Annotated in this window: 54 protein-coding genes (2 of these 54 only partly in view); 25 read left to right on the top strand and 29 right to left on the bottom strand. The window is 65.5% G+C overall.

Features of this window, described 5'->3' with window-relative positions:
• Window positions 1-1,721 carry the 3' portion of a PglL family O-oligosaccharyltransferase gene (locus QQS38_RS19095; protein WP_479646911.1) on the top strand. Its footprint begins 67 nt before the window's first position, so 1,721 of the gene's 1,788 nt are visible here — the last part of the coding sequence; its start codon lies beyond the left edge, outside the window; it ends in the stop codon at window positions 1,719-1,721.
• A gap of 26 nt (window positions 1,722-1,747) precedes the next feature.
• On the opposite strand, the gene moaC is transcribed toward QQS38_RS19095, so the two are convergent.
• The 10 genes from moaC to QQS38_RS19045 all read right to left on the bottom strand — a co-directional run bounded on the left by moaC (window position 1,748) and on the right by QQS38_RS19045 (window position 10,371).
• Window positions 1,748-2,227 (bottom strand): cyclic pyranopterin monophosphate synthase MoaC, encoded by a 480-nt coding sequence (gene moaC / locus QQS38_RS19090; RefSeq protein ID WP_479646910.1) that lies wholly within the window; start codon window positions 2,225-2,227, stop codon window positions 1,748-1,750.
• A gap of 126 nt (window positions 2,228-2,353) precedes the next feature.
• Window positions 2,354-3,256 carry an amidohydrolase family protein gene (locus QQS38_RS19085; protein ID WP_479646909.1) on the bottom strand — a complete coding sequence of 301 codons (903 nt, stop codon included), beginning with the start codon at window positions 3,254-3,256 and terminating at the stop codon, window positions 2,354-2,356.
• A gap of 127 nt (window positions 3,257-3,383) precedes the next feature.
• Complete coding sequence (locus QQS38_RS19080; protein WP_479646908.1) at window positions 3,384-4,676, bottom strand: MFS transporter; 1,293 nt, start codon at window positions 4,674-4,676, stop codon at window positions 3,384-3,386.
• Between the two features lie 87 nt (window positions 4,677-4,763).
• Window positions 4,764-5,486: a GntR family transcriptional regulator gene (locus QQS38_RS19075; RefSeq protein ID WP_479646935.1), complete on the bottom strand. Its 723-nt coding sequence runs from the start codon at window positions 5,484-5,486 to the stop codon at window positions 4,764-4,766.
• 229 nt (window positions 5,487-5,715) lie between these two features.
• Entirely contained in the window at window positions 5,716-6,300 is a 585-nt protein-coding gene (locus QQS38_RS19070; protein WP_479646907.1) for a DUF2946 family protein, read from the bottom strand.
• Entirely contained in the window at window positions 6,293-7,345 is a 1,053-nt protein-coding gene (locus tag QQS38_RS19065; protein WP_479646906.1) for a YheT family hydrolase, read from the bottom strand. Before QQS38_RS19065 ends, QQS38_RS19070 begins: the two co-directional genes overlap by 8 nt.
• 60 nt (window positions 7,346-7,405) lie before the next feature.
• Window positions 7,406-7,858, bottom strand: coding sequence for a nuclear transport factor 2 family protein (locus QQS38_RS19060; RefSeq protein ID WP_479646905.1), 453 nt, complete (start codon window positions 7,856-7,858; stop codon window positions 7,406-7,408).
• Between the two features lie 117 nt (window positions 7,859-7,975).
• Complete coding sequence (gene waaF, locus QQS38_RS19055; RefSeq protein WP_479646904.1) at window positions 7,976-9,010, bottom strand: lipopolysaccharide heptosyltransferase II; 1,035 nt, start codon at window positions 9,008-9,010, stop codon at window positions 7,976-7,978.
• 198 nt (window positions 9,011-9,208) lie between these two features.
• The gene (locus QQS38_RS19050) at window positions 9,209-9,403 is read right to left on the bottom strand and encodes a zinc-finger domain-containing protein (protein WP_479646903.1); all 195 of its coding nucleotides are present in this window, start codon (window positions 9,401-9,403) and stop codon (window positions 9,209-9,211) included.
• A 44-nt stretch (window positions 9,404-9,447) separates the two neighbouring features.
• Entirely contained in the window at window positions 9,448-10,371 is a 924-nt protein-coding gene (locus QQS38_RS19045; protein ID WP_479646902.1) for a branched-chain amino acid transaminase, read from the bottom strand.
• A 179-nt stretch (window positions 10,372-10,550) separates the two neighbouring features.
• Here QQS38_RS19045 and QQS38_RS19040 point away from each other — a divergent pair, with 179 nt between their 5' ends.
• The 9 genes from QQS38_RS19040 to QQS38_RS19000 all read left to right on the top strand — a co-directional run bounded on the left by QQS38_RS19040 (window position 10,551) and on the right by QQS38_RS19000 (window position 20,097).
• A complete protein-coding gene (locus tag QQS38_RS19040; RefSeq protein ID WP_479646901.1) occupies window positions 10,551-11,321 on the top strand; it encodes an AzlC family ABC transporter permease in 771 nt (256 codons plus the stop codon).
• 3 nt (window positions 11,322-11,324) lie between these two features.
• Window positions 11,325-11,648 carry an AzlD domain-containing protein gene (locus QQS38_RS19035; RefSeq protein WP_479646900.1) on the top strand — a complete coding sequence of 108 codons (324 nt, stop codon included), beginning with the start codon at window positions 11,325-11,327 and terminating at the stop codon, window positions 11,646-11,648.
• Between the two features lie 186 nt (window positions 11,649-11,834).
• Window positions 11,835-13,028, top strand: a complete 1,194-nt coding sequence (locus QQS38_RS19030) for a phosphoglycerate kinase (protein ID WP_479646899.1) — start codon at window positions 11,835-11,837, stop codon at window positions 13,026-13,028.
• Window positions 13,029-13,360: 332 nt separating this feature from the next.
• Entirely contained in the window at window positions 13,361-14,797 is a 1,437-nt protein-coding gene (gene pyk / locus QQS38_RS19025; RefSeq protein ID WP_479646934.1) for a pyruvate kinase, read from the top strand.
• 139 nt (window positions 14,798-14,936) lie between these two features.
• Window positions 14,937-16,001, top strand: a complete 1,065-nt coding sequence (gene fba / locus QQS38_RS19020) for a class II fructose-bisphosphate aldolase (protein ID WP_479646898.1) — start codon at window positions 14,937-14,939, stop codon at window positions 15,999-16,001.
• A 260-nt stretch (window positions 16,002-16,261) separates the two neighbouring features.
• Window positions 16,262-17,152, top strand: coding sequence for a phosphoribosylaminoimidazolesuccinocarboxamide synthase (locus QQS38_RS19015; protein ID WP_479646897.1), 891 nt, complete (start codon window positions 16,262-16,264; stop codon window positions 17,150-17,152).
• Between the two features lie 32 nt (window positions 17,153-17,184).
• A complete protein-coding gene (gene purE / locus QQS38_RS19010; protein WP_479646896.1) occupies window positions 17,185-17,706 on the top strand; it encodes a 5-(carboxyamino)imidazole ribonucleotide mutase in 522 nt (173 codons plus the stop codon).
• Between the two features lie 112 nt (window positions 17,707-17,818).
• Window positions 17,819-19,027: a 5-(carboxyamino)imidazole ribonucleotide synthase gene (locus QQS38_RS19005; RefSeq protein ID WP_479646895.1), complete on the top strand. Its 1,209-nt coding sequence runs from the start codon at window positions 17,819-17,821 to the stop codon at window positions 19,025-19,027.
• Between the two features lie 29 nt (window positions 19,028-19,056).
• A complete protein-coding gene (locus QQS38_RS19000) occupies window positions 19,057-20,097 on the top strand; it encodes an L-threonylcarbamoyladenylate synthase (RefSeq protein WP_479646894.1) in 1,041 nt (346 codons plus the stop codon).
• 171 nt (window positions 20,098-20,268) lie between these two features.
• Here the strand turns inward: QQS38_RS19000 and QQS38_RS18995 are convergent, their stop codons facing one another.
• The 3 genes from QQS38_RS18995 to dacB form a co-directional block, all read right to left on the bottom strand.
• A complete protein-coding gene (locus QQS38_RS18995) occupies window positions 20,269-21,396 on the bottom strand; it encodes an SGNH/GDSL hydrolase family protein (protein WP_479646893.1) in 1,128 nt (375 codons plus the stop codon).
• Window positions 21,397-21,401: 5 nt separating this feature from the next.
• Window positions 21,402-22,304, bottom strand: a complete 903-nt coding sequence (locus QQS38_RS18990) for a sterol desaturase family protein (RefSeq protein ID WP_479646892.1) — start codon at window positions 22,302-22,304, stop codon at window positions 21,402-21,404.
• A gap of 218 nt (window positions 22,305-22,522) precedes the next feature.
• The gene (gene dacB / locus QQS38_RS18985) at window positions 22,523-24,115 is read right to left on the bottom strand and encodes a D-alanyl-D-alanine carboxypeptidase/D-alanyl-D-alanine endopeptidase (protein ID WP_479646891.1); all 1,593 of its coding nucleotides are present in this window, start codon (window positions 24,113-24,115) and stop codon (window positions 22,523-22,525) included.
• Between the two features lie 171 nt (window positions 24,116-24,286).
• Here dacB and QQS38_RS18980 point away from each other — a divergent pair, with 171 nt between their 5' ends.
• The 6 genes from QQS38_RS18980 to QQS38_RS18955 all read left to right on the top strand — a co-directional run bounded on the left by QQS38_RS18980 (window position 24,287) and on the right by QQS38_RS18955 (window position 29,912).
• A complete protein-coding gene (locus QQS38_RS18980; RefSeq protein ID WP_479646890.1) occupies window positions 24,287-24,946 on the top strand; it encodes a response regulator in 660 nt (219 codons plus the stop codon).
• Between the two features lie 53 nt (window positions 24,947-24,999).
• Entirely contained in the window at window positions 25,000-26,304 is a 1,305-nt protein-coding gene (locus QQS38_RS18975) for an ATP-binding protein (protein ID WP_479646889.1), read from the top strand.
• Between the two features lie 183 nt (window positions 26,305-26,487).
• Window positions 26,488-27,984 (top strand): DegQ family serine endoprotease, encoded by a 1,497-nt coding sequence (locus tag QQS38_RS18970; RefSeq protein ID WP_479646888.1) that lies wholly within the window; start codon window positions 26,488-26,490, stop codon window positions 27,982-27,984.
• Between the two features lie 129 nt (window positions 27,985-28,113).
• Entirely contained in the window at window positions 28,114-28,605 is a 492-nt protein-coding gene (locus QQS38_RS18965) for a peptidase associated/transthyretin-like domain-containing protein (RefSeq protein WP_479646887.1), read from the top strand.
• A gap of 121 nt (window positions 28,606-28,726) precedes the next feature.
• The gene (locus QQS38_RS18960; protein WP_479646886.1) at window positions 28,727-29,092 is read left to right on the top strand and encodes a DUF427 domain-containing protein; all 366 of its coding nucleotides are present in this window, start codon (window positions 28,727-28,729) and stop codon (window positions 29,090-29,092) included.
• A 28-nt stretch (window positions 29,093-29,120) separates the two neighbouring features.
• On the top strand, window positions 29,121-29,912 hold the full coding sequence (locus QQS38_RS18955) for a CoxG family protein (RefSeq protein ID WP_479646885.1): 792 nt from the start codon (window positions 29,121-29,123) through the stop codon (window positions 29,910-29,912).
• Window positions 29,913-29,952: 40 nt separating this feature from the next.
• Here the strand turns inward: QQS38_RS18955 and QQS38_RS18950 are convergent, their stop codons facing one another.
• Window positions 29,953-30,933, bottom strand: a complete 981-nt coding sequence (locus QQS38_RS18950; RefSeq protein ID WP_479646884.1) for a helix-turn-helix domain-containing protein — start codon at window positions 30,931-30,933, stop codon at window positions 29,953-29,955.
• 220 nt (window positions 30,934-31,153) lie between these two features.
• On the opposite strand from QQS38_RS18950, the gene QQS38_RS18945 reads away from it, so the two are divergent.
• Both QQS38_RS18945 and QQS38_RS18940 read left to right on the top strand, forming a co-directional pair.
• On the top strand, window positions 31,154-31,795 hold the full coding sequence (locus QQS38_RS18945; RefSeq protein WP_479646883.1) for a cysteine hydrolase family protein: 642 nt from the start codon (window positions 31,154-31,156) through the stop codon (window positions 31,793-31,795).
• A 150-nt stretch (window positions 31,796-31,945) separates the two neighbouring features.
• On the top strand, window positions 31,946-32,959 hold the full coding sequence (locus tag QQS38_RS18940) for a hypothetical protein (RefSeq protein WP_479646882.1): 1,014 nt from the start codon (window positions 31,946-31,948) through the stop codon (window positions 32,957-32,959).
• 51 nt (window positions 32,960-33,010) lie between these two features.
• Here QQS38_RS18940 and QQS38_RS18935 read toward each other — a convergent pair whose 3' ends face one another.
• Window positions 33,011-33,664, bottom strand: a complete 654-nt coding sequence (locus tag QQS38_RS18935) for a TetR family transcriptional regulator (protein WP_479646881.1) — start codon at window positions 33,662-33,664, stop codon at window positions 33,011-33,013.
• A gap of 416 nt (window positions 33,665-34,080) precedes the next feature.
• Here QQS38_RS18935 and QQS38_RS18930 point away from each other — a divergent pair, with 416 nt between their 5' ends.
• Genes QQS38_RS18930 through QQS38_RS18920 form a run of 3 tightly spaced genes read left to right on the top strand, consistent with a single transcriptional unit; the run spans window position 34,081 to window position 40,082 of the window.
• A complete protein-coding gene (locus QQS38_RS18930) occupies window positions 34,081-35,328 on the top strand; it encodes an efflux RND transporter periplasmic adaptor subunit (RefSeq protein WP_479646880.1) in 1,248 nt (415 codons plus the stop codon).
• A gap of 18 nt (window positions 35,329-35,346) precedes the next feature.
• Window positions 35,347-38,553 (top strand): efflux RND transporter permease subunit, encoded by a 3,207-nt coding sequence (locus QQS38_RS18925; protein ID WP_479646879.1) that lies wholly within the window; start codon window positions 35,347-35,349, stop codon window positions 38,551-38,553.
• An 8-nt stretch (window positions 38,554-38,561) separates the two neighbouring features.
• Complete coding sequence (locus tag QQS38_RS18920) at window positions 38,562-40,082, top strand: efflux transporter outer membrane subunit (RefSeq protein ID WP_479646933.1); 1,521 nt, start codon at window positions 38,562-38,564, stop codon at window positions 40,080-40,082.
• A gap of 150 nt (window positions 40,083-40,232) precedes the next feature.
• On the opposite strand, the gene QQS38_RS18915 is transcribed toward QQS38_RS18920, so the two are convergent.
• The 12 genes from QQS38_RS18915 to QQS38_RS18860 all read right to left on the bottom strand — a co-directional run bounded on the left by QQS38_RS18915 (window position 40,233) and on the right by QQS38_RS18860 (window position 51,036).
• Window positions 40,233-41,279, bottom strand: a complete 1,047-nt coding sequence (locus QQS38_RS18915; protein WP_479646878.1) for a TadG family pilus assembly protein — start codon at window positions 41,277-41,279, stop codon at window positions 40,233-40,235.
• On the bottom strand, window positions 41,272-41,700 hold the full coding sequence (locus tag QQS38_RS18910) for a TadE/TadG family type IV pilus assembly protein (protein ID WP_479646877.1): 429 nt from the start codon (window positions 41,698-41,700) through the stop codon (window positions 41,272-41,274). The genes QQS38_RS18915 and QQS38_RS18910 overlap by 8 nt, the downstream gene beginning before the upstream one ends.
• Window positions 41,697-42,599, bottom strand: coding sequence for a tetratricopeptide repeat protein (locus tag QQS38_RS18905; RefSeq protein ID WP_479646876.1), 903 nt, complete (start codon window positions 42,597-42,599; stop codon window positions 41,697-41,699). The genes QQS38_RS18910 and QQS38_RS18905 overlap by 4 nt, the downstream gene beginning before the upstream one ends.
• 31 nt (window positions 42,600-42,630) lie before the next feature.
• Entirely contained in the window at window positions 42,631-43,560 is a 930-nt protein-coding gene (locus tag QQS38_RS18900) for a type II secretion system F family protein (RefSeq protein WP_479646875.1), read from the bottom strand.
• A complete protein-coding gene (locus QQS38_RS18895) occupies window positions 43,557-44,543 on the bottom strand; it encodes a type II secretion system F family protein (RefSeq protein ID WP_479646874.1) in 987 nt (328 codons plus the stop codon). Before QQS38_RS18895 ends, QQS38_RS18900 begins: the two co-directional genes overlap by 4 nt.
• The gene (locus QQS38_RS18890) at window positions 44,540-46,054 is read right to left on the bottom strand and encodes a CpaF family protein (RefSeq protein ID WP_479646932.1); all 1,515 of its coding nucleotides are present in this window, start codon (window positions 46,052-46,054) and stop codon (window positions 44,540-44,542) included. Before QQS38_RS18890 ends, QQS38_RS18895 begins: the two co-directional genes overlap by 4 nt.
• Window positions 46,054-47,280, bottom strand: coding sequence for a CpaE/TadZ family protein (locus tag QQS38_RS18885; protein ID WP_479646873.1), 1,227 nt, complete (start codon window positions 47,278-47,280; stop codon window positions 46,054-46,056). The genes QQS38_RS18890 and QQS38_RS18885 overlap by 1 nt, the downstream gene beginning before the upstream one ends.
• 13 nt (window positions 47,281-47,293) lie before the next feature.
• Entirely contained in the window at window positions 47,294-47,698 is a 405-nt protein-coding gene (locus QQS38_RS18880; RefSeq protein WP_479646872.1) for a CpaD family pilus assembly lipoprotein, read from the bottom strand.
• A gap of 22 nt (window positions 47,699-47,720) precedes the next feature.
• The gene (locus tag QQS38_RS18875) at window positions 47,721-49,031 is read right to left on the bottom strand and encodes a type II and III secretion system protein family protein (RefSeq protein ID WP_479646931.1); all 1,311 of its coding nucleotides are present in this window, start codon (window positions 49,029-49,031) and stop codon (window positions 47,721-47,723) included.
• A 141-nt stretch (window positions 49,032-49,172) separates the two neighbouring features.
• Window positions 49,173-50,216 (bottom strand): Flp pilus assembly protein CpaB, encoded by a 1,044-nt coding sequence (gene cpaB, locus QQS38_RS18870; RefSeq protein WP_479646871.1) that lies wholly within the window; start codon window positions 50,214-50,216, stop codon window positions 49,173-49,175.
• Window positions 50,217-50,231: 15 nt separating this feature from the next.
• On the bottom strand, window positions 50,232-50,765 hold the full coding sequence (locus QQS38_RS18865; protein WP_479646870.1) for an A24 family peptidase: 534 nt from the start codon (window positions 50,763-50,765) through the stop codon (window positions 50,232-50,234).
• Window positions 50,766-50,844: 79 nt separating this feature from the next.
• Window positions 50,845-51,036 (bottom strand): Flp family type IVb pilin, encoded by a 192-nt coding sequence (locus tag QQS38_RS18860; RefSeq protein ID WP_479646869.1) that lies wholly within the window; start codon window positions 51,034-51,036, stop codon window positions 50,845-50,847.
• A 606-nt stretch (window positions 51,037-51,642) separates the two neighbouring features.
• Between QQS38_RS18860 and fghA the strand changes: the two genes are divergently transcribed.
• Together fghA and QQS38_RS18850 are read left to right on the top strand one after the other, a co-directional pair.
• Window positions 51,643-52,488, top strand: coding sequence for an S-formylglutathione hydrolase (gene fghA / locus QQS38_RS18855; RefSeq protein ID WP_479646868.1), 846 nt, complete (start codon window positions 51,643-51,645; stop codon window positions 52,486-52,488).
• Between the two features lie 111 nt (window positions 52,489-52,599).
• Window positions 52,600-53,355 carry a YoaK family protein gene (locus QQS38_RS18850; RefSeq protein WP_479646867.1) on the top strand — a complete coding sequence of 252 codons (756 nt, stop codon included), beginning with the start codon at window positions 52,600-52,602 and terminating at the stop codon, window positions 53,353-53,355.
• Between the two features lie 9 nt (window positions 53,356-53,364).
• On the opposite strand, the gene QQS38_RS18845 is transcribed toward QQS38_RS18850, so the two are convergent.
• Together QQS38_RS18845 and QQS38_RS18840 are read right to left on the bottom strand one after the other, a co-directional pair.
• A complete protein-coding gene (locus QQS38_RS18845; protein ID WP_479646866.1) occupies window positions 53,365-53,751 on the bottom strand; it encodes a type II toxin-antitoxin system VapC family toxin in 387 nt (128 codons plus the stop codon).
• A complete protein-coding gene (locus tag QQS38_RS18840; RefSeq protein ID WP_479646865.1) occupies window positions 53,748-53,996 on the bottom strand; it encodes a type II toxin-antitoxin system Phd/YefM family antitoxin in 249 nt (82 codons plus the stop codon). The genes QQS38_RS18845 and QQS38_RS18840 overlap by 4 nt, the downstream gene beginning before the upstream one ends.
• A gap of 390 nt (window positions 53,997-54,386) precedes the next feature.
• Here QQS38_RS18840 and QQS38_RS18835 point away from each other — a divergent pair, with 390 nt between their 5' ends.
• Both QQS38_RS18835 and QQS38_RS18830 read left to right on the top strand, forming a co-directional pair.
• A complete protein-coding gene (locus QQS38_RS18835; protein WP_479646930.1) occupies window positions 54,387-55,655 on the top strand; it encodes an ABC transporter substrate-binding protein in 1,269 nt (422 codons plus the stop codon).
• Between the two features lie 125 nt (window positions 55,656-55,780).
• On the top strand, window positions 55,781-56,459 hold the 5' portion of the coding sequence (locus QQS38_RS18830) for a carbohydrate ABC transporter permease (RefSeq protein ID WP_479646864.1). 257 nt of this gene lie beyond the right edge of the window; only the first 679 of its 936 coding nucleotides appear in the window; its start codon is at window positions 55,781-55,783; its stop codon lies beyond the right edge, outside the window.

Genomic DNA, 56,459 nt, shown 5'->3' with positions numbered 1-56,459 from the left:
CGGTCACCAGCCATACGTACCCGATCCCGACCTTCTATGCCGAGTACACGGCGCTGGCGCTGTACCTACTCGTCGGCGCCTCGGTCTTGCTACTGACGGTGTCTGAGGGCAGGCATGCGCCGTACGCGTTGCCCACCGTCGCGCTCGTGCCGCTTGCATTCGGCGGCTTGCTCGTTCTGCAGACGGCGGTGCTGCCCCTCGCGCAGCCTTCCATGGCGTGGCTCGGTGCGGGCTTTCTCTTGGCGGGCGTCATGGCCACGCAGGCCGGCTATGGGTTCGCGCGCGCAGGCGATGCCGGCTGTGCGCTTCGCTGGGCGGCAGCCGCGCTGATCGTCGGCGGACTGTTTGCAGTGTTCTGCCAACTGGTGCAGTTATTCCACGCGGAAGCGCGATTCTCGCCCTTTGTCGTCGCTTACAACGTAACGGCCGACCGGCGCCCCTTCGGCAACATGGCGCAGGCCAATCATCTCGCGACGGTGATGGCCTTTGCCCTCGCGGGAGCGATGTATTTGGTACAGACTCGCCGCCTCAACGTGGCGGTCTGGGCGCTCGTATCGTCCGTTTGCGTGCTCGGGCAGGCGTTGACGGTCTCGCGCGGGCCTTGGCTGCAAACCGCCGTCATCGTGGTTGCCGGTTTTTGGATGGCGCTCGTCCTGCCGCGACGTGACGGGGCGCAACGGCGAAGCTTGCGGGCATGGATGATTCCGGTGGCGCTCATCGTCTTGTTTTGCGCGGTGAATATCGGCGTGCGTTGGGCGAACGCGCGCTTCGGCCTTGGCTTGGATGTGTCTGCCGCCCATCGCTTTCAGGACAAAGGCCAATTCGTCTTGCGCCTGGCGATGTGGAAATACGGATGGACGATGTTTACCCAGCATCCCTTGCTGGGTGTGGGCTGGGGCGAGTTTCCGCGCTACGAGTTCGAACTCGTGAAGCGTCTGGGCGATGTCGAAATCGCGAACAACTCGCACGACATCGTGATCGATTTGCTTGCAAAAACCGGCATTGCGGGCATCGCCATCGTTTTATTGGGGCTGCTCGCGTGGCTTTGGCGCGTGTTGCGCGCTCCGCATACGCCCGAACGCGTGTTCGGTTTGGCGTTGATCGGCGCGCTGCTCATGCACGCGCTGGTCGAGTATCCGCAGCAGTACATGTTTTTCCTGCTGCCGGCCATGTTCGTGTTCGGCATCTTGGAGACGAAACCGCTTTCGTTCGTGCCGCCTCGCCTCGCGATCGGATGGCAACTGCTGCTCGTCGTCGGTGGGCTCGCCGCATTGCACCCGATTTACCGTGACTATTCGCGCGCGGAAGTGTTGTACTACGGCGCGCATCCGGCCGATGAATACCGGGCTGCGCCGTCGAAACTATTCGGCGCATGGGGCGAGTACGGCATGGCGACGCTGCTGCCGATCGACGGCAACGACTTGCCCGCAAAGCTGGCGATGCATGAGAAAGCGCTCGCGCTTTTGCCCGGTGAGACCGTGCTGCGGCGCTATGCGGTATTGCAGGCGCTGGACGGTAAACAGGACCAGGCATTCGATACGGTGGAGCGGCTGAAGATTTTTGCCGGTGTGCTGCATGACTGGCCGGCGCAGCTATCGGCGCTCTACGATTTGTGCGAGGACGAGCCGAAGCTCGCAGGCTTCAAGGCCGAACTGTTGAAGCGTTACGGGCCTGCGCCGAAGGCGCCGGCCTCCGAGGACGACAGCGATAGCGATGAATGAGCCGTCGCGGCGGGTGTGCGAATGCATTAACCCTGCGCGACCCAATCCCCCGATTTCCCGCCGTGTTTTTCCATCACCTTCACGTCGGTGATGGTCATCCCCCGATCCACCGCCTTGCACATGTCGTACACGGTCAATAAACCTACCTGCACGGCCGTGAGCGCTTCCATCTCCACGCCCGTGCGTCCGAGCGTTTCAACCTGTGCTGTGCAATGCACGCCCGGCAACGCCTCATCGAGCGCGAAATCGACGGCAACGCGCGTGAGCGCGAGCGGGTGGCACAGCGGGATCAAATCGGCCGTGCGCTTCGCCCCTTGGATCGCGGCGATGCGCGCGATGCCGATGACGTCGCCCTTCTTGGCGTTCCCGTCGCGAATGAGCGCGAAGGTCTCCGGCTTCATTAGAATCGAGCCGCGCGCCACGGCGATACGCTTCGTTTCGTCTTTGCCGCCGACGTCGACCATATGGGCTTGGCCCGCGGCGTCGAAATGGGTCAATTCAGGCATTTCATGCTCCTTCGAACGGCGCCTATCTTAGCAGTCGTCGAGAGAGCGGATGACGCGCGGCCGAGCCACCGCCGATATGCCGACCAACCGCCGCCGATCCGCGGTTCGCCGGGGGCGGTCACCGCTTCACGCAAACCCGAACAGCTTGGCCGGCGTGTCGACCAGCACGGCGCGCCGCGCGCGCTCGGTCGGCAACAGCTTCGACATCAGGGCGTACACGGCATCGTAACTTTCCACTTGCTCGAATTGCGTATGCGGCCAATCGCTACCCCATATCAGCCGATCGAAACCGAACGCGTTTTCGAGTAGCGGCATGGCGGCTAGCGCGGTCGCCGCGCCATTTGCATCGGGGCCGGCCTTCGCGACCGCGTTGCGGTACGCGCCCGACACCTTGACCCACACGCGCCTCGTCGCGCCGAGTGTGAGCAGATAACGGAAACCTGGATCGTCGACGCCGAGCGTCGGCTTCGGCCGCCCGAAGTGATCGACGACGACGTCGATCGGCGCCCCGCGACGGTCGAGCAACGGTCCGACGACGTGCGGCAATCGCTGCGCCTCGCAATGCACTTCGATCTGCCAGCCGAGTGAAGCGATCTTCTCGAGCGTCGCCTGCCAAGCGGCGCTCGTATAGTCGGGGTCGGGCAGACTGAACAGATTGAGCCGAATCCCGACGACGCCGGCACGAGCAAGCGCATCCAACTGGCCGGGCTCTGCCGCCACGGCCGCGGGATCGATGACGGCGATACCGCGCAAGCGCTGCGGCGCCTGTGCGATCGATTGCGTGAGATAGCGGTTGTCGGTGCCCAGGAAGCTCGGCTGGATCAGCACGCCGTGCGATACGTCGTGGGCATCGAGTTGCGCGAGGTAGCGCGAGAGCGGCGCATCGTAGGCCGGCGCGTAGCGGCGCCGCTGCGCGAGCGGCAGGTCGTGGGAAAACACGTGCGCATGCGTGTCGATCGCCGTGATCTTGCCTGCGCCCCCACGTTTGGGCGTATCCGCGCAGGCGCCCAGCGCGGTCGTCGTCAACATGGCCAATAGTCCTCGATTGAAAGTTCGGCGCGTCAGCTTACCGTTCGCCATTCGGTCGTCTCCAGTCATGTTCCGTTACAAGCGAGACGCCGGCATGCGGCGTCCCTGCGAGCATGCCCTCGGGCATTCATCGGCGCGCGGGCGCGACGCCGGGGGAGCTTGTGTGCGCGTCGGCGTCCGGCAACGCGTCCGCCAGCGCGCGGCCGCGTGTTTCGGGCAGCATCAGGACGGCGAAGACCACGATGGCGTAAGCGATCGCCGCGTCGACGCCGATGGCGAAACCGAGCGTCGTGGTTTTCGCCAAGTGGCCCACCATGACGGGAAAGGCGGCGGACACGACGCGTCCGAAGTTGTAGCAAAAGCCGACGCCGGTACCACGCATGCCGCGCGGGTACAACTCGTTGAAGAGCGCACCCATGCTGGCCGGGATGCCGGCGGCGAAGAATCCGAGCGGGAAGCCGACCACGAGCATTGCTCCATTGGTCAACGGCACGAACAGATAGACGAGAACGGTGGCGACGCACGCAATCGAAAACAGCAAGATGGTGCCGCGGCGGCCGATCCGGTCGAGCAGGTGCGAACTTGCGATGCAGCCGCAAAAGAACGCGAAGATGATCACGGCGAGATAGCCGCCCGTGCCGAGAACGGACAGATGACGCTCGGTTTTGAGGTAGGTGGGCAGCCACGTCATGAGGGCGTAGTAGCCGCCGTGCGCCCCGACTCCGAGTAGTGCGCCGATGAGCGTCATCCGCAAGACGCGCGGGGAAAAGATATCGAAAAACGGGATGCCGGGCGCACCGCTTCGCACGGCGCGGCGGCGTTCTGCGGGGGCCGCCGGTTCGGGCACGCCACGACGCACGTAGATGACGAGCAGGGCAGGCAAGAGCCCGAGCGCGAACATGGCGCGCCATGCCATTGCGCCGGGGAACAGCGAGAACATGGCGGTATAGAGCAGGACGGCAGCGGCCCAGCCTACCGCCCACGCGCTCTGAACCGTCCCCATCGCTTTGCCGCGATGCGCGGGGCGGATCGACTCGGCCATCAGCACGGCTCCGGCGGCCCATTCGCCGCCGAAGCCGAGCCCCTGCAGCGTCTTGAGCACGAGGAACTGCGTGAAGTCTTGCGAGAAAGCGCAGGCGAACGTGAAGACGGAAAAGAAGGCCACGGTGAGTTGCAGCGTGCGCACGCGGCCGATGCGATCGGCCAGGGCGCCCGCGATCCAGCCGCCGAGCGCGGAGGCGACGAGCGTCGCGCCGCTCACGAGGCCGGCTTCGGTTTTGCCGATGGCCCATTCGGCGATGATCGCGGGAATGACGAGGCTGAACATCTGCACGTCGAGGGCGTCGAGGGCCCAACCGCCGAAGCACGCCCAGAATGTGCGGCGCTCGGTGGGGGAAATGTCTTTGAACCAGCTGAACATCGTGTGTCTCCTGATAGCGCTCGCGTGCGCTTTATCGTGCTGCCGCGGGCTTATTGCGGTGCGACGCGTTGCAGTCGGGCGGCGTCGTCACCGAATCTCGACTTGATAAATGAACTCGCTTGCAGGCCCGCGTGAGCGCCGCCATTCGAGCGGCCGGCGGTCGTACCCGTAGGCGAGCCGTTCGATCACGACGACGGGGGTACCCGGATCGATCCGCAGCAATCGTCCATACATCGCGTCGACGGTTTCGACGGTGAGCGTCTCGCTCGCCGACGCGATGACTTGGTTGCACTCGGCTTCGTAGACGGGATAAAGCAGATCGCCGATCTCATCGGCGGGAAGCGTCGCGAACGAGACGAAACGCTCGTAAGGCAACCAGATTTCCTCCGCGAGAATCGGGTGCTCGTCGATCAGACGCAGCCGCGACATGTGGATCACGCGCGCATCGGCGTCGATCTGCAGCGCCGTGCTGACGGCCGAGGGCGCCGCCACCACCTCGCGCATCAAGATCCGGCTCGTCGGAATGCGGCGTTCGCCTCGGCGGTTCTGAAAGCGGAAGAAGCGGAACAGCGAGCCGTCGAAGCTGGCGCGGCGCACGAACGTCCCGCGTCCCTGGAAGCGCTCGAGCATCCCTTCGGCGACGAGTTGGTCGACCGCCTTGCGCACGGTGCCGACCGCGACGCCGTGGCTGCGTGCGAGTTCCTGCTCCGTCGGAATGGCTTCGCCGGGGCGCCACCGGTGCTGGCCTATTTGAGCGGCGAGTTCGTCGCGCAGACGTTGATAACGAGGGAGGCGTTCGTCGGCTTGCATGGTGGCGTTCTTCGAATAGAGGCGAATATGTTTGGTCAACTAGTCATCCATATGTTTATATGAAGCGCACTCGAGAACAATCCGGGAAGACCCTCGGGGCATCAATCAGGCGAAATGCGCAGGACAGGGCAGCTCTCGACTACGGTCCCAAGCAAACCAAGCGGAAACGCCTCGAGCAGAGCCCGTCCGCCGCACTTCTCAGGGGTTCCGAGCGCCGCAATGCCGACCTTCAGCGCTCGGTTTCGCCCGCCGTTGCCGGGCTCGCCACGAAGCCGAAGCGCGCCGGCAACTCGGCGCGGCGAACGGGTTCGATGGCAAGCCGCCTATCGGGCCGCCATTCGAATGTGCCGGACAGGCCGTCGGCATCGAGCGTCGCCAACTGCGCGAACAAGTCCAGATCGTGATCGTGCAGCAGCGCGACGCGCGCCGGCTGCGATTCATCGGCGAACAGGACGCTGCCTTCGTCGTCGATGAGGACGGCCCCCGGCTCGAACGGCGCGCCCGTCTGGTCGGTCAGCGTGGGCGCGTCCGGCGAGGGCGCCGCGAGCCGCACGACCCAAGGCGTATAGGCCAACTCGATGAACACGCGTTGCGGTCCGTTCTGAAAGAACCATCGGCCAACCTCGTCGCATTCGTAATTGCGTTCGATGAAGCCTCGCAGCGCCGCATGGCGAATGGGTGTGCCCAGTTCCCCCCGCGCCTGTGCGCCCTCGTCGCGCATGCGCCATTCGCCCCGCCGATCGAGCAGCAGCCAGCCCGTGCAATGCGGCACGTTGGGCCACTTGGCGAGCGCGGCTTTGACGATGTCATCCATTACGCGTGTACGGTTCGAGAAAGGAGAAGATGCGCCGCGGCAGCCAATCGATGCGGCCCGGAAACGGCCCGGTCATGAAGCCGACGTGTCCGCCCGCCTCGGGCTGGTCGAGCACGATAGCGGCCGAGACTTCGGCGCGCGTAGGCAGCGCGGCGCTCGGCAGGAACGGATCGTTGCGCGCGTTGAGCACGAGCGTGGGCACGACGACCTCGGGCAAGAGTGGGCGCGTCGTCGCGCGCGTCCAGTAGTCTTGCGCGTCGCGAAAGCCGTGCAATGGGGCGGTAACTGCATTGTCATACTCGTACATGGTCCGGCTCGCCAGCATGGCGTCGCGGTCGAACAGCCCCGGGTACTGCTCCAGCTTTTGCAGCCCCTTGCGTTTGAGCGTCTTCAGGAAACTCAACGTATAAACGAGCGCGAACCCTTGCGACAGCGCGCGGCCGCCCGCGTGGACGTCGAGCGGCGTAGAAATGGCCGCTGCCGCCGCGACGAACGAGGCGTCCGCGCCGCGCTCGCCGAGCCAGCGCAGCAAGACATTGCCGCCCAGCGAGACGCCGGCTACGACGATGGGCCCCGGGTGCGACGCGTGCAGCCGGCGCAGCACCCAGTCCACCTCCGCACTGTCCGCAAGGTGATAAAACCGAGGAGCTAAATTGATCTGGCCGCTGCAGCTACGAAAATGCGGCACGACCCCGTGCCACCCGAGCGCTTGTGCAGACGCCATCAATACGCGTGCATAGTGCGAATCGGAGTTGCCTTCGAGCCCATGAAACAGGACGAACAACGGAGCGTCGGGCGCTGGCGCCGCGGCCGAGCCCGGCGGGTAGGCGATCCAATCCAAGTCGATGAAGTCATGATCGGGCGTGTCCCATCGCTCGCGTCGATAGTCGACGTTCGGACGGCGCGCGAACAGGGCGGGGATGATCGTTTGAGCGTGGCTGGAGGGCAGCCATCGGGGAGGGCTGTAGATGAGTTCGACGAGCCTGCCTGCGGCTGCGTGTTCGTTAGTTGATGACGCAGCCGGTTTGTCATGTGCCGTGCTCATGACCATCCCCAAAAACAGGTCCGCAGCCGGCCCGCCACATGGGGGCGCTCGCCGGGGACCTCAGTGCAATGCCCCTTGTCCGTGTCGAATCTTGGCGGCGAACTCGCTGGCCGTTTCCTCCGGCATCGGGCTCGCGTGAATATGTGCGATCCGCCATTCGCCGCGCTCATGAACCATCACGTACGTTGCATAGACCATCCGCGGCGGCGCGAGCGGTTCTTGGAACCGATGCGCTTCCGCGACCGTATAGACGACCGTGCCGAGGCTGTCGTACACGCGCACGTCGAGCGGATCGATCGCCGTCGGCAGCGTGTGGGCGTCGGCCAGCGCGGCGAGGCCAGCGCGGATCTGATCCACGCCATGCCAGTGCGCTCCGCCCGCGTTGACGTAACTCGCGAACTCCTCGTCGATCCAGAGGGCCATCAGCGTGTCCACGTTGCCGTCGGCGACGGTCTGGTAGAACGCGTTGAGCGTGTCGGCTGCAGCTTCGAATAAGCGGGCAAAACGTGGCATGGCTCTGGGCTCGTGGGTAGCGCGCGCACAATCGCGCCGGGCTTCGTTGATCGTTCAGGCTCGGCGAGCGGCGTCCACAGGACAATGAACGCACAAAGGCGCGCGGCCTTCCGTGCGTCAGCGCTCGCCAAGCAGCATGGCGCGCAGATCGGCGAACACTTGCTCCGGCGACAACTCGCGCAAGCAGCGCAAATGGCCGAGCGGACACTCGCGCGCAAAGCACGGGCTGCACTCGAGATGCAGCCATTGTACCTTCGCAAAGTCCGATAACGGCGGTGTGTGGCGCGGATCGCTCGACCCGTAAATCGCCACGAGCGGCCGGCGCAGCGCCGCGGCGACGTGCATGAGGCCCGAGTCGTTGCTGACCACCGCGCCCGAGCGCGCAATCAACGCGCAGGCTTCGCCGAGCGCCGTCTGCCCGCACAAGTTGCGCACGTTCGGTGCTTGTTCGGCGATCGCTTGCGCGAGCGGGGCATCCTTGTTCGAGCCGAGTGCGACGATCTGTGTGTAGGGGAACGACTGGCCCACCATACGCGCGAGCGCGGCGAAATGCTCGGCCGGCCAGCGCTTGGCGCTGCCGTACTCCGCGCCGGGGCAGAACACGAGAAGCGGCACCCGCGTATCGAGGTGAAAGCGCGCCGAGACCCGCACCGACTCGTTCGGATCGGCTTCGAGACGCGGCATCGGCAACCGCGCGCCCAGGTCGGGCACGTTCGCGCCGGGAGCGTAGGCGAGCGCGGCGTAGTGCTGCGCCATCGGCCCGCGTCGTTCCTTGCTCGGATTGGCGTGGCGCACGTTCAGCAGCCCGATGCGCCCTTCGCCCGTGTAGCCGATGCGCAGGCGAATGCCGGCAAGCCACGGGATCAAGGCCGATTTCAGCGAATTGGGCAGAACGTACGCGGCGTCGTAGCCGTGCTCGCGCAAATCGCTCGCGAGCTGCCAGCGCTTGAACAACTGCAGCTTGCCGTGCGCGAGATCGGTGGCGTGTACCGTCCCGATTTCAGGCATGCGCTCGAGCACGGAGGCGACCCAAGTGGGCGCGACCGCGTCGATGACGAGGCGAGGGTGAAGTTGCTTGAGCAGCGAGAACAGCGGCTGCGCCATCAATGCGTCACCGATCCAATTCGGTGCGATAACCAACGCGCGACGCATCAGTGTGTGTCCGAAAGAAGGCTAGCGCGGCGCGCGATAGGCGCCGCATTCGGCGATGAGGTGGCGGGCGTCGCCCGGCGGTGCGCGGCTCGCCGCCCGATGGCGGCGGCAAGCCGCGAACCGCTAAGCGCCGTCACGCGTAGCGCCGGCTTTGCTCGGGCGCTACGCGCCGGGCGGCGCGGCGGGGGACGCGGCGAATCAGTGGTGCTTGGCGACTTCGCCGTCGCGCAGCTTGTAGCGCGTGCCGCAATAGGGGCAACGCGCCTCGCCGTGCGTGACGTCGATGAACACGCGCGGATGCGTGCTCCAGCGCGGCATCGACGGGTTCGGGCAATAGGCGGGCAAATCTTTGGCCGACAGCTCGACCAACGGCATTTCCTTCGTTTCGCTCATGAGACGATTCTCGTTATAGGCGGTATGGCGCGTGGCGTTCGGATTCAAATCTTCGTGAGCCAGTGCGTGTACTTCGGATTCTTTCCGGCGATGACATCGAAGAACGCCGACTGCAGCTTTTCGGTGATGGGGCCGCGCGAGCCGGCGCCGATCGTGCGGTTGTCGAGCTCGCGGATCGGCGTGACTTCGGCCGCCGTGCCCGTGAAGAACGCTTCGTCGGCCGTATAGACTTCGTCGCGCGTGATGCGCTTTTCGATCACTTCGATGCCGGCGTCGCGCGCGAGCGTGATCACCGTGTCGCGCGTGATGCCGTCCAGGCACGAGGCCAGATCGGGTGTGTAGAGCTTGCCGTTGTTGACGAGGAAGAAGTTTTCGCCCGAGCCTTCCGAGACATAGCCGTCGACGTCGAGCAGCAGCGCCTCGTCGTAGCCGTCGGCCGTGGCTTCCTGGTTGGCCAAGATCGAATTCACGTACCAGCCGGACGCTTTGGCACGCACCATCGAGACGTTCACGTGATGGCGCGTGAAGGAGGAAGTCTTCACGCGAATGCCGCGGGTCATGCCTTCTTCGCCGAGATAGGCGCCCCACGGCCAGGCGGCGATCGCCACGTGGATCGTGTTGCCGCGCGCCGAGACGCCGAGCTTTTCCGAGCCGACCCAGACGATCGGGCGCAGATAGGCCGTCTCGAGCTTGTTTTCGCGCACGACTTCGCATTGCGCGGCGGCGAGCGTCTCGTGATCGAACGGCACGTTCATCTGGAAAATCTTCGCCGAATTCAATAGGCGCTTGGTGTGCTCTTTCAGGCGGAAGATGGCGCTCGCGCCGTCCACCATCTTGTAAGCGCGCACGCCTTCGAATACGCCCATGCCGTAATGCAGCGTATGCGTGAGGACGTGGATCTTGGCGTCGCGCCAGTCGATCAGCTTGCCGTCCATCCAGATCTTGCCGTCACGATCGGCCATTGACATACGTATCTCCTAGCGTTGCGGTGGGGCTAGCCCGTCGAGTTCGCCATTTTAGCGTCTTTTGCCACAGTTCCAATCACGCGCTCGCTGGTTTGGGTCGATCGGCCTCTATAATCGGACACCTTCCAATTCGAATCATGAGCGGCGGGGTGCGTAAGACGCGCTGCCGCCGCGCGCCGCCCATGCTCTCTCGCCTCAGCCCCGCCGATCGCGCCGCCTTCAAGAGCGGCGTGCGCGACTATTCGCCGACGCTGATGGCGATGTTCTCGTGGGGGCTCGTGACCGGCGTAGCCATGAGCAAATCGGTCTTGACCGTGCCGCAGGCACTCGGCATGTCGCTCTTCGTCTACGCGGGCTCCTCGCAGCTCGCGATCCTGCCGCTGTTGGCGGCCAAGCTGCCGCTTTGGACCGTCTTGCTCACCGCCGCGATGGTCAATACGCGCTTCGTCATCTTCAGCGCGGGGCTGGCGCCGCACTTCTCGTATCTACCCTTCTGGCGGCGGCTCCTGCTCGGCTATTTCAACGGCGACGTGGTCTACCTGCTGTTTCTGAAGAAATCGTTCGCCAACGGTTACGTGCCGGGCAAGGAAGCGTATTTCTGGGGGATGTCGGTGGTGAGTTGGGTGTTCTGGCAAGCGTCGTCGATCGCCGGCATCCTGCTCGCGAGCGCCGTGCCCGACAATTGGGGGCTCGAACTGGCGGGCACGCTCGCGCTCGTGCCGCTCATCGTCAGCGCTGTCATGAACCGTTCGACGCTGGCCGCCGTGGCCATGGCCGGCGTGGTCGCGCTCGTGGCGATCGATTTGCCCTACCGGCTGGCGCTGCCGCTGGCCGTCTGCGCGGCCATCGCGTCGGGCAGCATCGCCGATTTGCTGGCCGAGCGCGCCGATTTTCGCCGCATCCGCGCGGCGCGCCCAGGGCGGCGCAGCGCCGGGTTCGGCAAGGAGCGTTGAGCGATGTCGGCTACGCAGATCTGGCTCGCGATCCTCGGCATGACGCTCGTCACGGCCGCGACGCGCGCGTTCTTTCTGCTCGGCGGCGAGCGCGCCGTGCTACCCGAGCGCGTGCAACGGGCGTTGCGCTATGCCCCCGCGGCGGCGCTCGTCGCCGTCGTGCTGCCCGATGTGCTGCAAACCCCGCAAGGCCTGTCGGTCGCGCTCTCGAATCATGCGCTGTACGGCACGCTGGCCGGGTTGGCATGGTTCCTGTGGCGACGCAGTATGCTGGGCACCATCGTGGTCGGCATGCTCGCCTATACGGCGCTGCGTTTTTGGGCCTAGCAGGCCCCGCCGGATTCACACAAATACGACATACCTTCCCCGAATACGCGACATTCGTCCGCGTATCGGCTAGGGCGGCGGGGCGATCGGCTAAAATGCACGTCTGTCGCCGTGCCGTGAGCCGGGTCGCCCCCCGTTCGCCGCGCGCGCCGCCGCCCGCCAATCAACCTGCATGCGTACATTCCCATGAGCCAAGTATTGCGTCTCTCCGATCTGATCGCAAAGGGCTTGCTGTCCGGCAAGCGCGTCTTCATCCGCGCCGATCTCAACGTGCCGCAGGACGAGCACGGCAATATCACCGAAGACACGCGCATCCGCGCGTCCGTGCCGGCTATCGAAGCCGCGCTCGGCGCCGGGGCGGCGGTGATGGTCACCTCCCACCTCGGGCGTCCGACCGAAGGGGAACTCAAGCCTGAGGATTCGCTCGCGCCCGTGGCGGCGCGGCTCGGCAAGTTGCTCGGCCGCGAGGTGCCGCTCGTCGCCAACTGGGTCGAGAACGGCGTGAAGGTCGCCCCGGGCCAGGTCGTCTTGCTCGAAAACTGTCGCGTCAACAAGGGCGAGAAGAAGAACAGCGACGAGCTCGCGCAGAAAATGGCGCAACTATGCGATGTCTACGTGAATGACGCGTTCGGTACGGCGCACCGCGCCGAAGCCACGACGCACGGCATCGCCAAGTACGCGCCGATCGCCTGCGCCGGCCCGCTGCTCGCGGCCGAACTCGAGGCGCTCGGCAAGGCGCTCGGCAATCCGAAGCGCCCTCTCGTCGCGATCGTCGCGGGCTCCAAAGTCTCGACCAAGCTGACGATCCTGAAATCGCTCGCCGAAAAGGTCGATCAGCTCATCGTCGGCGGCGGCATCGCCAATACGTTCATGCTCGCGGCCGGTCTGAACATCGGCAAGTCGCTCGCCGAGCCCGATCTCGTGAACGAAGCGAAAGCCATTATCGAAGGCGCCCGCGCACGCGGCGCGTCGGTGCCGATCCCCTCGGACGTCGTGGTCGCCAAGGAGTTCTCGGCCGCCGCGGCCGCCGTGACCAAGCCCGTGGCGGAGATCGAAGCCGACGACATGATTCTCGACATCGGTCCGCAAACGGCGCAAGCGCTGGCCTCGCAGCTCGCCAGCGCAGGCACGATCGTCTGGAACGGCCCGGTCGGCGTGTTCGAGTTCGATCAGTTCGGCAACGGCACCAAGACGCTCGCCGAGGCGATCGCGCATTCGTCGGCGTTCTCGATCGCCGGTGGCGGCGATACGCTCGCGGCGATCGCCAAATACGGCATTCACGATCAGGTCAGCTATATTTCCACCGGTGGAGGCGCGTTCCTGGAATTCCTCGAGGGCAAGAAGCTGCCCGCCGTCGAAGTGCTCGAATCGCGGGCCTGACCGTGGGCGCGCGCGCTCCGAAGTCCGCCAAGCGCCCGGCGCGCCGCCCCGCGGCCGCCGAAGCCGCGTCTTGGGCGCAGGCCGGTGCGGCCGGCCCCGTGGTGCTCGGCGAGCCGACGCCGCCCGCCGAACCCACGCCCGCGGCGGCGCCGACCGGCACGGCAGCGGAAGTCCTCGCCATGTCGGACCCGGCCATTCTGAACAAAATCGATAAAGCGACGCCGGCACGATCCGGCGCGCAACCCAGCACGAGCGCTTTGCCCCAGCCCCAGGCGCCCGACGCATCGTCTCGCAGCCCGTTTACCAGCGACACCACTCAGACGAGGAGATACATGCATCGCGCCACCAAGATTGTCGCCACGATCGGACCGGCATCGAGTTCGCCCGACGTTCTTTTGCAGATGATGCAAGCGGGCCTGGACGTGGTACGCCTGAACTTTTCGCACGGCACGGCCGACGATCACCGCAAGCGCGCCGAATACGTGCGCGAGGCGGCGCGCCAGACGGGGCGCGAGGTCGCCATCATGGCCGATCTGCAAGGCCCGAAGATCCGCGTGGGCAAGTTCGAGAAGGGCAAGACGATGCTGGAGCCGGGGCAGCCGTTCGTCCTCGATGCGAACTGCGAACTCGGCAACGACGAGCGCGTCGGCCTCGATTATCGCGACCTGCCGCGCGACTTGCGGCCGGGCGATGTGCTGCTGCTCAATGACGGGCTCATCGTGTTGACGGTATCGCGCGTCGTCGGCGAAGAAATTCACACGGTCGTCAAAGTGGGCGGCGAGCTGTCGAACAACAAAGGCATCAACCGCCAAGGCGGCGGGCTGACGGCGCCTGCGCTGACGGCCAAGGACATGGAAGACATTCGCACGGCGATGTCGATCGGCGTCGATTACATCGCCGTGTCGTTCCCGAAGAACGCGACCGACATGGAAATGGCGCGTCAACTCGCGAACATCGCCGGCGTGCCGTATGGCAACAAGCCCAAGATGATCGCGAAGATCGAGCGCGCCGAGGCCATTCCGGCGCTGCAAGGCATCTTGGATGCCTCCGACGGCATCATGGTCGCGCGCGGCGACCTGGCAGTGGAAGTGGGCAACGCCGCGGTGCCCGCGCTGCAAAAGCGCATGATCCGCATGGCGCGCGAATCGAACAAGCTCGTCATCACGGCCACGCAAATGATGGAGTCGATGATCCACGCGCCGGTGCCGACGCGCGCCGAAGTGTCGGACGTCGCGAACGCCGTGCTCGACGGCACGGACGCCGTGATGCTCTCGGCCGAGACGGCCGCGGGCAAGTACCCCGTGCAAACGATCGAGGCGATGGCGGCGATCTGTATCGAAGCCGAAAAGTCCGAGCACGTCGAACTCGACAAGGACTTCCTCGACCGCACCTTCACGCGCATCGACCAATCGATCGCCATGGGCGCCTTGTTCACGGCCTATCACCTTGGCGCGAAGGCGATCGTGGCGCTGACCGAATCGGGCGCGACGGCCCTGTGGCTCTCGCGCCACTGGTCGCACGTGCCGATCTTCGCGCTCACCTCTCGCGTGGCCAGCGAGCGGGGCATGGCGCTGTACCGCAACGTCACGCCGCTCGCGGTCGAGCCCAATAGCGATCGGGATCAAGCGCTGAAGCAGGCGGTCGAGGTGGTCGTGTCCAAGGGCTTCGCCTCGCACGGCGACATGGTCGTGCTGACGGTCGGCGAGCCGATGGGCCAAGCGGGCGGCACCAATACGCTGAAGATCGTGCGCGTGGGCGACCCGTATTGATGGCTGTCGGCGCGGCGGGCGTTGCCCGGCGCGCCGCGCGGTTCGTAGTGCGGGCGGGGCCTGCGCTTCGCGATAAAATCGCGCATTCGCACAAAAAAGTGCCGACCGAGCACCCAGATTTCAATCCAAGGAGTACAGCATGCCTCTCGTATCAATGCGTCAACTGCTGGATCATGCCGCCGAGCACGGCTACGGCCTGCCGGCATTCAACGTGAACAACCTCGAGCAAGTGCAAGCGATCATGGCCGCGGCCGATCAAGTGGGCGCCCCGGTCATCATGCAAGCGTCGGCAGGCGCCCGCAAATACGCGGGCGAGGCGTTTTTGCGCCACTTGATCGAGGCGGCGATCGAGTCGTATCCGCATATTCCGGTCGTGATGCACCAGGATCACGGTCAATCCCCGGCCGTGTGCATGGCCGCGATCCGCAGCGGCTTCACGAGCGTGATGATGGACGGCTCGCTGCAGGCCGACGGCAAGAGCGTCGCGTCGTACGAATACAACGTCGACGTTTCGCGCAAGGTCGTGGAAATGGCGCATTCGATCGGCGTGACGGTGGAGGCGGAGCTAGGCGTGCTGGGCTCGCTCGAAACGATGAAGGGCGACAAGGAAGACGGCCATGGCGCCGAAGGCACGATGACGCGCGAGCAGCTCTTGACGGACGTCGAGCAGGCGGCTGACTTCGTGAAGCAGACGCAATGCGACGCCCTCGCGATCGCGATCGGCACCTCGCACGGCGCTTACAAGTTCACGAAGAAGCCGACGGGTGACATCCTCGCGATCGACCGCATCAAGGAAATCCACGCGCGCATCCCGAACACGCACCTCGTGATGCACGGCTCGTCGTCGGTGCCGCAGGAATTGCTGGCCGAGATCCGCGAGTTCGGCGGCGACATGAAGGAGACCTACGGCGTGCCGGTCGAGGAAATCCAAGAGGGGATCAAGCACGGCGTGCGCAAGATCAACATCGACACCGATCTGCGCCTGGCGATCACGGGCGCGATCCGCCGCTATCTGTTCGAGAATCCGAGCAAGTTCGATCCGCGCGATTACCTGAAGCCGGCGCGCGAAGCGGCCAAGAAGATTTGCGTCGACCGCTACCTCGCATTCGGTTGCGAAGGGCAGGCAGGCAAGATCAAGCCGCTCGCGCTCGACAAGATGGCGGAGAAGTACAAGGCGGGCGAGCTGGCGCAAGTGGTGCGCTGACGTTAGGCCCCGCTGCCGCGCCGCGACCTGTACGCGCTCGTTGCGTGCTTCGAGCGCGCTCGGGCCGGGTGCGGCTGGTGTGAGCGATCGCCGTTCCCGGTTCAATCGATGGGAACGGCGTTTGCCTTTTGTTGTTTTGCGGTGTTGGTTGTTTCGCAGTGTGTGGTTGGCGGTCGTTCTCGGCCGCTTGCACGCATGACGCTTGCCGGCGTTTTTCGTTTCATTCGTTCATCATATTTTTTGGCTGACGGCTCACGACGATGTCTACCCTTTACGAATCTTCGCTCCATTCGCTGCCGCTGCTCGGCCGCGGCAAGGTCCGCGACAACTACGCGGTCGGCAACGACAAGCTGCTGATCGTCACGACCGATCGTTTGTCGGCGTTCGACGTCATCATGGGTGAGCCGATTCCGCGCAAGGGCGAGGTGCTGAACCAGATGGCCAATTTCTGGTTCGAGCGGTTGCAGCACATCGTGCCGAACCACATGACGGGCATCGCACCCGAGTCGGTCGTCGCAGCCGATGAAGTCGAGCAAGTGAAGGGACGAGCGGTGGTCGTCAAGCGGCTCGAGCCGATCCTCGTCGAGGCCGTCGTGCGCGGCTACCTCGCCGGCAGCGGCTGGAAGGATTACCAAGCGACGGGCGCCGTGTGCGGCGTTGCGCTGCCGCCCGGGCTGCAAAATGCGCAGAAGCTGCCCGAGCCGATTTTCACGCCGGCGGCGAAGGCCGAAATGGGACAGCACGACGAGAACATCACGTTCGAGGATTGCGAACGGCGCATCGGCACCGAGCTCGCGGCGACCATCCGCGACATCTCGATCAAGCTGTATCGGGAAGCGTCCGAATATGCGGCTACGCGCGGCATCATCATCGCCGACACGAAGTTCGAATTCGGTCTGGACAACCACGGCGAGCTGTTCCTGATGGACGAGGCGTTGACGGCGGATTCATCGCGTTTCTGGCCGGCCGATCAATACCAAGTCGGCACGAACCCGCCGTCGTTCGACAAGCAGTTCGTGCGCGACTGGCTCGAAGCGCAGAACTGGGGTAAAACGCCCCCGGCGCCGAAGCTGCCCGAGGATGTGATCGCCAAGACGAGCGAGAAGTATCAGGAAGCGCTCGAGCGGTTGACGGGTTGCAAGCTCGCGTGAGCGAGCGCTCGCTTCGAAAGGAAAACCGCACGATGAGCGAAGTTGCACAAGCGGCCCACACGCATAGCGCGCCGGTAATCGGCGTATTGATGGGATCGAGTTCCGATTGGGACGTCATGAAGCATGCCGTGGCGATCTTGCAAGATTTCGGCGTGCCCTACGAGGCGAAGGTCGTCTCGGCGCACCGTATGCCGGACGAAATGTTCGGGTATGCGCAAACGGCGCGCGAGCGCGGGTTGCGTGCGATCATCGCCGGCGCCGGGGGCGCGGCGCACCTGCCTGGGATGCTCGCCGCGAAGACCACGCTGCCGGTGCTGGGCGTGCCCGTCGCCAGCAAGTATCTGAAGGGCGTCGACTCGTTGCATTCGATCGTGCAGATGCCCAAGGGCGTTCCCGTCGCGACCTTTGCGATCGGCGAGGCCGGTGCGGCGAACGCGGCGCTGTTCGCCGTGGCGATCTTGGCGGGTACGTCGGCCGAGTACGCCGAGCGGCTCGCGGCGTTTCGCGTCAAGCAAAACGAGGCGGCCCACGCAATGGTGCTGCCTTCGCTGTAAAAGCGGTGGCCTGCCGTGACGGCGGGCCCCTTCACCGGTCCCGTTTTCGCGACCATGGCTTCCCGTCCCGCTGCAGTTCCATGAGCCGCGGGCGTGACCGATCGACTCCAAGATGAATCAAGAGAACACCCCCGTTTCACCGATCATGCCCGGCGCTTGGCTCGGGATGGTCGGCGGCGGCCAACTCGGCCGCATGTTCTGCTTCGCGGCCCAGGCAATGGGCTACCGCGTGGCCGTGCTCGATCCCGACGAGGCGAGTCCCGCCGGTAGCGTGGCCGATCGGCACGTGCGCGCCGCCTATACCGACGAAGCGGCGCTGACCGAGCTGGCGCGCCTGTGCGCGGCCGTGTCGACCGAATTCGAGAACGTGCCGGCCGCGAGCCTGGACTTTTTGGCCCGCACGACGTTCGTCAGCCCCGCCGGACGCTGCGTGGCAATCGCTCAAGACCGGATTGCCGAAAAGCGCTTCATCGCCGAGGCAGGGGTGCCGGTCGCGCCGTACGTTGCGATCGAGTCGTCCGATGCGTTCGCCGCCATCGACGACGCGGCGCTCGCAGCCGTGCTGCCTGGCATTTTGAAGACGGCGCGGCTCGGCTACGACGGCAAAGGCCAAGTGCGCGTCGCGAGCGTCGACGAAGCGCGCGAGGCTTACAGTGCGCTCGGCGGCGTCCCGTGCGTGTTGGAAAAGCGGTTACCGCTGAAATACGAGGTGTCCGCGCTCATCGCCCGCGGCGCCAATGGCGCGACGGCCGTCTATGCGCTCGCGCAAAACCTTCACCGCGGCGGCGTGCTCGCGCTGACGGTGGTGCCCGCCCCCGATGCGTCGCCCGCGCTTGTCGAGCGGGCGCAATTGGCCGCGGTCAGTATCGCCGAGAAGCTCGACTATGTCGGCGTGCTCTGCGTCGAGTTTTTCGTGCTCGAAGACGGCTCGCTCGTCGCGAACGAAATGGCGCCGCGCCCGCACAATTCCGGCCACTACACGGTCGATGCCTGCGCGGCGAGCCAATTCGAGCAGCAGGTGCGCGCGATGACGGGCATGCCGCTCGGCGATACGCGTCAGCATTCGCCCGCGGTCATGCTCAATATTCTCGGAGACGTCTGGTTTCCCGCCAGCCCGAAGGGCGGAGCCGGCACGACGCCCATCACGCCGCCTTGGCACGAGGTGGCGGCGATGCCGGCCGCGCGCTTGCATCTGTATGGCAAGGAAGAAGCGCGGCCCGGGCGTAAGATGGGGCATGTGAATTTCACCGCTGCAACGCTCGACGAAGCGCGCACGGCGGCGCGCGATTGCGCGCGCTTGCTGCACATCTCGCTCGCCTGAGCGCGCGGTCCAGTCCAGGCGCAGCAACGATGTCAACCCGCCCCACTTCTCCCGGCGCACCGACGGTTTCCGACGCGCAAATCGACGAAGCCGCTGCGATGCTCGATGCGGGCAAGCTCGTTGCGTTTCCGACCGAGACCGTCTACGGCCTTGGCGGCGACGCCGAGAGCCCGGCTGCCGTCGCACGTATCTACTCTGCGAAGGGGCGGCCGGCGAACCATCCGGTGATCGTGCATCTCGCGCCGCACGGCGATCCCCAATATTGGGTGGCGCATTTGCCCGCCGATGCGCAAAAGCTGATCGACGCATTTTGGCCGGGTCCGCTCACGCTGATTCTCGAACGCGCGGCGCGTATCCCCGATGCCGTGAGCGGGGGGCAAGCCTCCGTCGGCTTGCGCTGCCCGTCGCACCCCGTTGCGCAGAGGCTGCTTGCGGCGTTCAGCGCGCGGCGCGGCGGCCATGGGGGGGTGGCGGCGCCCTCCGCCAACCGTTTCGGGCACGTGAGCCCGACCACGGCGCAGCACGTGCGCGACGAATTCGGCGCAGCGATTCACGTGCTGGACGGCGGCCCCTGCGACGTGGGGATCGAATCGACGATCCTCGATCTTTCGCGGGGCTTTCCTGCGTTACTGCGCCCGGGGCGGGTGACGCCGCTAGAGATCGCCGCGGTGCTGGGCGTCGCGCCAAGGCTGCCCGACGGCAGCGACGCGACCGCGCCGCGCGCGTCGGGCACCCTCAAGGCGCATTACGCGCCGCGCACGCCGCTCGCGCTGTTGCCGTTCGCGGCGCTCGAACCAATGCTGGGCGAGGCCGGCGCGACGGGCGTGCGCGTCGCCTTGGTTGCCCGCGCTTCGCGCGCCGGCACATGGGCGGACGCGTCCAACGTTCATTTCATCGCGGCGCCCGAAGATCCGCATCTCTACGCGCGCGAGCTCTACGGCTTGCTGCGCGCGCTCGATCGTGCGCAGGTGGCCCGCATCTTCGTCGAAAAACTCCCCGACACGCCCGAATGGATCGCGGTCAACGACCGGCTCGGCCGCGCGGCCGCGGCCTTCACGTCCGACGCATAGGGCCGTGCGCCCCTTGTCGGCATAGGCGGGCGGGCCGATACGAAGCAAAACGCCCGGTTTCGCGGGAGCGCAAAACCGGGCGTCGGTCGGGCAGGGCCTTCTCCACCCATTTCAAACAGCATGCCGCGTCGTGGCCGGGCGAGGCGAGTTGCGCCCCGCCTTGCTCTCCGATTACTTGCCGATGCCGGCTGCAGCGATCTGCCTTTCGACCTGCTGCGCGAACAACGCGTGCAGGCGCGTCGTCGGGTGCACGCTGTCGGCGAACATATAGCTCTGATCGGCCCCGGCCACCGTGTACATCTGCGGCGAGCAGAACAGCGACGAGGCGAGCGAGGCGCCGAACTGTGCCGGCGTCATGCCGTTCAGGACGCTCGGGTTGGCCTGGCCGTAGGCGGTGGCCGAGGAAGCCATTTTCGTCAGATTGCAGGCGGTGCCCGTATTGGCGACGGCGAAACCGTTGGCCGTCGCGTTCGCCGACATGTTGTCGATGAACGAATAGGCGTCGACGTAGATCACCTTGTTCAGGATGCCGCCCTGCGTCATGGCCGTGGTGAGCGTCAGATTGAACGCTTGGCTCAATTGCGTGAGCAGCGCGCCGCCGTCCGCCGACGACAAGCCGAGCGGCGTCTTGCCGATATCGGGCACGTTCACGAGCACGACCTTCGTCGCGCCGTTTTGCAGCAGCGTGCCGACGGCGCCGGCGAGCGCGATTGCCGCGTTCTCGACGGCGACGACTTGCGTCGCCGCGCTGGCCGGATTGGCGGCGATGATTGCAGCAGCCGTGAAGATGTCGTTGGGGCCGCCTTGAATCATCACGAGCTGGTTGCCGTTGAAGCTGCCGTGCGCGCTCAGGTAGTTTTGAATCTGCGTCGTGATCGGCACCGTGCTCAGAACCGGGCTGCCGACGCCGGGTTGCAGCGCGACGCGTGCGCCGCCTTGTGCGTAGCCTAGGCCCGACTGCGCCGTGGGCGTGGCCATCGTGAAGCCCCCGGAGTAAGCGGGCGTGATCGAACTACCGTAGTACGCGGCGACATCTTCGACCCAAATCGAGCCCGGGTTCGTCGTGAACTCGCCGCCGCCGAAGTTGGCCTTCGCGTACCAGGCGTAGGTGCCGACGTCGGAGAGACTGTCGCCGAACGAGACGGCCTGCAGCGCCACGCCGCTCGGCGGCGTCGAACTGGCCGGCGTCGAGCTGCCACCGCCGCCGCAAGCTGCGAGCAGCGCGAACGCCGCGCTCGCGATCGCGCTTTGCGCCAGGCGCAGCCAAGTGCTTTTTCGTGTCTTCTTACCGTGTTCCATCGACTTCATCTCCTCGTGTATGCGGCATGGCCGTGATCTGGTGTGTATTGCGCTCGCGCCGCGTGGTAAGCCGTCGCCCATTCGGGCGGTCCGAAGATCGCGCGCAGTTTATCGGCAAAGCAGGGCGCGTGCATCGCGTCGGCGAGCATCGAGCGCCACTCGTGGAAAGTGGCCGTCAAAGGGTTGTATGTGCGCAGCGGTTCGACGATGCCGTACTGCGGCGCATCGTTTTCGTCCTCGGGCGCATAGGTGCCGAATATCCTGTCCCAGATGACGAGGACGCCCGCAAAGTTGCGATCGATGTAACGCGGGTTGCGGGCATGATGGCAGCGGTGAATCGAGGGCGTGTTGAGCACGTATTCGAGCCAGCCCAAGCGGCCGATCGTCTGCGTATGGACAAAAAATTGGAATGCCAGATTGACGAGGACGATCGCGATGATCTGGTTCGGCTCGAAGCCAAGCAGCGCAAGCGGCGTCCAAAACACCCACATGCCGGCGATGGGGTACATGAGGCTTTGCCGGAATGCCGTCGATAGATTGAGACGCTCGGAAGAATGGTGGACGACATGCGCGGCCCAAAACCAGCGGATGCGGTGGCTGCACCGGTGAAACACGTAATACAGCAGGTCTTGGGCCAGGAATAGCACCGCGAACGAGAACCACCCGCCGTGCCAGGTAAAGAGCCGGAAATGCGCATAGACGTATGCGTAGAAAGGCACGACGGCAAGCCAGGCGAGCTTGTCGGCGCCCTGATGCATCAGCGCCAGCGCGGCGTTGCACAGCGTGTCGGGCCAACTGTAGAGCCGGTCGGCCCGGCGTGTGCGCACGAGGTGCCATGCCTCCCAGCCGATGCATGCGAGAAAGACGGGCGCCATAGCGAGCAGAAGCAATTCGGCGTCGAATTGCATGACGTCTTCCTCCTTCGTGTCTCGTAGTTATGGATGCCTGGGTCCTCGCAGCATGCGCGGCGGCCTTGCCGCCGGCGTGTGGGACATACGCCTCCATCCGCTCGCACGCCGATCGTTGCCCGACAGCGTACACGCTAGCGCCGTGGCCGGCGTCATTTGATCGTAGAAGAAATATTCGGTGGGCGGGGCCCTTGGCAGCCCCGCCTAATGCTCGGTGGCTAGCGCAATCCCCGATAGACCCATTCGAGCAGCGCGTCATGGGCGGCGCGCGCTCCGCCGGCGCGCTTGTCGTTGATGAAGCTGACCACCACGTAGCTTTGGCCGTCCGCGGCCGCGACATAGCCTGCGATCGCACGTACGTCGTTGAGCGTGCCCGTCTTGATGTGGGCATTGCCGAGCACCGGCTCGCTGCGCAGCCGATTGCGCATGGTGCCGTCCACGCCCGCGACGGGCAGCGATGCGACGAACACCTGCGCGACGGGGCTTGCGTTCGCGTTTTGCAGCAGGTCCGCCAGCGATTTCGCGCTGATGTGTTCCTCGCGCGAGAGGCCGGAGCCGTTCGCGAGCGTGAGCTCGGGCATCTCGAGCGCTTGAGTGCGCAGAAACCGTTCGATCACGGCGGTGGACTTCGTGGGCGTGGCGGGCGGCTTGTCCACGACGGCGCCGATCGTCAGGAACAGATTGCGCGCCATGACGTTGTTGCTGAACTTGTTGATGTCGCGCACGACGTCCGACAGGACGGGGCCGCGGTGCGTAGCGACCAGCCGCGCGCCGGAGGGGACCGGCCCTTCGTGCGTCGTGCCTGCGAACGACCCCCCTACCGAGCGCCATAGCGCGAGAAAGCCGCCCGCGAAGAAGGCCGTGTGATCGAGCATGGCGAGATTGATCGTGCGCGGCCCGCAGCGCAAGGGGTAGTCGCCCGAAAACAATGCATCGACGGTGCCGTCCTGCCGGCGCGTGACGCTCGGCGTGAGCGCCGTGTCCACGCCGACGCATGCGCCGGCGCTCGCGTGCAGGGTGTTGTCGATCTGCAGTTGCGCGAGCGCCGGAATGACGTCGATCGCAACGCTGCCGTCGGGCGACGGCGTGAGCGTGAACGACAGCGATTTGAACGCGTAGAGCAGCGGGTCGGGGCCGACGTTGTACGGCGCTTCCGTATCGTCGTCGAAGGGCGGCAAATCGCGCGTCGACGGATCGAAAAAGCGCTTGTCGAGGACGAGTGCGCCGTCGACCCCGTTGATGCCGGCTTGGCGGATTTTATCGACTAGATCGATGAGTTCCTCCGGCACGAGCTTCGGATCGCCCGTGCCCTGGATGTAAAGGTTGCCGTGCAAGATGCCGTTGCGGTCCAATTCGCCGTCGGTATAGGCGCTCGTGCGCCAGCGGTAGTCGGCGCCGAGCACCGACAGGCCCGCGTATGTCGTGACGAGCTTCATGGTCGATGCCGGCAGCATCGGCGTTTGCGCGTTCAGGGCGACGAGCGGCGTGCGATCGCCGATGCGCTCGACGACGACGCTGACCGACGAAAGCGGCACGTCCGCGCGCTTGAGCGCATTGGTGACCGACGCGGGCAACTGCGCCACGACGGGGGCGTGGGCATGACGCCGCAATTTGCGGGCGTCGGCCGGGGCGGCCGCGGCCAGGGCGATGGCCGTGATGAGCGCGCATGCCGCGTGCCAACGAGCATGGCCGTGCGGCGGGCACGCGCCGGTCGCGGCGGACGGATCGAGCGCGGGACGGCGAGAGAAACAGCGAAACGAAGCGAGAACGGGGAGGCGGCGAATCGACGGAAATAGTGAAGCGATCGTCATGGAGGATTGCGCAAAAAGCCGATGGCGAGGGCGCGGCGCGCGGGATGCGACGCGGCGAGCGCATATTGTAGGGCGCGCGCGGCGGGAGCAGCGCGGGAAGTTTCCGGATCGGACCCGCTAGAATGCGCGTATGTGGATCGACTCGGAAGTGCCGAGACTGAGTGTGAGGCGATGCGAATACTGCTAGTCGAAGACGACCGGATGATCGCCGAGGGCGTGCGCAAGGCGTTACGCGGCGAAGGCTTCGCGGTCGATTGGGTGCAAGACGGCGAGGCTGCGCTCACCGCGGCGGGCGCCGAGACCTACGATCTCGCGCTGCTCGATTTGGGCCTGCCCAAGCGCGACGGGCTCGACGTGTTGCGCGCATTGCGCGCGCGCGGCAATGCGTTGCCCGTGTTGATCGTGACGGCGCGCGACGCCGTGGCCGATCGCGTGAAGGGGCTCGACGCCGGCGCCGACGACTATCTCGTCAAGCCGTTCGACCTCGACGAGCTCGGCGCGCGCATGCGCGCCCTCATTCGACGCCAAGCCGGCCGGTGCGAGTCCGTGATACGGCACGGTCCTCTGACGCTCGATTCGTCCGCGCACCAAGTCACGCTGAATGGGGCGCCGGTCGCCCTCTCGGCGCGCGAGTTCGCGTTGCTCGAAGCGCTGCTGGCGCGGCCGGGCGCAGTGCTCTCCAAGACCCAGCTCGAAGAGAAGATGTACGGCTGGGGCGAGGAGATCGGCAGCAACACCGTCGAGGTGTACATCCACGCGCTGCGCAAGAAGCTCGGCGCGGATCTGATCCGCAACGTGCGCGGCCTTGGCTACATGATCGCCAAAGATTAGGGCGGGGACGCCACGCTTCGCACTGCACCGCAAACCGAGGAACCGACGTCTCGATGCAATCCATTCGCCGTCAATTGCTGTTTTGGCTGCTCGGAATCGTGCTGGCCGGCGTCGGCCTGGCAGGCTGGCTCATTTACCGGCAGGCTTTGGCCGAGGCCAACGAGCTATTCGATTACCAACTGCAGGAAATCGCCGCTGCGTTGCCGTCCGAGCCGTTCGCGCAGATTTTCGGCGCTCACAACGACGCCGACGAGGGCATCGTCATTCAGATCTGGAGCCGCACGGGCGCGCTCATGTACTACTCGCATCCGCGCGCGCCGCTGGCTCCGCGCGCGGAGCTCGGGTTTTCGACCGAACGCACGGACCGGGGCGATTGGCGCGTGTACGGCGCCATCGTCGGCGACAACGTCGTGCAACTCGCGCAGCCGTTGTCCGTGCGCAATCGTCTCGCGGCCAACGTCGCCTTGCGCACGTTGTGGCCGCTGATCGTCTTGTTGCCGTTTCTCGGCGCAGCCGTTTGGGGTGTCGTCGGACGCGGGCTCGCGCCGCTCGCGCGCGTCACGCGCGCGCTCGACGCGCGCCGGCCCGAGGCGCTCGACCCGCTGCCCGATGCGCGGCTGCCGCTCGAAGTGCGCCCGCTCGTGCGCGCCCTGAACGGGTTGCTTGCGCGCTTATCGTCGGCGCTGGACACGCAGCGCGCATTCGTCGCCGACGCCGCGCACGAGCTGCGCACGCCGCTGGCGGCCGTGCAGATTCAATCGCAACTCGTCGCGCGTGCGCGAGACGCCGATGCGCGCAAAGAGGCGCTGGCCGACCTGCAGGCGGGGGTGACGCGCGCGACGCGCCTGGCCGAGCAATTGCTCGCATTGGCGCGGGCGGAGCCCGATGCGAACGCCGTCAAGGAAGCCGTCGATCTGCGCGCGCTGCTTGCCGATTGCGTCGCCGCGCATGCGCCCATCGCCGAGCGCCGCGGCATCGATCTCGGCTTCGAGGGGGCGCAAGCGGCCACCGTCTCGGGCGACGCCGATTCACTGCGCGTCATGTTCGGCAATCTGCTCGACAACGCCGTCAAATACACGCCGGCCGGCGGCCGGATCGATGTGACGCTTGCCGCGCGAGCGGACGGCGGCGGCGCATGCGTGCGGATTGCCGACAGCGGGCCCGGCATTCCGGCCGATGAGCGCGACCGCGTATTCGACCGCTTTTATCGCGACGCGTCGGCGCGAGCGCGCACCGACGTATCGGGCAGCGGGCTCGGACTCGCGATCGTCAAGCGCGTCGCCAAGCAGCATGGCGCCGTCGTCGAACTCGGCGATGCGCCGCTCGGCGGCCTGCTCGTCACGGTGAACTTTTCTTGAGGCGGAAGGTGGCGCGGCGCCTCCATGGCGCGGCGCCCGGGCGCCGAGAGACGGGCGGCGCGAGCCGGTCGGGCAACTGTCCCGCGGCGTTCCCCGGGCCGGCAATCGGACCCTTTCACCGTTAAGTCTCCTTTAAGACAGCCCTTTTACTCTGGCTCACATCAAGCAAGGAGGCCTTTTCCTATGAACGCAAGAACGCTATCCCGCGGCGCCGTGGCGATCGCTGTCGCCGCCGCGCTCTCGGCCGGCTACGTGGCCGGCACGCGTCACACCGATCCGCAAATCATCACGGCCGCGCAAGCCGCCGCGCTGATGCCGGCCGAGGCGGCCGCCAAAACGGGTATCCCCGACTTTTCCGGGCTCGTGGAAACGTACGGGCCGGCCGTCGTCAATATCAGCGCGAAGCATGTCGTGAAGCAGACGGCGCGCCGCTCGATGCAGCAACTGCCGGTCGATCCGAGCGATCCGTTCTACCAATTCTTCAAGCGGTTTTACGGCCAGTTCCCAGGCTTCGGCGGCAACGGCGGCGAAGAGGGCGGAGGCCAAGACGACACGCCTAGCGCGAGCCTCGGTTCGGGCTTCATCATCAGCAACGACGGCTACATCTTGACGAACGCGCACGTGGTCGATGGCGCCAACGTCGTCACGGTCAAGCTGACGGACAAGCGCGAATTCCGCGCGAAGGTGGTGGGCGCCGACAAGCAGTCGGACGTGGCGGTGCTCAAGATCAGCGCGGCGAATCTGCCTACCGTGAAGATCGGGGACCCGAATCAGAGCAAGGTCGGGCAATGGGTGGTGGCGATCGGCTCGCCGTACGGTTTCGACAATACGGTGACCTCGGGCATCATCAGCGCGAAGGCGCGCTCGCTGCCCAACGAGAATTACACGCCGTTCATCCAAACCGACGTGCCGGTCAATCCGGGCAATTCGGGCGGTCCGCTGTTCAATCTGCAAGGGCAGGTGATCGGGATCAATTCGATGATCTACTCGCAGACGGGCGGCTTCCAAGGGCTCTCGTTCGCGATTCCGATCGATGAAGCGATGCGGGTCAAGGACGAGCTCGTCAAAACCGGCCACGTCAGCCGCGGCAGGCTCGGCGTGGCGGTGCAGGGCGTGAATCAGACGCTGGCCGATTCCTTCGGCCTGCAAAAGCCCGTGGGCGCGCTCGTCAGCTCGGTCGATCCGGGCGGCCCGGCGGCCAAGGCGGGCTTGCAGGCCGGCGATGTGATCCTGGCCGTCAACGGCTCGCCCGTGAACGATTCGACCGATCTGCCCTCGCAGATCGCCAGCATGAAGCCCGGAGCCAAAGCCACACTCGACGTCTGGCGCGACAAGAGCAAGAAGCAGCTGACCGTGACGCTCGGCTCGCTGTCCGATACGAAAGTCGCCGATAGCGGCGGGCAGGCCACCGAGCAAGGCCGCCTCGGCGTCGCCGTGCGTGCGCTCACGCCGCAGGAGCGCAACGGCACGTCGCTCTCGCACGGGTTGCTCGTGCAGCAATCGAGCGGTCCGGCGGCCAGCGCGGGCATTCAGCCCGGCGACGTGATTCTCGCCGTGAACGGCCGCCCGGTCACCTCGGTCGAGCAGTTGCGGCAGGTCATCGCGAAAGCCGGCAATAGCGTCGCGCTGCTGATTCAACGCGACAACGCGCAGATCTTCGTCCCCGTCGATTTGGGCTGACCCTGGCGCGCGCCGTCCCATTGCTGGACGGCGCGCGGGAACGGGCCTTGCTCGCCTGTTCCTTTGAGCGCTACGGCCCGCTGGGGCGGTTTCCGGGCGATGAGCGCACGATCTAAAAGGAGCGATGCTATGAAAACGCAAATGAACCAGAAAACCGTCTTCGCCGCGGCTTTTGCCGCGCTCTCGTTCGGCGTGACGGGCGCAGCATTTGCGCAGAGTTCCGGCGTTGTCGGCGGCACGACCAGCGATATGACGAGCGCCGGCAACGAGAACGGCGGCGGGATGCCGCAAATCCAGCACGAGGGCGAGATCGCCTATGTGTCGGGCGGCGTGGGCAGCGACGAATCGGCGGCGCTCAAACGCGCCGAACGTCAATGGCCGCTCGCGATGCGTTTCACGGGCCCGGGCGCCGACTACCTCGCCGACGTTCACGTGCGCATCGTCGGCCCGCATGACTCGGAGGTTCTCCAAGCCGATTCGAAGGGGCCGTACATGCTGGTGAAGCTGCCCCCGGGCACCTATACGGTCCACGCGCGGTACAAGGACGAGGACCAAACTCGCCAGGTTCATGTCTCCAAGGGGCCGGGCGCCCGCGCCGATTTTCACTGGAACACGCAATAGCGCACAGTCCGGTCGCCACGCGGCCCGACTTTCGCAGATAATGAAGCCACGGGCGCCCGCTCGTGGCTTTTTTGTGCATCGCACACGGGCACCCGGCATACGCCTTGCGGGAGGAACTGCCATGACGAATGCCGATGCCTCACACCGAGTGGAAATCGAGCCGAACCACCATCGCTTGCGCGTCATCCATGGCGGCATCACCATCGCCGACACGCGGCGCGGGTTGACGGTGAGGGAAACGGGCTTGCCCGACGTCTTTTATTTTCCGCGCGAAGACATCAACATGACGCGGCTGCAACGGTCGCAAAGCACCTCGCACTGTCCGTACAAGGGCGATGCGTCGTACTTCCATTTGCTGACCGAAGAGGATGGGCCGGTCATGGATGCCGCCTGGAGCTACGAATCTCCGTTGCCGGGCGCCGAAGCGATCAAGGATTGTCTCGCGTTCTATTCGTCGCGCGTTGATCGCATCGACCAGACGTCCTAGTCGCCGCCAGGGCCATCGAGGAACCGCCATGGAATTGACCGATGCGCTGCGTATCCCGCTCGCCCCGTCAGCGGTTCGAGAGGCTTTGCAGGACATCGCGTTGTTGCGCGCCAGCCTCGAAAATTGTGAGGCGTTCAGCCGGTTGCCGAGCGGCGAGTATGCGCTGACGTTGACGGTGCCGCTCGGGCCGCTGCGCGCGCGCTACGCGGTGCGTGCGCATCTGGCCGGTTCCGACGCACGCCAGCTCGGTGCGGAAGGGCTGGTCGGCACCGATTCGCTGCATCGCACGTTGAACTTCAAGGCCTGTGCCGCGGGTGTCGGGTCGCTGCGCGGACAGATCGACGTGACGCTTTCCGACGACGGGCGCGTGCAAGCAAGTGGCGACCAGACCGGCGGCGAGGATCGGGAGGCGAATGAAACGCGCATCGACTATTCGGTTTGGGCGACGTTGACCGGGCCGCTCGCGGAGCTGCCGCCGCGGCAGATCGAAAACGCGCTTCACGATCTCGCCGACGATTTCTTCGCCGAATTCTGCGCGGTGGTCGAAGCCAAGCATGGCAGGCGGGCGAACCGCGCCGGGGGCGGCGTGCGGCGTCAGCATGTGTTTCTCCGGCCGATCAGCCTCGCGGGCCACGGGCGCAAGTTCTGGGAAAACGATGCGGCGGCCGCGCTCGGCGGCAGAGCGGGCACGCTGGCGTCGCTGCGCGGCGCACACGGGCTGCATCGCGCGTCGCCGCCTCAGGCGATGCCCGCCTGGGCCTGGGTGGTGGCTGTCGTACTCGTCGCCGTGTTGCTCTACGCGTCGCACTGGCTCGCTTGACCCGCCTTGACCCGCCAAGCCCGTACCCGGGCACGATGCGTCACGCCCCGCGGAATTCACGCCGGTAGTTCGATGGCGATGTCTTGAATGCCTCGGCGAAATGCTGGCGCAATGAGACGGCTGAGCCAAAGCCGGCCGCCTCGGCGATGCTATCGATGCTCTCGGTGGTCGTCTCGAGCAATTGCTGCGCGCGCGCGAGCCGCGCGGCGAGCAGCCATGCCCCCACCGTGGTGCCTGTCGCCAGCTTGAAGCGCCGCGTGAAGGTGCGGCGGCTCATCAATGCGCGCTCGGCAAGAGAATCGAGCGAATGCGACTCCCCCAGGTTCTGATGCGCCCATTCGAGCAGGGCCGACAGGCGATGGTCGCGCGCATCGACGCCGACGGGCTGCTCGACGAATTGCGCTTGGTTGCCCTGGCGATGCGGCGGCACGACCAGGCGCCGCGCGACGTAGTTGGCCGCGCGCGCACCGCAGCGGCGGCGCAGCAGATGTAGGCAGCAATCGAGACTGGCGGCGGTGCCGGCCGAAGTCAGCACGTCGCCGTCGTCGACATAGAGCACGGCCGCATCGACGCGAATCGACGGGTACCTGCGAGCGAAGGTCTCGGCCCACGCCCAATGGGTCGTCGCAGGCCGGCCGTCGAGCACGCCGGCCGCGGCGAGAACGAAGGCGCCCAGGCATAGCCCCACCATCAGCGCGCCGCGCGCGTGCGCCGCGCGCAGTGCGTCGACTAGCGCGTCGTGCGGTGTTTGGTGCGCATCGCGCCAGCTCGGCACGATGACGATGTCGGCCTCTTCGATCGCGTCGAGCCCGTGCGGGGCGGCAATCGTGAAACCCGCAGTCGTGCGCAGCGTGCAGGGCTCCGCAGCGCACACGCGCAGGTCGAAGCGGGGCACGCCGCCGCCGGCGTAGTCTTCGCCGAACACGAGGCAAGGCACGGACAGATGAAATGGGCTGATGCCGTCGAACGCGACCACGGCGACGACGGGCGGGCGGTCGGACAAGCGTGCAGCGAACGTCAAGGCGGCCTCCGGGCGCAAGGGGAACGACGGACAAGCAAAGAGAAAGAATGCAAAAGCGGTCTTGGAGCGTGTTGGCCCGATTTTATCGATATCTGGCTTTAGGGCCACTGTCGACGCCTACACGATCGGGGAACAATGAGGCTCATCCCGTCGCCGCGCCGCTACTTCGAATAAATAGCTAGGCGATGTCCTACAGTCGAGCATCGAAAGGAGAAGATCCATGACCACGTCCCCGCGCCGCGCACTGATCGTCATCGACGTTCAAAACGAATACGTCACCGGCGATTTGCCGATCGAATACCCGCCGGTGCAAGTTTCGCTCGCGAACATCGGCCGCGCGATCGACGCGGCGCATGCGCAAGCCGTGCCGGTGATCGTCGTGCAGCATATGTCGGCGCCCGACGCGCCGCTATTTGCGCGCGGTTCCGAGGGCGCCGCGTTGCATCCCGTCGTCGCTAGCCGCGCCTATGATCACCTGATCGAAAAGGGCCTGCCAAGCTCGTTCGCGGGCACGGACCTAGCCGATTGGCTTGCCGCGCGCGAGATCGATACGCTCGCGGTCGTCGGTTACATGACGCAGAACTGCAACATATCGACCGTGCTGCATGCTGCCCATGCAGGGATGAAGGTCGAGGTGCTCAACGATGCGACGGGCGCGCCGTCGTACGAGAACGAGGCCGGCTACGCGAGCGCGGAAGAGATCCACCGCACGTTCTCGGTGGTGATGCACGCTCGTTTTGCGGCGGTCGTCGGTACGGACGATTGGATTGCGGCGGTGAGCGATGGCAAGCCGATCGCGGGGGGCTCGATCGCGGCGTCGAACAAGAAGGCGCGCTCGCGCGCGGCTGTCGTCGTTCGATGAGGCCGAACGTCGAGCTGTCCAATCGATGAGCGGGTAGCCGCATAGAGTCGCACGAAGAGAGGGCAAGCGCTCATCATGAACGCTCACGAGGCAGTAGTGTCGGACGATCTGGCCGTCAAAAAGCATCATTCGATTCTTGGGAGAGTCCAAATGAAAACGCGCTGTCGATTTCCTTCGCGTGTGGTGGTCGCAAGCGCGATCGCTTGTTCATCGGCATTGGCAGGCTCCGGCATTGCGCACGCCGAGGACAGCGCCGTAACCTCACCGGTGTCGTTGGTTCCGGCGCAGCGAACGATCGATGCCTACGCGGTATTCGGCGATGGCGCCGCGAGCCGGGGCGGCGACATGCGTTGGCGTGCCTACGAAGTCGGCTTTGGCGATGCCCTTACCGATCGCCTCTCGGTTTTCGTGGCGTACTTGAACGAGGGGCACCCGACCGACCACCATCGCGACGGTTTCGCCGCGCTGGGCGCTTGGCGCTGGCCGATCGGCGAGCGCGTGGCATTGGAATTGTCCGCGGGTCCGTACTTCAGCATGGACACGACCCACGTCGATAACGAAACGCGCAACGAAAAGCGATGGGGCGTGCGCGCCTCGGCGGCCGTGCGGTACTACCTCGTCGCCAACCGCTTCTTTCTCAAGTTGCAGTACAACCACGTTCAGATGATCGACGGGTTCAATTCCGACGCGGTGCTGTTCGGTATCGGCTCGGATTTCGGCGGCGATCCTAGCCCGGCGCTATCGGACGGCAAGACCCAGGTAAGCGTTTGGGCCGGAACCTCACAGACCAATCGCCCTCAGGTTCCGATGGAAAAAGGCTACATGGTCGAAGTCAAGCGGCCGATCGACAACGCCTGGGCGTATTCGGCAAGCTTGATTTACGAAGGCAACAACGGCGTGGCGGGCAGGAGGGGAGGCGCGGCGCAGGTCTGGTATGTCGCGCCGCTCAAAGGCGGATGGACATTATCGGCAGGCGTGGGCCCGTACCTCTCCTACGATCGGGACGAGGCGTCGCACAAGACGCGGCTCGATGCATTGCTGAGCGCGCAGGCGAGCTACCAGGTGACGAAGGATTGGGCCGCGGCGGTGCGGTTCAATCGCGTCGCGACCGGCAACGACAAAGATCAAGACATGTTCATGGTGGGCTTGGCTCGCAACTTCTAACGCGACCGAGCGCGTACGGCAGGCCCGCGCCGCCGCCGCGCGTGCCCGCATTCAACCGCTCGCCGCTTGGGCCGGCTTGCGCAGCGCCGCGCTCGTGCGCAGGGCGTCGATGCACGCGTCGATGAAAGCATCCGTGTGCGAAGCGAATTCGACCGAAGCGGGCAGTAGCAGGGTGTCGCGCAAGCACCCGCCCACGACGGCGTGCAGATAGAGCGCGCCGCGGCGCGTATCGAGGTCGGCTGGCAGTTGCGCCTTCTCGACCGCAAGTAGCAAGTCCTGCTCGATCTTGCCCACGCCTTCGCGCATGCTGGTCTGATGGCGTTCCTTGACCGGTCCCATTTCATCGACGAATTCGCATTTCAGAAACAAGATGTCGAAGACGCGCCGGCGCCGCGCGTCGTCCGATGCCGCATGCAAACACCATTTCAACACCGTGGTGAGGCGGGCCAGCGGATCGTCGTCGGTGAGGTCGTCCGGCCGCGCGCCGAGTTCGTCCAGCGGTAACAGCACGCGGTCGAACATGGCCGTGAACAGATCCCCCTTGTTGGCGAAATGCCAGTAAATGGCGCCCCGCGTGACGCCCGCCTGCGCCGCGATATCGGCGAGCGACGTGCGCGATACGCCCTTGTCGTAAAAGACCTGCTCGGCCGCATCCAAGATGCGATTGCGTGTTTGCAGGGCTTCTTCCTTCGTTCGTCTGACCATTTTGCGAGCCCGTGGCGCGGGCGTGAGAGCGCGGAAGGGGCCGCCGCCGGCTGCTTTGCTACGAACTCGCCCGGAAAGGCAAGCGCGGCGCGGGCCTGGAATCTTGTGTAACAGATGCCATTTTACATACAGTCGAGTATGTATATACAATACGCCGCAGCGTTTGAAGCGCCGTGAGTGAAATCGCGGGTAATATCGTCAGTCGTTTGTGCGCGTAAGCCGGCCGTCGTTTGCCGTTGCTCGCGCGCTCCTTGCGCGGCTCGCGCGGCGCCCCCGATGCGGGGCGCGCGGGATCCTCGCCCATCGAACCGACATCAAGCGTCAAGCGTTTCGCGACGACCGTCGCGCTGCGCGCCTCGCGGGGAGAGGCGCGGCAGGATCATTTCGTTCCCAGCCAATAGACCAGAGGTTGCTCCATGCGTGTCCAACCGGTTCCATTTCGCTTAATCTGCGCCGCGACGGCGGCTGTCGCGCTCGCAGCGTGCGGACAGAAACCCTCGGCGCCGCCGCAGCAAACACCGGAAGTCGGCGTCTTCACCGTGCAGCCGAGCACCGTCCCGGTGGTCACCGAACTGCCGGGCCGCACCGGCGCGTTCCTCGTCGCCCAAGTGCGCGCGCGCGTGGACGGCATCGTGCAGCGGCGCGAATTCACCGAAGGCAGCGAGGTGAAGGCCGGCCAGCGGCTCTACAAGATCGACCCGGCGCCCTATCAAGCCGCGCTCAACAGCGCGAAGGCGACGCTCGCCAAGGCTCAAGCCAATCTCGCCACCACGACGGCGCAAGCGAATCGATACAAGGTGCTCGTGGCCGCCAACGCAGTCAGCAAGCAGGACTACGACAACGCGGTGGCCGCGCAGGGTCAGGCGCAGGCCGATGTCGCCGCCGGCAAGGCTTCGGTCGAAACGGCTCAGATCAATCTCGGCTACACCGATGTCGTCGCGCCGATCTCGGGCCGCACGGGGGTCTCTCAGGTTACGCCCGGCGCCTACGTCCAGGCGAGCCAAGCGACGCTGATGGATACGATCCAGCAACTCGATCCGATGTATGTCGATTTGACGCAATCGAGCCTCGATGGCCTGAAGCTGCGCCGCGACGTTCAGGAAGGGCGCTTGAAAACGACCGGCCCGGGCGCGGCGAAAGTCACGCTGATTCTCGAAGACGGCCGCCCCTATCCGCTGCCGGGCAAGTTGCAGTTCGCCGACGTGACGGTGGATCAATCGACCGGTTCCGTCACGATCCGCGCGCTGTTTCCGAACCCGAACCGCGTGCTGCTGCCCGGCATGTTCGTGCGCGCGCGCATCGAGGAAGGCGTGAACGAGCATGCGATGCTCGTGCCGCAGATCGGCGTGACGCACGACCAAAAGGGCACGCCGGTTGCGCTCGTGGTCGGCCCCGACAACAAGGTCGCGCCGCGCCAGCTCGTCACCTCGGGCATGCAAGGGCCCAATTGGATCGTCGATAGCGGCTTGGAACCGGGCGACCGCGTCATCGTGCAGGGCACGGAGAAGGTGCGTCCCGGCATGCAGGTGAAGAGCGTGCCGGCCCAGTTGCCGGCGGCCGCCGCCGGCGCCTCGGCCACGCCCGCGTCCGCCGCTTCGGGCGGCGGCGCGTCCGCGCCAGCCGGCGGCTCCGCCGCGCCGGCGTCCGGCGCGTCTGCAGGTTGATCACGGAGAGCCCGCTACATGGCCAAGTTCTTTATCGATCGGCCGATCTTCGCCTGGGTGATTGCGATCATCCTGATGCTGGCGGGGGTCGCGTCGATCTTCAATCTCCCGATCGCGCAGTACCCGACGATCGCGCCGCCTTCGATCCAAATTTCGGCGAGCTACCCGGGCGCGTCGGCCAAGACGGTCGAAAACACGGTGACGCAGGTCATCGAGCAGCAGATGAGCGGGCTCGACCATTTGCTTTATCTGTCCTCGACGAGCGACGACTCCGGCACTGCCACGATCACGCTCACCTTCGACGCCGGCACCAACCCGGATATCGCCCAGGTGCAGGTGCAAAACAAGCTGTCGCTCGCCACGCCGCTACTGCCGACGGTCGTGCAGCAGCTCGGCACGAAGGTGACCAAGTCGAGCAGCAGCTTCTTGCTCGTGCTCGCGTTCGTCTCCGAAGACGGCAGCATGAGCAAGTACGACCTGGCTAACTACGTCGCCTCTCATATCCAAGACCCGATCAGCCGGCTCAATGGCGTGGGCACCGTCACGCTGTTCGGCACGCAATACGCGATGCGGATTTGGCTCGATCCGCACAAGCTGACCAATTACAGCTTGACGCCGGGCGATGTCGTCACGGCGCTGCAGCAGCAAAACGTCCAGATCGCGGGCGGGCAGCTCGGCGGCACGCCGGCCGTTGCCGGCCAGATGCTGCAAGCGACGATCACCGAGCAGACCTTGCTTCGCACGCCGAACGATTTCGGCGACATCCAGTTGAAGGTCAATCCGGACGGCTCCCAAGTGCGGATCAAGGACGTTGCGCGCGTCGAGCTTGGCGGCGAAACGTACAACTTCGACACGAAGTACAACGGTCAGCCGACGGCGGGCATGGGCATTCAGCTCGCGACGGGCGCGAACGCGCTGCAGACGGCCAAGGAAGTGCGCGCGAAGATCGACGAGTTGTCGAAGTACTTCCCGCATGGCCTGGTCGTCAAATACCCGTACGACACGACGCCGTTCGTGCGCTTGTCGATCGAGGAGGTGATCAAGACGCTGCTCGAGGGCATCGTGCTGGTCTTCCTCGTGATGTACCTGTTCTTGCAGAACCTGCGCGCCACCTTGATTCCCACGATCGCCGTGCCGGTGGTGCTGCTCGGCACGTTCGCCATCATGAACGTCGTGGGTTTCTCGATCAACGTTCTGTCGATGTTCGGCCTCGTGCTGGCGATCGGTCTGCTCGTGGACGACGCGATCGTCGTCGTCGAAAACGTCGAACGCGTGATGAGCGAGGAGGGTCTCTCGCCACGCGATGCGACGCGTAAGGCGATGGGGCAGATCACGGGCGCGCTCGTCGGCGTGGCGCTCGTGCTGTCGGCCGTGTTCGTGCCGGTGGCGCTTTCGGGGGGCTCGGTCGGGGCGATCTATCGCCAGTTCTCGCTGACCATCGTCTCGGCGATGGTGCTGTCGGTGCTCGTCGCGTTGGTGCTGACGCCTGCGTTGTGCGCGACGATCCTCAAGCCGATTCAGGCCGGCGAGCATGGTGCGACGACGGGCTTCTTCGGCTGGTTCAACCGCACGTTCGACAACAGCCGCGATAAATACCATCGCGGCGTGCATCACGTCATCCGCCGCTCCGGGCGGTGGCTCGTGATCTACCTCGCGGTGATCGTCGCCGTCGGTCTGCTGTTCGTGCGTCTGCCGAAATCGTTCTTGCCCGAAGAAGATCAGGGCCTCATGTTCGTCATCGTGCAAACCCCGACGGGCTCCACCCAAGAAACGACGGCGCGCACGCTGGCGAATATCTCCGACTACCTGCTCAAGCAGGAGAAGGCGGTCGTCGAGTCGGTGTTCACGGTGAACGGCTTCAGTTTCGCCGGGCGGGGCCAGAACTCCGGTCTCGTGTTCGTGCGGCTGAAGGACTACGGTTCGCGCCAGGGTTCCGACCAGAAGGTGCAGGCGATCATTCAACGGATGTTCATGCACTATTCGCGTTACAAGGACGCGATGGTCATTCCGTTCAATCCGCCGTCCATTCCGGAACTGGGCACGGCGTCCGGCTTCGATTTCGAGCTGACCGACAACGCGGGCTTGGGCCACGACACGCTGATGGCGGCGCGCAATCAGTTGCTGGGGATGGCGGCCAAGGATCCGACGCTCGCGCTCGTGCGCCCGAACGGGCTGAACGATACGCCGCAGTTCAAGGTCGACATCGACCGCGAAAAGGCGCAAGCGCTCGGCGTTTCGCCGCAAGCGATCGATCAGACCTTCTCGGTGGCGTGGGCCTCGCAGTATGTGAACAACTTCCTCGATACCGACAACCGGATCAAGAAGGTCTACGTGATGGCCGATGCGCCGTTTCGCATGACGCCCGACGATATGGGCCACTGGTACGTGCGCAATTCGTCGGGCACGATGGTGCCGTTCACTTCGTTCGCCGCGGGGCATTGGACTTTCGGTTCGCCCAAGCTCGAGCGTTACAACGGCATCTCGTCGATGGAAATCCAAGGCGCGGCCGCGCCCGGCAAGAGCACGGGCCAGGCGATGCAGGCGATGCAGAAGATCGCAGCCAAGCTGCCGGCCGGTATCGGCTACTCATGGACGGGACTCTCGTTCCAGGAAATCCAATCGGGCTCGCAAGCGCCGATTCTCTACGGCGTGTCGATCCTCGTCGTGTTCCTGTGCTTGGCCGCACTCTACGAGAGCTGGTCGATTCCGTTCTCGGTGATCATGGTCGTGCCGCTCGGCGTGATCGGCGCACTGCTCGCTGCGACGCTGCGCGGGCTCGAGAACGACGTGTTCTTCCAAGTCGGTCTGTTGACGACCGTCGGCCTATCGGCCAAGAACGCGATTCTGATCGTCGAATTCGCGCGCGAACTGCAGCGCGGCGAGGGCATGGGGCCCGTCGAGGCGGCGATGGAAGCGGCGCGGTTGCGGTTGCGCCCGATCTTGATGACATCGCTCGCATTCATTCTCGGCGTGCTGCCGCTCGCGATCAGCAATGGCGCGGGCTCGTCCAGCCAGCATGCGATCGGCACTGGTGTGATCGGCGGTATGTTGACGGCTACGTTCCTCGCCATTTTCTTCATCCCGATGTTCTTCGTCGTGATTCGCGCGAAGTTCGCGGGAGAGGCCGAGGATGCGGACGAAGCCGAACGCCGCGCGCAAGCGCACCACACGGCGCCACATCTGCCGGGTAAAGACGGGAACCGCAACGGCGACGAGGGACATTGAAGATGCATATTCGACACCCATCCTTGATTGCGCTTGCGCTCGCGTGCATCGCAGCGGGCTGCACGTTCGAGCCGAAGTACGAGCGTCCGGCCGCGCCAGTGGCGGGGACGTTCCCGGCCTCGGGCGTGTATGCGACGCAGCCGGCCACGACCGCGGGCGACACGGCGAGCGGACGTGCGGCGGTCGACATCGGCTGGCGCGAGTTTTTCGCCGATCCGCGTTTGCAGCGTTTGATCGACGTCGCGCTCGTGAACAATCGCGATTTGCGTGTTGCCGTGCTCAACGTCGATGCCGCCCGCGCGCAATATCGCATCACGCGCGCGCAACTGTTCCCGGCCATCAACGCGCAAGCGAGCAAATCGGTGCAGCGCACGCCGCGCGATCTTTCGCCAAGCGGCCAGACGCTTTCGCAAGAGTTCACCGTCGGGCTCAACGCTTCATGGGAGATCGACTTTTGGGGCCGCGTGCGCAGCTTGAAAGACCAGGCGCTGGAGCAATATCTGTCGACGGCGCAGGCGCGCAAGGCGGCCGAGATTTCGTTGGTCGCGCAAGTGGCGAATCAGTACTTGCAAATGCTCGCCGTCGACGATCTGCTCAAGATCACCGACGACACGTTGAAGACGGCCGAGGCCTCGTACGCGCTCACGAAGCTGCAGTTCGACAACGGCACGGGTTCGGAGCTCGATCTGCGGCAAGCGGAGACGGTCGTCGAGCAGGCGCGCGCCAATCGCGAGGCGCAGGCGCGTGCGCGCGCGCAGGCCGAGAATGCGCTGGTCCTGCTCGTCGGTCAGCCGCTGCCGGACGATCTGCCGCAGGGCCGAGGGTTGGACGATCAGAAGTTGCTGACCGACATCCCCGCCGGCTTGCCCTCCGATTTGCTGACGCGCCGGCCGGACATCATGCAAGCCGAAGCGACGCTGCGCGCCGCCAACGCGAATATCGGCGCCGCGCGGGCGGCGTTCTTCCCGCAGATCTCGCTGACGAGCTCGTTCGGCACGGCAAGTCCCACGCTGGGCGGCTTGTTCAAGCCGGGCTCGGCGGCGTGGGCCTTTGCGCCGCAGATCAAGCTGCCGATCTTCGAGGGCGGGCAAAACCTGGCCAACCTCGATTTGGCCAATGTGCAGAAGCGGATCGAGATCGCGCAGTACGAAAAAGCGATCCAATCGGCGTTCCGCGAGGTGGCCGACGATCTGGCCGCGCGCAGCACCTACGACGGGCAGATCGGCGCGCTCGAACGCACGACGTTCGCGCAATCGCGCACGCTCGAGTTGTCCCAACTGCGGTACAAGAACGGCGTGGACAGCTACTTGCAGGTGCTGACGGCGCAGACCAACCTTTACACGGCGCAGCAGTCGCTCGTCAACGCACGGGCGGCGCGGCTCGAGAACCTCGTGAATCTCTACGTGGCGCTCGGCGGCGGTTGGATCGCCCATACCGGCGAAGCGCCGCGGCCGGCCGATGCGCCGGTCGACTACGGCGCTGCTTCGGCGCCGGTGGCAGCATCGGCGGCGGCAAAGTCGGCGGGGTGAGGAACACGCGGTTAGGGGGATGAGGCAGTTGTGCCTCCACTCGATTCGGCATGCAGTCGGGCGCATGGCGCAACTTCCTTGGCGGGGACGCCGTCGTGACGTCTCGTGCCCAAGGCAAGCAATGGCGTACCGATCGGCGCGGCCCGGCAATCAAAGCGCCAACCGCGGCGCCACATAGGCGCCGTACTGCGGCCCAACGCCCCAAGACTGCACGGGAATCCGGTACCCACGCACGAAGTGCCCTTCGATGTACTTGTCGCTGCCGCCGTAGCTGCCATCGACGTGGAAGGCGGCGAACGCGACGATCGGCACGTAGCTGTGCGTATCGATCTGCGCAGCGACCGGTATGACGATCGTTACGCCAACCGGCACGTCGCTGTAGATCGTCGTCTTCACCCCGGGCTCGATCCAAATGCTGTCGCCGATCGAAAGCGGCGACGGGTTGCCCGAAGAGATGAGCCCTCGCACGGTGGGCACATCGTCCGCATTGATGAGAAACGCCGTCCATTGTCCGGCTTCGCAACTTGCGCCGTAGAGGTGCCCGTTGCCGATCTGAAATTCGTACGGTTGCCCCGTCGACGGATCGACGCTCGGCTCGTTCGTTTGCGCGTTCCAGTACTGGTTCAATACGCACTGGTCGACGACCATCGGAAACAACCCCCCGGCACCGACGGTCGCGGGCGCGGCGGCCACCGCGACGGCCGTGGCGCTCGTTGGCGTGCTCAGCAGATCCAGAAAGCCGCCGAGCAGCAACGATACGGCGCCGCCGTTCTCGCTAGCGCTGCGCGTGACCGTCACTTGCACCGCCGGCGCGTCGTAGGCGCCCGGCGTAATCGTCTGGGCCTGCAGCGTGGAGGGCGAGCCAGTCAGATTCCAGAATCCCGTTTGTACGCTGGCGGCCGAAAGCTTTGCCCCATCCGAGGCGTTCAGCGAAACCGCAGCGCTCGTCGCGTTGGCCGCATCGGACCAGTCGGGTCCGCTGGCGCCCGAGAGCAGTTTCGATGCGCCCGCAAGTGCGGCGGCATCGGCGGCATTTTGCAACTCGTTGCGCACGGTCGCCACGCGCGGCAAGTCGACGGCGAACGCGCCGAACGTCAAAAGCATCGCGACCGTCAGCAGAAACCAAAGCGAAACCGAGCCTCGCTGCCCGCGCAGCGAAGCACCGGGTGATGGGCGGGGCGCGGTTCTCCTACTCATAGTTCATGACCGTCGTCGCCGTCACTGTGACGGGTCCCGTCAACGAACTGAACGCCGAGCCCAGCACGAGCCCCTCATAGGTATAACTGACGGTGACCGTCAGCGGGCTGCCCGGCGAGGTGCCGGCGGACTGATCGACATTGACCGTAGGCGTCGTTGCCGTGCCGCCCGTCACCAAATTGCTTTGCGCATAAGAGAGTGCGACGCTCGCAACTTCGGTCGCGGCCAGCGGCGGCACACGCACCACCACGCCGGCGCGCGCGGCTTCACGGCTCGCATTCGTGATGACGGCCTTATCGCATAGAAGCAGGCTCGTATCGACGATGCCGAACAACACCGTCATCAAAAAAGGGAAAACGAGCACGAATTCGAGCGCGACGGCGCCGCGCTCGTCCGATGCGAAGCGCGCGAGCCGCTTCACTCGATCGCTCCCGAGCTTGCCGGGTTCGCCGAGGGCACCGCGTCGACGCTTGCGGCGCTCGATGCGGCGGTGTCGTCGGCCGGTGCGGCCGAGCCCGCCGGATCGGACCAGCGTTCGCGCAGCGCACGATAGAACGATAAATTGTCCTCTGCCGATCCGACCGGCATGTCCGCGGTGAGAATGCTTTTCGCCGCTTCCGCATTGCCGAGCAAACCATAGGCGAGCGCCAAATTCTCGCGTGCTTGCGCGGGTGCGTCGGGCAGCCCCGCGATATCGAGCAGCACGTTCGCGCCTTCGCGCGCGCGCCGCTCCAAGATCAGCGAGAGTCCGAGGTTGGCTTTCAATCCCTGAGCTTCGGGGTGGCGCGTCAACGCCGCGCGGTAGACCGCTTGCGCCTCGGTGTGATTGCCTTGCAGATCGAGCGCGGCGCCGAGTCCCTCGGCGACGACGGCATTCTCGGGGTGCGCGACGGCAAGCCGCCGATAGCGAGCGATGGCGTCATCGAGCCGTCGCTCGCGCAACGCGACGCGCGCGAGCCCAAGCTCGGCGCGCGGATTTCCGGGGCCTGCGGCCGCCGCCTGCCGGTACAGCACGCCCGCGCGGGCGAGGTCGCCAGTGCCGTAGATCGCGTCGGCAAGGCCCAGTTGCGCGGGCAGGGAGTGGGGATCGGCCTGAAGCGTACGCTCGAACAGCGAAATGGCGAGCTGCGTGTCGCCGCTCTCGAGCGCGCTTTCGGCGATGCGAAGATCGGTGCTCTTGTCGGCGCCGCGCTCGGCGACGACTGCGCGCGTCTGAACTTGTGGCCCGCTTGCGCAACCGGTCAGCAGACCCGCTGCGAGCGAGGACGTCGCCAACGCGGCAACGACGCGGCGCCGTGTCTTCATCGAGATCGAATGCATGAAACCTCCTGTGGCCGCTCCGACCGTCACTTCAATGATGAAACACCGAGATGAGCCGGATGACGGCCGGCCCCGCCGCGATCAGCGCGACGGTCGGCATGATGAAAAGCATCATCGGCAGCGTCATCTTCGGCGCGAGCTTCGCTGCCTTTTCCTCGAGCGCGATGATCTGCATCGAGCGCTCGGTGCGGGAGAGCATGCGCAGCGACTGCGTGATGGGCGTGCCGTACTGTTGCGATTGCACGAGTGTCGTCACGAGAGCGCGCATCGAAGTGAGGCCGATACGGGCGGCCATCGCATTTAGCGCCGCCGCGCTGTCGCCGCCGATCTGCAGTTCGTCGGCCGTCACCGAGAACTCGTCGGCGAGCGCCGGGCAGATCGTGCGCAACTCGGCCGCCACGCGCTTGATGGCCACGACCAGGCTGTTGCCCGCGTTGGTGCAGATCACGAGCAAATCGAGCGCATCGGGCAGCGTGAGCGAAATCGCGCGCTGACGGCGTTTGATCGCGAACCCGAGCACGATCTCCGGCAGCATCATGCCGACGACGAAAGCTGCGGCCATCGTCAACACGCGCATCACGAAATAGCCGCCGATGCGTGGAATGTGAGGGGCGAGCATGATCGCCCCGAGGGCTAGACACGCGCCGCAGACGATCTTGAGCCCCGCGAGGATCGAGACGGCGCGCTTCTCGCGAAAGCCCGCGCTCGCGAGGCGCGTGGCAAGCTTGCCGCGCTCGGCCGCATCGATGATCGGCATGCGCTCGCCGATGCGCGCCACTTTGTGCGCGAGCCGTTGCGGCACGTTGCGTTCCTGCGGCTGCGCGCTCGCTTGCGCGACGCCGTGGCGGACGCGTTGCGCAATGCGCGAACGCCTGCTCGCGCCGCGCATGATCAGCCACAGCGTCGCGCAAGCGAGCAGGGCGACGAGCGCAAGGTTCATCCAAACGTCGGTCACGTTCATCGCGAGGTATCCAGATTGGCGATCTTGCGGATCAACGACAGCCCGATCACGAGCAGCACGGCCGCGAGCACGAGCATCTTGTGACCGGCGCGCGTATTGAAAAGCAGCGCCACATAGGGGCGGTTGACGACGTAGAGAAAGGCCATGATGAAGAACGGCACGCCGGAGATGATCTTGCTGGCGATGCGCCCTTCGGCCGTGAGCGCCTTGGTTTTCGCGCGAATATCGCGGCGCGTGCGCACGATGCCGGCGAGGTTCTCGAGCGTCTCCGCAAGGTTGCCCCCTGTTTCTCGCTGCAAGACGAGGCACACGGCGAAGAACGAAAAGTCGGCGAGCTGCAGGCGGGCGGCCGCTTGTTCGAGCACATCCTTCACTTCCGCGCCGACGAGCAAAGCGTCGCCCATGGTGCGAAACGTCGAGCGCACCGGTTCGTCGCTCTCGACGCCGGCGGTGCAGATGGCTTGGACGGCCGGGATACCGGCGCGCACGGCGCGAATGATCAGATCGAGCGTGTCGGGAAACGCCGCGAGAAAGCGCTGCTTGAAGCGAGCGATGATGAAAAGATAGACGCCGCGCACGGCGATGAGGGCATCGACGAGCGCGCCCAGCACACGCGCCCACAGCGGCAGGCCCGCGAGGGATGCGGCCACGAACGAGGCGAGACCGGTCAGCAGGGCCACGGCGACGATGGTGCGAACGCCCGCGCGGCCCGCGATCGTCTCGATGCGTTGCTGCTTCGCACGTAGCCATGCTTGCCAGGCCGGTTCGTCGCCGGGGGGGCGGCCGAGGCTGACGAGTTGATGCGAGGGTGTTTCGTGCGGCGGTTGCCTGCCCGTTGCCAGCGGGTCGCGCAGCGCGGCGACGCGCCCGGCGATGCGCTGTGCAGGCTGGCGTCGCACCATCTCGCGCAGCGAGCGTGCCATGAGCCCCGCGACGACGATCGCGAAGAAAGCGGCGGCGGCGACGACATCGGCGGGCGTCACGATTGCATCGCTCCGATCAGTTGCTCTTCGAGGCCGTAGTAGGCCGCGCGCTGCGCGAACGCCGGCCGCAGCGACGACGATTCGAAGGCGCCGCGCACCTGCTCCTCATAAGCGCTGGCATTGAAGCGAAAGGCGAACAGGTCTTGGGTGATGACGACGTCGCCCTCCATCCCGGAGATTTCCGTCACGCGTGTGACGCGGCGCATGCCGTCACGCATACGCTCGATTTGCAGAATCATATGCACGGCGCTTGCGATTTGACGGCGGATCGAGATGAGCGGCAGGTTGCCGTTGGCCATCATCACCATGCTCTCGAGCCGCGTGATCGCATCGCGCGGCGTGTTCGCGTGGATCGTCGTCATCGAGCCGTCGTGGCCCGTGTTCATCGCTTGCAGCACGTCGAACGCCTCGGTGCCGCGGGTCTCGCCGAGGATGATGCGATCGGGCCGCATCCGCAGCGCATTGCGCACGAGATCGCGTTGCGAAATGCCGCCGAGCCCTTCGCTGTTTTCGGGGCGCGTCTCGAGGCTCACGACATGCGGCTGCTGCAGTTGCAGCTCGGCCGCGTCTTCGATCGTCACGATGCGCTCGTGAGGATCGATGAAGTTCGACAGTGCATTGAGTAGCGTCGTCTTGCCCGAGCCCGTGCCGCCGGAGATGACGATGTTCAAGCGGCAAGCGCTCGCGATGCGCAGCACCTCCACCATTGCCGGCGAGATATTGCCCTGCTGCGCCATGCGGGCGAGCGTGATGTTGCGCTTGGCGAACTTGCGAATCGAAATCGATGCGCCGCGCAGGGCGATCGGCGGCAGCACCACGTTGACGCGGCTGCCATCGGCCAGGCGCGCGTCGACGAGAGGGCTGCTTTCGTCCACGCGACGGCCGACGGCCGCCGCGATGCGCTGCGCCACGTTGACGACGTGCGCGTTGTCGCGGAACTTCAGCGGTGTCAGTTCGAGGCGCCCGCCCCGTTCGACGTAGACCTGATCGGGGCCGTTGACGAGAATGTCGGTCACCTTCTCGTCGGCGAGCAACGGCTCGATCGGCCCAACGCCGAACATGTCGTTGAGCATTTCGTCGACGATGAGCGCCTGCTCGGCCAGCGTGATCGTCAGTCGCTCGCGCGCAATCGTTTCGGCGGCGATCTGCTCGATGCCTTCGCGCACCTGTGCGCGCGACATCATGAGCGCAGCGGACATGTTCATCGACGAGAACACCGCCGAGCGGATCGTCTTGAACATGTCCGAGCGAATCAGCGCTTCATGGCGCTCGCTCGGCATCGGCGCCGCGGTGGCCGCATTGGTGCGGGGTTCGGGGACGAGCGCGGGCGCGGCCGGCGCCGCGACGGGCGTGGCGGCCGCGCCCGCGGCTGCGGCTGCGGCTGCGGGGGGCGCGTGACTTGCCGCGGCCGCGCGCTCGTCGGTCCGCGTGCGTCCATCGACGCGCTCCGCCTCGATCACGGCGCTCGATTGGGGCACGAAAGAGGGCGGGTTGCAGCGGCGGCCGAACATCATGCGGTGCTCCGTTTCGGCAGCAGGCGCGCGTACCAGGGGCTGCGGGCGGCGACGGCAGGGGCGTCCGAGCCCGTGATGGCATCGGCGAGCGCGACGACCGCGCGTGCGAAGGCCGAATGCTTGCCGTCCGCGATTGCCTCGCCGAGGTTTTCCGCGACCGCGAGCGTTTGCGGCTCATACGGAAAGTCCAGCACCGACGCGCGCCCGAGCGCATGGACGAAGTCGGCCTGCGCGACGCGCCCGCGCACGGGCTGCTGCGCATTGTTCAGGAGCACCGACACGGCGGCATCGGCCGGGCGGCCCTCGGCGAAGCGGCACAGGCGCGCCGTTTCGCGCGCGGCATGCACCGAACGATCGGAGACGACGTGGATCGTTTCGCAGGCGTCGAGCGTTTCTTCGACGAAGCCGCCCGCGCGCTGCGGCAGATCTAGCACGACATAGTGAAAATGGCGCTTGAGGGCCGCGACGAGTTCGCCGACGGTCCCTGGGCGCAACGCGGGCGGCTGCTCGTAGGGCAGAGCGGCGCTGAGCACGGAGAGGCGATCGCTTTGCGCGACGGCGGTTTGATGAATGAGTTGCTGATCGAGCCGCTGCGTGTTTTGCAGCAGCTCGGCAAGGCCATTGTTCGACACGATGCCGAGCATCGATGCAGCCGCACCGCCGTGCAAGTCGAGATCGACGTACGCGATGCGCCGGCGCGTTTTGTCGGCGAGGTGCCGCGCCAGCGCGGTGGCAATCGTGGTGACGCCCACGCCGCCGCGTGCGCCGATGAAGCCGATCGCTTTGCCCGCGCGCACGGAGGCGGACGGGTCGCTCGCCGTGAGTGCGCGCTGCACGAGTTCGACCGTCAGGGGTTTGACGAGATAGTCCTCGACGCCCATGCGCAAGAGCGAGCGAAACAAGCCCACGTCGTTGCGATCGCCGACGACGACGACGTTGACCGAGGGATCGACGACTTCCGCGAGCCGCATCAGGTCCGACACGGGCATCGAGGAGTCCGAGACATCGACGAGCAGATGCCGCGGCGAATGCCCTATGCCGCGCATGAGTTCGATCGCATCGCCGATGTGCCCGCGCGTGACGAAGGCGTGTGCGATGCCTTGATCGAGCATCAGATTCTTGACGACTTCTTCGCTACTCGCATCCCCGAGGACGGCGACGATGCGGTCGGTCGCTTGCGGTGCGGCGCGACGATTGGCGGAGCGCAGTTCGAAAGCACCCATGGTGTGGCCGTCCTTAATGCGAGACCGACGTCGTGGTGGAGGTCGAGCGCAGCGGCTGTGCGCGCCCTTGCTCGTAAGCGCGCACGGCGCTGGCGGCGAGCGCGGCATCCGCGCCCGCATACGGCATGGGCGCCACCAGATCGGCCGGACGCACGAGCATGGCCGCGAGATTCGAGTAGGTGGCACAGCCGAATGCGACGCCTGGGCGGCCGCGGCCCGCATCGAGCACATGCGACGGCTGATTCAGTTGCTCGCATTGCGGTGCGATCGCCCGCCCGCCGTTCTCGGAGGTGAAGCCGATCACCGAATCGTTGGGCATGCCGAGCGGCGGATGCTCCGACATGCAGCCCGTCAAGCCCGCGGCAACGGCGATCGTGACGATCGAGGAAATGATGAGGATCGGGATTCGATGGCGCATCGCTCGGCTCCTGTTGTTCGGTTCAGTAAACGAAGCCGGCCGCGCCCACGAGGCGCGGCCCTTTGCCCGCGAGCGGATCGAGGCCGATCGCGCGCTGCAGTGCGTATTCGACGTCGCTGCTCGGGCGCGTGACGCTGTCGAGCGCGTCGTGCGTTTGTCCCGGGCCGACCGGCTGAACGATGTAAGGGGTAACGATCACGACTACTTCGGACTTGTTGTTCAGGTAGTCCTTCGAGGAAAACAACTTGCCGAGCACGGGCAGACGGCCGAGGCCGGGCAGTTGCGATAGCACGTCGCTGGTCTTGCTTTGCAGCAGGCCGCCGATCGCGAAGCTTTGGCCGCTCGCGAGTTCGACGGTGGTCTCCACACGGCGCACCGTCAGCGCGGGGACTTTGATCGAGCCGGTCGTGACGCTGTTCGTCGGATCGATCTCGCTCACCTCGGGCCGCACCTTCAGGCTAATGCGGTTGTTCGCCAGCACGGTAGGCGTGAAGTCGAGCGAGACGCCGTACGGCTTGAACTCGATCGTGATCGCGCCCGTCGTGTCTTGGGCGACGGGAATCGGAAACTCGCCACCCGCGAGAAAGCTGGCCGTCTGGCCGGACATCGCCGTCAGGTTCGGCTCGGCGAGCATGGTGATGAGGCCTTCCTGATCGAGCGCGTCGAGTACGCCGTCGATCGACGTATGCGAGGTGTGAAATCCGCCCACCACGGAAAACGCCCCGGTGGGCGACAAGTTGAACAACTTGGCCGTCGAATCGACGAAGGCGCGCCCGCCGAAGAGCCCGCCGACGAAGTTTCCGCTCGAACCTAGCGCGCTCCAGTTGATACCCAATTGCTGCGTGATGTTGCGATCGACTTCGGTGATGCGCACGCGCAAATGGACTTGGATCGGTTGCGCGAGCGCCAGCCGATTGACGAGCGCTTCCTGCTCGTGCAGATACGGCTTCAACGTTTGTGCGACTGCGTCCGCATCGGCCGCGCTCGGCACATGTCCGCTCACCATCAACGAGCCGGGCGCGCTCGTCACCGTCAAGCGCCATTGCGGGAAGCGCGCATCGAGCAGCCGCTGGATGGACGCCGTATCCATCGCCACATTGATCGTTTTACGCAGGATGGGGCGATTATTCGCGCCAAGCGCGAACAGCGTCGTCGTGCCGGCCTTCTTGCCGAGCACGAACACCGTTTTGGGGGTGGGCACGTGGACGTCGGCCACGTCGGGATCGGCGACGAAGACGGCCACGGCCGCCTCGGGCAACTGCACCATTTCCCCGCCGCCGGCGGGCACCGACAGCACCGAGTCGCTGTCGGCTGCGTGGGCCGGCGAAGTCATCAAATAAAAGCAAGCGGCGGCATAGAGCAGGCTCGCGAAGATGGCGAGCAAGCGCGAGCGGGGATACGGATGCGCGCGCCGCGGCATGGGGCGATGAGGGCGCAGAAAAGACCGATTCGAACGAAGCATCATTTAGTTATCCTAAGCAGCAGGATGGGGTGTCGCCGCCGGTTCCGGCTGCGCACCGGGTGTCGCGGCGGCACCGCCCGGCGGTGCGCCCGAGGGCAGCGGCGGCACGCCTGGCGCCGCGGCGGCCGCATTCGGCAGTCCCAACGAATTGGCGCCGAGCGCATCGGTTTGCTTGGAGCCGCGGTAGACGACGACTGCGCGTGCGTTTGCCGCCGGGCGCGGCGAAGCGGCGTGCGTTGCCGGGTGCGGCGCAGGCGTCATCGCACGCAAGCCGCGTGAGACGTCGCGCGCCCACATGGGCGGTGTTTGCGGGTCGATCACGTCTTCGGCCTGCGAAGCCTGCCGATCGCGCGTGGCGAAGCTGCGCAGCGCAAGCGATAGCGAGCCTAGGTGAGCGCCCACCGTAACGACTTCGGCGCTGCGCGGGGTCACTTCGAACGTGACGGTGCGCGCCCTGGCGTTTGCGGTGCTCGGTTTGGTGTCGTCGTCTTTGGGGCGTTTGAACGCGGTGCCGACCGCCAGCACGCGCACGCGTTCGGCGATCGTTTCCGTCTCGACCGTTCGATCCGACGGCGTGGGCGTTCCCGTCGCGGTGGCGATTTGCTGAGTGAGCAAGACGTCCACGTAATCGCCCGGTTCGATGAGCCCGGCGTTGCCCGAGACATCGTCGATCGCGACCGAAATCGCGCGCATGCCGGGCTGGAGCGCCGCGGCGAGAAAGCCCGGCGAACTCGGCGAAATCACGTCGGACGCGCCGAGCGGCGCGCCTGCTTTCACGGCGTGACGCAGCAGGTCGCCCTTGAGGTCGACCGCGTCGGCTTGACCATCGACGAGCGCGCCCGTCGGCGCATCGTTGCGCGGCATGCTCCTCCATGTGAGGTCGCTATCGCGCAGCAACAGGCCGTCGGGCAGATCGGCCGCGGCGGCACGGATGCGCACCATCGCGGGCGGCTTCGCGGGGCCGGGGCGAGAGGCCGCGACGTAGAGCGCACGCAAGACGAATGCGCCGATGGTGGCGACGACGATCAAGCCGGCGAGTTTGAGAATATTTTGCATGGCGACGGCGATCCGTTATGTGAGCCGTGCGTGAATCAAAAGCGGCCATGCCGCGTGGCCCAATACGGGCGCATGGCCGAGGGCGGGGGGCAGCCAAACTGCGGCGACGCCACCTGCCGCCAGGGCGACGCCGTAGGGCACGCCGCGCGCGGGCGCGAGCCATGCGAGGCCGGGGGGCGTCGCGGCCTCGCGCGGCGTCCGGCGCAACGCGAGTTGGGCGAGCGCGAGCAGCAACCCGAGCAACGAGACGATGAAGAAGACGGTGTTCGCATAGGCCGGCCCAGCCCACAAGAACACGGCTGAGAAGAGCTTCGCATCCCCGCCGCCGAGCCATCCGAAACGAAACATCAGGGCAGAGAGGACGAGTGCGACAGCGCCGGCGGCAACATGCCGCTCGAATCCGGGCCAGCTTTGCGCCCCGAACCATGCGTGCGCGAGATAAAGCATGGCGAAAGCGGCGACGATCGCATTGGGCAACCGTCGCCGACGCAAATCGCAGAGCGCCAACGTCAACAGCGAGGCGCTGGCTAGAGCGTTGATCAAGAACATATTTTTGCCTTTCGATCGACGTGCGCCGGCACCCGCGAGAACGAGCCGTCCGGCGCTCGGGCCGAACGCGCTCATTGCATCAATGACCGTTGGTCTGCACGCTCGTCACGTGCGTGATCATGTTGTTGAACAGGGCCGGTAGGCCGTCGACGCCGCCGAAGATCGCGCCAGCTGCGGCAACAGCCACCACGACGATACCGGCCAAGACCGAATATTCGAGTGCGCTGACGCCGCGCTCGTCGCGCGAAAGTAACCGTACGAAACGCAACATATTTGGGACTCCTTATTAAGAGGCGAAACGGGCCGCTGGACCACTTTCGCAACAGGGGAGGGAGGCATCTGCTCCCAAATTTGTTTACGGCAATCGTTTGCGCGGCTTTAGCGAGGGTCCTGGGGTCCCTAAGGTTTTGAGCGCATATGGATTTCGTATGACTAAAATCTACGCGGGTGAAGGCTCCCCGGGAAGGCGCGTGCAATAAGGGATTGGGGGAAGGACGGGGAAATTTCTAGGAATTCGTCAGACAAGATATCATCGGTGTAAACGATAGCTCAGTTGTCCTAACTATTTTCTCGGGGGATGGATCGGCGCACGCGCCTCGGCACTCGGGTAGCGCACGGGAAAATCCGGCGTGCGGCGAGCGCCGCGGCATGATCGGTAACGCCTAAAGAAAACGAAGGGCGCGCTCGGGCCCCGCCGGCTCGACGCGCGCCGACCGCAGCGAAAGGCCCTCCTATGGGCGGCCGGCAAGCGAGCTTTGCGCAATGAGCCGCGTTCCGAGAGCCGTTATCATGTCAATCGCGCGTACTTGCGGGGGCGCGGCGTACGCCCGACGACGCAAGGCATCCCTATCGCGCGGCTCGTGAACTGGAGAACCCGATGCTGGAACTCGTCGAGACCCACCTTTCGCATGGCGGCAAGCAGGCGCTTTATCGTCATGACGCCAAGACGATCGGCTTGCCGATGCGGTTTTCGGTCTATTTGCCGCCGCAAGCGCAGCATGGCCGCGTCCCGGCACTGTTTTTCCTGGCCGGCCTGACTGCCAACGAGGAAACATTCCCGATCAAGGCGGGGGCGCAGCGTTTCGCCGCCGAACATGGCATCGCGCTCGTCGCGCCCGATACGAGCCCGCGAGGGGCGGGGATCGCCGGCGAAACCGAGGCGTGGGACTTCGGCGTGGCGGCCGGTTTCTACCTCGACGCCACCCAGGCGCCTTGGTCGAGCCATTACCGGATGTATTCGTATGTGCGCGACGAGTTGCGCGAGGCCGTGACCTCCGCCCTACCGATCGACGGCGCGCGCTTGGGCATTTTCGGTCATTCGATGGGCGGCCACGGCGCGCTGGTTTTGGCGTTGCGCAACCCGGGCCTGTATCGGTCGGTGTCGGCGTTCGCGCCGATCGCCGCGCCGATGCAATGCCCATGGGGCAAGAAGGCTTTCGCGGGTTACTTGGGGGACGATACCGAGGCGTGGCGCCAGTACGATGCGAGCGAACTCGTGATGCGGGCCGACACCGCCCGCTTCGAAGCGGGCATCCTCGTCGATCAGGGCTTGGCGGATAAGTTTCGCCTCGAGCAACTGCACCCCGACGTGTTCGAGCAGGCGTGCCTGAAAGGCGGGCAACCGCTGACGCTGCGCCGTCATGAGGGCTACGACCATGGCTACTATTTCATCGAGACGTTCATCGAGGACCATATTGCGCATCACGCACGCGCGTTGATGTAGCGTAAAGAAAATTCGGACGCTCGTGCTACGCTCGAACATTCGGGCGCAGACAGTCCCCCCTCTTCCGAGGGCGATGGCCGATCCCGCGTGTGCCCGAGCTAGCGAGTCAGCATGCCTATTCATTACCTTCGCGCATTCACGAACCCCGAGCGCACGGACGAAGCCAACCGCCGCCTGGGGCGCTCGCTCGCGTTCGTGGCCGGCGCGGCCAACGCGGGCGGCTTCTTGGCGGTGGGACAATATACGTCGCACATGTCGGGCATCGTCTCTTCCACGGCAGACGATTTGGCACTCGGCGATCTAGGGCTCGCGGGTGCGGGTTTCGCTTCCCTCGTCTCATTCGTCACGGGTGCGGCCGTATCGGCGATGCTGATCAACTGGGGGCGCCGCCGAGAGCTGCGCAGCCTCTACGCGATGCCGCTGATGCTCGAAGCGCTGCTGCTGCTCGTATTCGGTTTTCTGGGAGCGAACTTGGAGGCTCATCGCCTGCTGTTCGTGCCGGCAACGGTGGCGCTGCTGTGCTTCGTGATGGGTTTGCAGAACGCCATGATCACGAAGATCTCGAAGGCGGAAATCCGCACCACGCACGTCACGGGACTCGTGACCGACATCGGCATCGAACTCGGCAAGCTCTTCTATTGGAACGGCCCGTTCTCGCATCCGACCCGCCACGGCGCGCCGGTGTTGGCGGACCGCCGCCGGCTGGCCCTGCTGGCATCGTTGCTGGCGGCGTTCTTTTGCGGCGGATTGGCCGGGGCCATCGGCTTCAAGCACATGGGCTTCATCTCGACGGTGCCGCTTGCGACGGTGCTCGTGGCGCTTGCCGCCGTGCCTTTGGTGGACGACGTGCTCGGTCAGCCCTTGTGACGCGCGCGCTCATACCTGCTTGACGGGCCCCGCGTATTGCGCGACGAGCGGATCCGTCGTGACGAGGGCGATGCCTTCGGCGATCGATTGCGCAACCAGCATGCGGTCGAAGGGGTCTTTGTGGTGCCCTGCTAAGCCCTTCAGCGCGAGCACGTGCTGATTCGTAATCGGCAATTCCAAATAGCCGTTATCGACGAGCGCGCGGCGAAACAAGCGCGGATCGACGCGAAAGTCGCTCCTGCCCAAGTCGCTTTTGATCGTGATCTCCCAAAGGCTCGCGGTACTGAACACGAGCGCATTGTCGTGATCTTCCAGCAGGGCTCGCGCAGCCGGCGAAAGCCGTTCCGGTTCGGCCGCCGCCCACAGCAGCAAATGTGTGTCGAGCAGTACCCTCATGTGCCTGCGCCGCCGAAAAGGTGCTCGATCTCCCCGGCTTGCATCCGATCGAAGTCTTCCGGAACGATGAACTCGCCCGCGAGGAACCCGAGGCGCCGCTGTTCCTCCGGCGCGAGAGCGTCGAGCGCCACCACCTTGACGATCGGTCTGCCCGCCTTGGCGATGATGAAAGGGTCGCCCAGCGCGGCTTGATCGACGAGCCGCGAGAGGTGAGTCTTCGCTTCATGGATATTCACGATTTTCATGGTGTGGTTGAGATGGACTAAGTTTCGTTAGTTTAGTCCATTTTCGCGATAGACCGAAAGGCCAACCCGTTCTTGCGCACCGCATCATCGAAAGTGCCACCCCCGCCTTGACACGCCAGAGCGCGTATCCGATCATTCGATCACCGATTGAGCAATTGCTCTTTGAGTGAGCGATCGCTCTGCGGGATCGGCAGTTCGGAAACAATCGCAAGCACAGTGGGTCGAGCTTTCCGCCCGATCTAAGTACGAACCGCGCTTTCGACGAGAGCGCACAGGCCTTTCCACCACAACGTACAAGAGTTAAGGAGACAAGCAATGCAACGGAATTTCGGCTATGCCTTGGCGCCGGCGCGGCGCGCGATCGCCGCTGGGGCCCTCGTGTCGTTGGCTATGGCCGCTTTGCCGGCGGCAGCGGCCACCATCACGATCGCCGTGGTGAACAACCCCGACATGATCGAGATGAAGAAGCTCTCGTCCGATTTCGAAAAGAGCCATCCCGATATCAAGCTGAACTGGGTGGTGCTCGAGGAGAACGTGCTGCGTCAGCGCGCCACGACCGACATCACCACCGGCAGCGGCCAGTTCGACGTCATGATGATCGGCGCGTACGAGGCGCCGCAGTGGGGCAAGCGCGGCTGGCTCACCCCGATGAGCAATCTCTCGGCCGATTACGACGTGAACGACGTCATGAAGCCGGTGCGCGACAGCCTGTCGTACAGCGGGACGCTTTATGCCCTGCCGTTCTACGCGGAAAGTTCGATGACGTTCTACCGCAAGGATCTGTTCGCGGCCAAAGGGCTGACGATGCCGCCTAAGCCCACGTACGACCAAATCACCCAATTCGCCGACAAGCTGACGGACAAGGCGGCTGGCGTCTACGGCATTTGCCTGCGCGGCAAGGCCGGGTGGGGCGAGAACATGGCCTATCTGACCACCCGCGTGAACACGTTCGGCGGCCGCTGGTTCGACGAAAAGTGGCAGGCGCAATTGACTTCGCCGGAATGGAAAAAGGCCGTGAGTTCCTATGTCGAGTTGATGAAGAAAGACGGCCCTCCGGGGGCGAGCTCCAACGGCTTCAACGAAAACCTCACGCTGATGTCGTCGGGCAAGTGCGCGATGTGGATCGACGCCACCGTGGCTGCCGGCATGCTCTATAACAAGAGCCAGTCGCAGGTCGCCGACAAGATCGGCTTTGCCGCGGCGCCTACCGAAGTCACGCCGAACGGCTCGCACTGGCTGTGGGCCTGGGCGCTGGCCGTTCCGAAGACATCGAAGAAGCAAGACGACGCCAAGAAATTCATCGAATGGGCCACGGGCAAGCCCTACATCGAACTCGTCGCCAAGGACGAAGGCTGGGCGTCGGTGCCGCCCGGGACGCGCGAATCGACTTACAACCGCCCGGAGTACAAGCAGGCCGCGCCGTTCTCCGAATTCGTCGAAAACGCGATCAAGACGGCAGACCCGAATCACCCGACGGCCAAGCCCGTTCCCTACACGGGCGTGCAGTTCGTCGGCATCCCCGAATTTCAATCGTTCGGGACCGTCGTCGGGCAGAGCATCTCGGGTGCATTGGCCGGTCAAATGAGCGTCGATCAAGCGCTCGAGGCCGGTAACGCCGCCGCCAATCGCGCGGTGCGTCAGGCCGGCTACCAGAAGTAAGGTAAGCCGACGGGCGGTGCGCGCCTGCGCGCACCGCCCTCGTGCGGGCCGCCGGCCATGTCGCGCGGCGGCCCGCTTCCGACGTCATCGGGCGCGGTGACGCGATCGTTAAGGAGTCCGAAACGATGGGACATCTTCATATGCCGCTCTCGCAAGCCCCGGAGCAAGACGCCTTGCCCACTCCCGAGCGGCTCGCCGGATCGACGCGCTGGCTGGCGGCGCCTTCGGTAGCCGTGCTCGTGCTGTGGATGACGATACCGCTCGCCATGACGATCTGGTATTCGTTCTCGCGCTACAACTTGCTCAACCCCGACGAGAAAGGCCTCGCCGGATTCGACAACTATCGGTATCTGATCACCGATCCGGCATTCCTGCCGTCGATCGTTCACACGCTGGAGTTGATCGGCTTCGTGCTCGTGATCACGGTCGTGGGCGGCACCTTGATGGCGCTGCTGTTCGATCGCAAGTTCATCGGCCAGGGCATTGCGCGCTTGCTTGCTATCGGCCCCTTTTTCGTCATGCCGACGGTCAGTGCGCTGATTTGGAAGAACATGATGCTGCACCCGGTGTACGGGGTGGTCGCGGCCGCGATGCGCGCGTTCGGCATGCAGCCCGTCGATTGGTTCGCCACCTACCCGTTGGCGGCCATCATCATGATCGTCGCGTGGCAGTGGCTGCCGTTCGCGTTCTTGATTCTGTTCACGGCGATTCAATCGCTCGACGAAGAGCAAAAGGAAGCCGCGCGCATCGACGGCGCCGGCCCGTTCGCGATGTTCTTCTATATCACGCTGCCTCATTTGCGGC

This window comes from Trinickia sp. Z7 (assembly GCF_056498045.1).
The sequence above is the reverse complement of the archived record's forward strand: the minus strand, read 5'-3'. Positions and strand labels throughout refer to the sequence as shown.

Bases quoted from the DNA above. Each gene is read 5' to 3' on its own strand.
- fghA (WP_479646868.1), top strand. From the start codon at position 51,643: ATGCTGGAACTCGTCGAGACCCACCTTTCGCATGGCGGCAAGCAGGCG.
- moaC (WP_479646910.1), bottom strand. From the start codon at position 2,227: ATGCCTGAATTGACCCATTTCGACGCCGCGGGCCAAGCCCATATGGTC.
- QQS38_RS18970 (WP_479646888.1), top strand. From the start codon at position 26,488: ATGAACGCAAGAACGCTATCCCGCGGCGCCGTGGCGATCGCTGTCGCC.
- fba (WP_479646898.1), top strand. From the start codon at position 14,937: ATGCCTCTCGTATCAATGCGTCAACTGCTGGATCATGCCGCCGAGCAC.
- cpaB (WP_479646871.1), bottom strand. From the start codon at position 50,216: ATGCAAAATATTCTCAAACTCGCCGGCTTGATCGTCGTCGCCACCATC.
- QQS38_RS19065 (WP_479646906.1), bottom strand. From the start codon at position 7,345: ATGAGCACGGCACATGACAAACCGGCTGCGTCATCAACTAACGAACAC.
- QQS38_RS18930 (WP_479646880.1), top strand. From the start codon at position 34,081: ATGCGTGTCCAACCGGTTCCATTTCGCTTAATCTGCGCCGCGACGGCG.
- QQS38_RS18945 (WP_479646883.1), top strand. From the start codon at position 31,154: ATGACCACGTCCCCGCGCCGCGCACTGATCGTCATCGACGTTCAAAAC.
- QQS38_RS18915 (WP_479646878.1), bottom strand. From the start codon at position 41,279: ATGAGTAGGAGAACCGCGCCCCGCCCATCACCCGGTGCTTCGCTGCGC.
- QQS38_RS19040 (WP_479646901.1), top strand. From the start codon at position 10,551: ATGCTCTCTCGCCTCAGCCCCGCCGATCGCGCCGCCTTCAAGAGCGGC.
- QQS38_RS18845 (WP_479646866.1), bottom strand. From the start codon at position 53,751: ATGAGGGTACTGCTCGACACACATTTGCTGCTGTGGGCGGCGGCCGAA.
- QQS38_RS18900 (WP_479646875.1), bottom strand. From the start codon at position 43,560: ATGAACGTGACCGACGTTTGGATGAACCTTGCGCTCGTCGCCCTGCTC.
- QQS38_RS18865 (WP_479646870.1), bottom strand. From the start codon at position 50,765: ATGTTCTTGATCAACGCTCTAGCCAGCGCCTCGCTGTTGACGTTGGCG.
- QQS38_RS18975 (WP_479646889.1), top strand. From the start codon at position 25,000: ATGCAATCCATTCGCCGTCAATTGCTGTTTTGGCTGCTCGGAATCGTG.
- QQS38_RS19080 (WP_479646908.1), bottom strand. From the start codon at position 4,676: ATGTTCAGCTGGTTCAAAGACATTTCCCCCACCGAGCGCCGCACATTC.
- QQS38_RS18990 (WP_479646892.1), bottom strand. From the start codon at position 22,304: ATGCAATTCGACGCCGAATTGCTTCTGCTCGCTATGGCGCCCGTCTTT.
- QQS38_RS19035 (WP_479646900.1), top strand. From the start codon at position 11,325: ATGTCGGCTACGCAGATCTGGCTCGCGATCCTCGGCATGACGCTCGTC.
- QQS38_RS18935 (WP_479646881.1), bottom strand. From the start codon at position 33,664: ATGGTCAGACGAACGAAGGAAGAAGCCCTGCAAACACGCAATCGCATC.
- QQS38_RS19070 (WP_479646907.1), bottom strand. From the start codon at position 6,300: ATGGATGACATCGTCAAAGCCGCGCTCGCCAAGTGGCCCAACGTGCCG.
- QQS38_RS19045 (WP_479646902.1), bottom strand. From the start codon at position 10,371: ATGTCAATGGCCGATCGTGACGGCAAGATCTGGATGGACGGCAAGCTG.
- QQS38_RS19000 (WP_479646894.1), top strand. From the start codon at position 19,057: ATGTCAACCCGCCCCACTTCTCCCGGCGCACCGACGGTTTCCGACGCG.
- QQS38_RS18875 (WP_479646931.1), bottom strand. From the start codon at position 49,031: ATGACTTCGCCGGCCCACGCAGCCGACAGCGACTCGGTGCTGTCGGTG.
- QQS38_RS18960 (WP_479646886.1), top strand. From the start codon at position 28,727: ATGACGAATGCCGATGCCTCACACCGAGTGGAAATCGAGCCGAACCAC.
- QQS38_RS19005 (WP_479646895.1), top strand. From the start codon at position 17,819: ATGAATCAAGAGAACACCCCCGTTTCACCGATCATGCCCGGCGCTTGG.
- QQS38_RS18890 (WP_479646932.1), bottom strand. From the start codon at position 46,054: ATGTTCGGCCGCCGCTGCAACCCGCCCTCTTTCGTGCCCCAATCGAGC.
- QQS38_RS18840 (WP_479646865.1), bottom strand. From the start codon at position 53,996: ATGAAAATCGTGAATATCCATGAAGCGAAGACTCACCTCTCGCGGCTC.
- QQS38_RS18905 (WP_479646876.1), bottom strand. From the start codon at position 42,599: ATGCATTCGATCTCGATGAAGACACGGCGCCGCGTCGTTGCCGCGTTG.
- QQS38_RS18925 (WP_479646879.1), top strand. From the start codon at position 35,347: ATGGCCAAGTTCTTTATCGATCGGCCGATCTTCGCCTGGGTGATTGCG.
- QQS38_RS19085 (WP_479646909.1), bottom strand. From the start codon at position 3,256: ATGTTGACGACGACCGCGCTGGGCGCCTGCGCGGATACGCCCAAACGT.
- pyk (WP_479646934.1), top strand. From the start codon at position 13,361: ATGCATCGCGCCACCAAGATTGTCGCCACGATCGGACCGGCATCGAGT.
- QQS38_RS18940 (WP_479646882.1), top strand. From the start codon at position 31,946: ATGAAAACGCGCTGTCGATTTCCTTCGCGTGTGGTGGTCGCAAGCGCG.
- QQS38_RS18955 (WP_479646885.1), top strand. From the start codon at position 29,121: ATGGAATTGACCGATGCGCTGCGTATCCCGCTCGCCCCGTCAGCGGTT.
- QQS38_RS18980 (WP_479646890.1), top strand. From the start codon at position 24,287: ATGCGAATACTGCTAGTCGAAGACGACCGGATGATCGCCGAGGGCGTG.
- QQS38_RS18995 (WP_479646893.1), bottom strand. From the start codon at position 21,396: ATGGAACACGGTAAGAAGACACGAAAAAGCACTTGGCTGCGCCTGGCG.
- QQS38_RS18965 (WP_479646887.1), top strand. From the start codon at position 28,114: ATGAAAACGCAAATGAACCAGAAAACCGTCTTCGCCGCGGCTTTTGCC.
- QQS38_RS19030 (WP_479646899.1), top strand. From the start codon at position 11,835: ATGAGCCAAGTATTGCGTCTCTCCGATCTGATCGCAAAGGGCTTGCTG.
- QQS38_RS18850 (WP_479646867.1), top strand. From the start codon at position 52,600: ATGCCTATTCATTACCTTCGCGCATTCACGAACCCCGAGCGCACGGAC.
- QQS38_RS18885 (WP_479646873.1), bottom strand. From the start codon at position 47,280: ATGGGTGCTTTCGAACTGCGCTCCGCCAATCGTCGCGCCGCACCGCAA.
- waaF (WP_479646904.1), bottom strand. From the start codon at position 9,010: ATGCGTCGCGCGTTGGTTATCGCACCGAATTGGATCGGTGACGCATTG.
- QQS38_RS18860 (WP_479646869.1), bottom strand. From the start codon at position 51,036: ATGTTGCGTTTCGTACGGTTACTTTCGCGCGACGAGCGCGGCGTCAGC.
- QQS38_RS18880 (WP_479646872.1), bottom strand. From the start codon at position 47,698: ATGCGCCATCGAATCCCGATCCTCATCATTTCCTCGATCGTCACGATC.
- QQS38_RS19075 (WP_479646935.1), bottom strand. From the start codon at position 5,486: ATGCAAGCCGACGAACGCCTCCCTCGTTATCAACGTCTGCGCGACGAA.
- QQS38_RS18835 (WP_479646930.1), top strand. From the start codon at position 54,387: ATGGCCGCTTTGCCGGCGGCAGCGGCCACCATCACGATCGCCGTGGTG.
- QQS38_RS19060 (WP_479646905.1), bottom strand. From the start codon at position 7,858: ATGCCACGTTTTGCCCGCTTATTCGAAGCTGCAGCCGACACGCTCAAC.
- QQS38_RS19015 (WP_479646897.1), top strand. From the start codon at position 16,262: ATGTCTACCCTTTACGAATCTTCGCTCCATTCGCTGCCGCTGCTCGGC.
- dacB (WP_479646891.1), bottom strand. From the start codon at position 24,115: ATGACGATCGCTTCACTATTTCCGTCGATTCGCCGCCTCCCCGTTCTC.
- purE (WP_479646896.1), top strand. From the start codon at position 17,185: ATGAGCGAAGTTGCACAAGCGGCCCACACGCATAGCGCGCCGGTAATC.
- QQS38_RS19050 (WP_479646903.1), bottom strand. From the start codon at position 9,403: ATGAGCGAAACGAAGGAAATGCCGTTGGTCGAGCTGTCGGCCAAAGAT.